42 protein-coding genes are annotated in these 49,371 nt (G+C 58.0%); 20 read left to right on the forward strand and 22 right to left on the reverse strand.

Annotated elements, in window-relative coordinates; genetic code table 11:
* Positions 1-40 precede the first annotated feature (40 nt).
* The gene (locus QMG40_RS09615; RefSeq protein WP_283530813.1) at positions 41-832 is read left to right on the forward strand and encodes a class I SAM-dependent methyltransferase; all 792 of its coding nucleotides are present in this window, start codon (positions 41-43) and stop codon (positions 830-832) included.
* Positions 833-886: 54 nt separating this feature from the next.
* Here the strand turns inward: QMG40_RS09615 and QMG40_RS09620 are convergent, their stop codons facing one another.
* On the reverse strand, positions 887-2,341 hold the full coding sequence (locus QMG40_RS09620; protein WP_283530814.1) for a sulfatase family protein: 1,455 nt from the start codon (positions 2,339-2,341) through the stop codon (positions 887-889).
* A 41-nt stretch (positions 2,342-2,382) separates the two neighbouring features.
* Entirely contained in the window at positions 2,383-3,336 is a 954-nt protein-coding gene (locus QMG40_RS09625) for a sugar phosphate isomerase/epimerase family protein (protein ID WP_283530815.1), read from the reverse strand.
* Between the two features lie 157 nt (positions 3,337-3,493).
* On the opposite strand from QMG40_RS09625, the gene QMG40_RS09630 reads away from it, so the two are divergent.
* Positions 3,494-4,960 (forward strand): sulfatase-like hydrolase/transferase, encoded by a 1,467-nt coding sequence (locus QMG40_RS09630; RefSeq protein WP_283530816.1) that lies wholly within the window; start codon positions 3,494-3,496, stop codon positions 4,958-4,960.
* A gap of 65 nt (positions 4,961-5,025) precedes the next feature.
* Here the strand turns inward: QMG40_RS09630 and QMG40_RS09635 are convergent, their stop codons facing one another.
* From QMG40_RS09635 to QMG40_RS09650, 4 genes are read right to left on the reverse strand one after another with little or no spacing between them, the layout of a single operon-like run.
* Positions 5,026-6,846, reverse strand: coding sequence for an alpha-L-fucosidase (locus QMG40_RS09635; RefSeq protein ID WP_283530817.1), 1,821 nt, complete (start codon positions 6,844-6,846; stop codon positions 5,026-5,028).
* Between the two features lie 44 nt (positions 6,847-6,890).
* Positions 6,891-8,813: a DUF2264 domain-containing protein gene (locus tag QMG40_RS09640; protein ID WP_283530875.1), complete on the reverse strand. Its 1,923-nt coding sequence runs from the start codon at positions 8,811-8,813 to the stop codon at positions 6,891-6,893.
* Positions 8,813-9,805 (reverse strand): Gfo/Idh/MocA family protein, encoded by a 993-nt coding sequence (locus QMG40_RS09645; RefSeq protein ID WP_283530818.1) that lies wholly within the window; start codon positions 9,803-9,805, stop codon positions 8,813-8,815. Before QMG40_RS09645 ends, QMG40_RS09640 begins: the two co-directional genes overlap by 1 nt.
* 6 nt (positions 9,806-9,811) lie before the next feature.
* Positions 9,812-10,951 carry a GntR family transcriptional regulator gene (locus QMG40_RS09650; protein ID WP_283530819.1) on the reverse strand — a complete coding sequence of 380 codons (1,140 nt, stop codon included), beginning with the start codon at positions 10,949-10,951 and terminating at the stop codon, positions 9,812-9,814.
* 295 nt (positions 10,952-11,246) lie between these two features.
* Between QMG40_RS09650 and QMG40_RS09655 the strand changes: the two genes are divergently transcribed.
* The 8 genes from QMG40_RS09655 (at position 11,247) to QMG40_RS09690 (ending at position 19,970) form a co-directional block, all read left to right on the forward strand.
* Complete coding sequence (locus tag QMG40_RS09655; RefSeq protein ID WP_283530820.1) at positions 11,247-12,551, forward strand: ABC transporter substrate-binding protein; 1,305 nt, start codon at positions 11,247-11,249, stop codon at positions 12,549-12,551.
* A complete protein-coding gene (locus QMG40_RS09660) occupies positions 12,551-13,516 on the forward strand; it encodes a carbohydrate ABC transporter permease (RefSeq protein ID WP_283530821.1) in 966 nt (321 codons plus the stop codon). The genes QMG40_RS09655 and QMG40_RS09660 overlap by 1 nt, the downstream gene beginning before the upstream one ends.
* Positions 13,517-13,525: 9 nt before the next feature.
* A complete protein-coding gene (locus QMG40_RS09665; protein ID WP_283530822.1) occupies positions 13,526-14,449 on the forward strand; it encodes a carbohydrate ABC transporter permease in 924 nt (307 codons plus the stop codon).
* Between the two features lie 7 nt (positions 14,450-14,456).
* Positions 14,457-15,884, forward strand: a complete 1,428-nt coding sequence (locus QMG40_RS09670; RefSeq protein WP_283530823.1) for a sulfatase family protein — start codon at positions 14,457-14,459, stop codon at positions 15,882-15,884.
* A complete protein-coding gene (locus QMG40_RS09675; protein ID WP_283530824.1) occupies positions 15,881-17,209 on the forward strand; it encodes a sulfatase family protein in 1,329 nt (442 codons plus the stop codon). The genes QMG40_RS09670 and QMG40_RS09675 overlap by 4 nt, the downstream gene beginning before the upstream one ends.
* An 87-nt stretch (positions 17,210-17,296) precedes the next feature.
* The gene (locus QMG40_RS09680) at positions 17,297-18,007 is read left to right on the forward strand and encodes a response regulator transcription factor (RefSeq protein WP_283530876.1); all 711 of its coding nucleotides are present in this window, start codon (positions 17,297-17,299) and stop codon (positions 18,005-18,007) included.
* Positions 18,008-18,022: 15 nt separating this feature from the next.
* Entirely contained in the window at positions 18,023-19,540 is a 1,518-nt protein-coding gene (locus QMG40_RS09685) for a sensor histidine kinase (protein WP_283530825.1), read from the forward strand.
* Positions 19,541-19,676: 136 nt separating this feature from the next.
* Positions 19,677-19,970, forward strand: a complete 294-nt coding sequence (locus tag QMG40_RS09690; protein WP_283530826.1) for a WXG100 family type VII secretion target — start codon at positions 19,677-19,679, stop codon at positions 19,968-19,970.
* A 60-nt stretch (positions 19,971-20,030) separates the two neighbouring features.
* Here the strand turns inward: QMG40_RS09690 and QMG40_RS09695 are convergent, their stop codons facing one another.
* From QMG40_RS09695 to groL, 3 genes are all read right to left on the reverse strand, one after another.
* Positions 20,031-21,065 carry a ribonuclease HI family protein gene (locus QMG40_RS09695; protein ID WP_283530827.1) on the reverse strand — a complete coding sequence of 345 codons (1,035 nt, stop codon included), beginning with the start codon at positions 21,063-21,065 and terminating at the stop codon, positions 20,031-20,033.
* A gap of 217 nt (positions 21,066-21,282) precedes the next feature.
* Positions 21,283-21,987 (reverse strand): DUF2510 domain-containing protein, encoded by a 705-nt coding sequence (locus QMG40_RS09700; protein WP_283530828.1) that lies wholly within the window; start codon positions 21,985-21,987, stop codon positions 21,283-21,285.
* Positions 21,988-22,156: 169 nt separating this feature from the next.
* Positions 22,157-23,785, reverse strand: coding sequence for a chaperonin GroEL (gene groL / locus QMG40_RS09705; protein ID WP_283530829.1), 1,629 nt, complete (start codon positions 23,783-23,785; stop codon positions 22,157-22,159).
* A 515-nt stretch (positions 23,786-24,300) separates the two neighbouring features.
* On the opposite strand from groL, the gene QMG40_RS09710 reads away from it, so the two are divergent.
* Positions 24,301-24,780: a TM2 domain-containing protein gene (locus tag QMG40_RS09710; protein ID WP_283530830.1), complete on the forward strand. Its 480-nt coding sequence runs from the start codon at positions 24,301-24,303 to the stop codon at positions 24,778-24,780.
* Between the two features lie 99 nt (positions 24,781-24,879).
* Here the strand turns inward: QMG40_RS09710 and QMG40_RS09715 are convergent, their stop codons facing one another.
* Positions 24,880-25,479, reverse strand: coding sequence for a LytR C-terminal domain-containing protein (locus QMG40_RS09715; RefSeq protein ID WP_283530831.1), 600 nt, complete (start codon positions 25,477-25,479; stop codon positions 24,880-24,882).
* A gap of 41 nt (positions 25,480-25,520) precedes the next feature.
* Positions 25,521-25,829, reverse strand: coding sequence for a DUF3263 domain-containing protein (locus QMG40_RS09720; protein WP_283530832.1), 309 nt, complete (start codon positions 25,827-25,829; stop codon positions 25,521-25,523).
* A gap of 169 nt (positions 25,830-25,998) precedes the next feature.
* Between QMG40_RS09720 and QMG40_RS09725 the strand changes: the two genes are divergently transcribed.
* On the forward strand, positions 25,999-26,757 hold the full coding sequence (locus QMG40_RS09725; RefSeq protein ID WP_459252983.1) for a uracil-DNA glycosylase: 759 nt from the start codon (positions 25,999-26,001) through the stop codon (positions 26,755-26,757).
* A gap of 76 nt (positions 26,758-26,833) precedes the next feature.
* On the forward strand, positions 26,834-27,688 hold the full coding sequence (locus tag QMG40_RS09730) for a siderophore-interacting protein (RefSeq protein WP_283530833.1): 855 nt from the start codon (positions 26,834-26,836) through the stop codon (positions 27,686-27,688).
* Between the two features lie 34 nt (positions 27,689-27,722).
* On the opposite strand, the gene QMG40_RS09735 is transcribed toward QMG40_RS09730, so the two are convergent.
* The 8 genes from QMG40_RS09735 to mmsB all read right to left on the reverse strand — a co-directional run bounded on the left by QMG40_RS09735 (position 27,723) and on the right by mmsB (position 37,592).
* The gene (locus tag QMG40_RS09735) at positions 27,723-29,489 is read right to left on the reverse strand and encodes a threonine/serine exporter family protein (protein ID WP_283530834.1); all 1,767 of its coding nucleotides are present in this window, start codon (positions 29,487-29,489) and stop codon (positions 27,723-27,725) included.
* 70 nt (positions 29,490-29,559) lie between these two features.
* On the reverse strand, positions 29,560-30,633 hold the full coding sequence (locus QMG40_RS09740; RefSeq protein ID WP_283530835.1) for a lipid II:glycine glycyltransferase FemX: 1,074 nt from the start codon (positions 30,631-30,633) through the stop codon (positions 29,560-29,562).
* 116 nt (positions 30,634-30,749) lie between these two features.
* The gene (locus QMG40_RS09745) at positions 30,750-32,339 is read right to left on the reverse strand and encodes an MDR family MFS transporter (protein ID WP_283530836.1); all 1,590 of its coding nucleotides are present in this window, start codon (positions 32,337-32,339) and stop codon (positions 30,750-30,752) included.
* Entirely contained in the window at positions 32,336-32,965 is a 630-nt protein-coding gene (locus QMG40_RS09750) for a TetR/AcrR family transcriptional regulator (RefSeq protein WP_283530837.1), read from the reverse strand. Before QMG40_RS09750 ends, QMG40_RS09745 begins: the two co-directional genes overlap by 4 nt.
* Before the next feature lie 165 nt (positions 32,966-33,130).
* Complete coding sequence (locus tag QMG40_RS09755; RefSeq protein ID WP_283530838.1) at positions 33,131-33,949, reverse strand: enoyl-CoA hydratase/isomerase family protein; 819 nt, start codon at positions 33,947-33,949, stop codon at positions 33,131-33,133.
* Positions 33,946-35,181, reverse strand: a complete 1,236-nt coding sequence (locus QMG40_RS09760) for a CaiB/BaiF CoA transferase family protein (RefSeq protein ID WP_283530839.1) — start codon at positions 35,179-35,181, stop codon at positions 33,946-33,948. Before QMG40_RS09760 ends, QMG40_RS09755 begins: the two co-directional genes overlap by 4 nt.
* Positions 35,174-36,667 (reverse strand): aldehyde dehydrogenase family protein, encoded by a 1,494-nt coding sequence (locus tag QMG40_RS09765; protein ID WP_283530840.1) that lies wholly within the window; start codon positions 36,665-36,667, stop codon positions 35,174-35,176. The genes QMG40_RS09760 and QMG40_RS09765 overlap by 8 nt, the downstream gene beginning before the upstream one ends.
* A gap of 10 nt (positions 36,668-36,677) precedes the next feature.
* Positions 36,678-37,592, reverse strand: a complete 915-nt coding sequence (mmsB, locus tag QMG40_RS09770) for a 3-hydroxyisobutyrate dehydrogenase (RefSeq protein ID WP_283530841.1) — start codon at positions 37,590-37,592, stop codon at positions 36,678-36,680.
* A 115-nt stretch (positions 37,593-37,707) separates the two neighbouring features.
* On the opposite strand from mmsB, the gene QMG40_RS09775 reads away from it, so the two are divergent.
* Positions 37,708-38,697, forward strand: a complete 990-nt coding sequence (locus QMG40_RS09775) for a LysR family transcriptional regulator (RefSeq protein WP_283530842.1) — start codon at positions 37,708-37,710, stop codon at positions 38,695-38,697.
* Between the two features lie 40 nt (positions 38,698-38,737).
* On the opposite strand, the gene QMG40_RS09780 is transcribed toward QMG40_RS09775, so the two are convergent.
* From QMG40_RS09780 to QMG40_RS09790, 3 genes are all read right to left on the reverse strand, one after another.
* Positions 38,738-40,129 carry an MFS transporter gene (locus tag QMG40_RS09780; RefSeq protein ID WP_283530843.1) on the reverse strand — a complete coding sequence of 464 codons (1,392 nt, stop codon included), beginning with the start codon at positions 40,127-40,129 and terminating at the stop codon, positions 38,738-38,740.
* Between the two features lie 185 nt (positions 40,130-40,314).
* On the reverse strand, positions 40,315-41,046 hold the full coding sequence (locus QMG40_RS09785; protein WP_283530844.1) for an SRPBCC family protein: 732 nt from the start codon (positions 41,044-41,046) through the stop codon (positions 40,315-40,317).
* A 9-nt stretch (positions 41,047-41,055) separates the two neighbouring features.
* The gene (locus QMG40_RS09790; protein WP_283530878.1) at positions 41,056-42,180 is read right to left on the reverse strand and encodes an alcohol dehydrogenase catalytic domain-containing protein; all 1,125 of its coding nucleotides are present in this window, start codon (positions 42,178-42,180) and stop codon (positions 41,056-41,058) included.
* A gap of 454 nt (positions 42,181-42,634) precedes the next feature.
* On the opposite strand from QMG40_RS09790, the gene QMG40_RS09795 reads away from it, so the two are divergent.
* From QMG40_RS09795 to QMG40_RS09820, 6 genes are all read left to right on the forward strand, one after another.
* A complete protein-coding gene (locus QMG40_RS09795) occupies positions 42,635-44,524 on the forward strand; it encodes an ABC transporter ATP-binding protein (RefSeq protein ID WP_283530845.1) in 1,890 nt (629 codons plus the stop codon).
* A complete protein-coding gene (locus tag QMG40_RS09800; RefSeq protein ID WP_283530846.1) occupies positions 44,521-46,413 on the forward strand; it encodes an ABC transporter ATP-binding protein in 1,893 nt (630 codons plus the stop codon). The genes QMG40_RS09795 and QMG40_RS09800 overlap by 4 nt, the downstream gene beginning before the upstream one ends.
* Positions 46,414-46,504: 91 nt before the next feature.
* Positions 46,505-47,020: a MarR family winged helix-turn-helix transcriptional regulator gene (locus tag QMG40_RS09805; protein WP_283530847.1), complete on the forward strand. Its 516-nt coding sequence runs from the start codon at positions 46,505-46,507 to the stop codon at positions 47,018-47,020.
* Positions 47,017-47,439, forward strand: a complete 423-nt coding sequence (locus tag QMG40_RS09810) for an organic hydroperoxide resistance protein (protein ID WP_283530848.1) — start codon at positions 47,017-47,019, stop codon at positions 47,437-47,439. The genes QMG40_RS09805 and QMG40_RS09810 overlap by 4 nt, the downstream gene beginning before the upstream one ends.
* Before the next feature lie 151 nt (positions 47,440-47,590).
* Entirely contained in the window at positions 47,591-48,154 is a 564-nt protein-coding gene (locus tag QMG40_RS09815) for a Dps family protein (RefSeq protein WP_283530849.1), read from the forward strand.
* A gap of 202 nt (positions 48,155-48,356) precedes the next feature.
* Positions 48,357-49,127, forward strand: coding sequence for a sulfite exporter TauE/SafE family protein (locus QMG40_RS09820; RefSeq protein ID WP_283530850.1), 771 nt, complete (start codon positions 48,357-48,359; stop codon positions 49,125-49,127).
* The last annotated feature ends 244 nt before the right edge of the window (positions 49,128-49,371 follow it).

The raw sequence follows: 49,371 nt of genomic DNA on the forward strand, positions 1-49,371 counted from the left end.
AGAGTAAGAGGTACCCGGTTCCAGAATTCTGGAAGGGGCCATGAAATACGAAGAGTCCGTTGCCGCACACTACGCGCACGGCAACGTTGAAGAGCGGCTACTGGGCATGATCCGGGCCGCGGGCGGGGACACTAGAAACTTTTCCCAAGCCGATCTGCACGGCGCGGACCAACTTCATATTGGCGGCTCCGCAGCTACCGCACGGATCGCAGCCCGCGCAGGCATTTACGCAGGAAGCCGTGTCATTGATCTGGGCTCCGGCATTGGGGCAGTGTCCAGGTACCTAGCCCAAGAATTCGGTGCCACTGTCCATGGAATTGATCTGACGCCACAATTTGTTGCCACAGCCCGCTCCCTGACCGAACGCACAGGGTTGTCCGCCCATGTGACATTTAGTCAGGGCAGTATCTTGGCTCTGCCTTTCGAAAATGGGAGCTTTGATGCGGCGCTCATGGTGCATGTGGGAATGAACATCCCCGCCAAAGACAAGGTCTTTGCAGAGGCTGCGCGTGTTCTGCGCCCCGGCGGCGTTTTGGCGCTCTACGACATCATGCTTCTGGGAGGGGACGTGGAAGAGTATCCACTGCCATGGGCCACAACTGCAGATACCTCGTTTATACAACCACCCCTTGCCTACAGCGATGCGCTGGCACAGGCTGGATTCAGCGTGGATGTTGAAGCGAAACCCTTAGCCGAAGGCATTGAGTTTCTGCAGGGAGTTTTGAGCGTTGGCGGACCTCCCGGTCTGGAGGGGGCCGCCTTGGTCAATCTGCTGGCCGGCTTTGAATCGGGATTGCTGGGACCCGTGGAAATCTACGCCCATCTTCCCTGAGCTCCACGCGTCAAAGCCGGCACCATCATCTGGATGGGCCACATTTAGCGGGGTTCACACTGACAGTGAGTGTTCCCCGTTCACGCCAGCAGCCCATGCCTGGTGCAGAGCGGTGAGTTCGGCTACCAAGGCAGGCTCGGCGTCGTGCAAGTTAGTGGTTTCTGCTGGATCGACTGCCAGATTACACAGGAAGTAACCGCTGCCAGGTTCGGCACGCTCAACATCCCGGATGGCGTCTGCCACCGGCGATCCCGGCTCCACCCACTGCAGCTTCCAGTCGCCTTTACGCACCGACCATTGCCAGCCGCAATCCCAATGAAGAGCTTCGTGCCCGCCCTGCAGGAAACCTTGTGAATCACTCATACCTGCTTCACAGGATGCGCCCAGCAAATCCCGGCCCAGCAAATCCCGCCCGTCGCAGTGGGCGTACACGGCAGGGTCCGCCCCAGCAGCCGCGAGCGCCGTAGGCACAATATCCATGGCACTGGTGAGGCCAGCATGAGTGGTGCCTGCGCGAACATTGTTGGGCCAACGGAGAATAAACGGCACCCGCACTCCGCCTTCCCACAGCGTGTATTTAGTGCCGCGCAGAGGCAAATTGACTCCGTAGTTGCAGGTGGAACCACCATTGTCCGTCAGGTATATGACGATCGTGTCTTCGGCAAGCCCCAACTCATCAAGCTGGTCCAGTATCAGCCCGATCTGCCCATCCATCAATTCCAGCTGAGCCAGGTAATACGCTCTACCATTTTCCAGGTGGGGACTGATGGCGCCGTCGTACCAGTCAAGGTACTGACTTGCTCCGGGATTCCAATCTTCATAGGCTGGCAGCCCGCGTTTCTTTAGTTCATCCGCAGGTAGCTGCCAGCAAAAGTTGTGGACGGCGTTGAACGCAACAGTTGCCAGAAACGGTTTGTTGGCATGTTCAGCCACGAACTCCCGGGTACGTTCGCCAATGGCATCGGTGAGGAAGCCTTCCAACTCTTGGGGTTCCTCACCATTCCACAGTGGCTGGACAGCCATGGGACCTGCCGCCTCACCATACTCATCAACGGCTTCTTCTGAGTGGTGCAGGTAATTGAGCCGGCCCATGGATTCCCCGGCGAGGCCGTAGAACGATTCGTCATAACCATGCTGGGGCGGAGTGCCGCGGTCCCCATGATGTTCGGTGCCATAGTGCACTTTGCCGAAGTAGCCGGTGGTGTAATCCTGTGCCCGCATCAGTTCGGCAATAGTTGGCACATTGGCTGGCGAAATCTCGGAATCGGTGAACCACCGAGCACCCCAGCGCTGCTGATAGCTGCCCGCCGCCAACCCCGCCCTCGACGGGGAGCAAATGGGTGCCGTGACGTAGGCATTGCTGCAGGAGACCCCTTCTGCTGCCAGTCGGTCAAGGGCCGGAGTGCTCACATCAGCTTGCACGCCCAGAATGGAACGGTCGGCATAGCCGTGGTCATCGGAGATGATGATCATGATGTTGGGCTGGCGCTGTGCATTCTTGGACGGCATGAAAAAATCCTTAGTTCGGGTGCGATTCTGTCCGGCTAAAACTACTTGCTGTTTTGATTCTCAGGTTCGGCCAGTGCCGTCTTAAGCGAGGCCAGCGCAGTGGAGACGTGGGGTAGCTCCGGATACCAGGCACGCTCCCACTCAAGTGAAATCCACGGGTCCGAATTTCCGTGATCTGAAGCGATCTTCTGCGCCAGGGCGTGCATGGCAGCCAGAGGAAGCTCGCCCTCCCCCGGCAGCGTGAGCGTAACTGTGTGCGAGCCCGGTTGCCGCACCCCATCCTTGAACTGGGCATAGGCCAGCCAATCGGTCAGCAGCGAGGCAGTCACCTCCGGCGCTTCGTCATACCGCCAAGGGTGCATGAGATCCCAAATGACCCCAACCGGCGCAGCGGCATCCACGTGGGCCAATATTCGGCAAACATCTGCAGCACGAGGGTGCGAATCGTGCGTCTCCAACAAAATTTTTACCCCGCATGCTGTGGCATGGCTGGCCGCAGCATTGAGCCGGCGTGCACCACGGAGATCCGCAGCAGCCATTTCAGGAGAAGGTTCGACCCCTCGCTGTGTGGGCTCCAGACCTGCACCGGGAAACACCCGCAGTTGGGCGCACTGTCCTTGCCCTGGGTTTTGGGCAGAAAGCTCTGCGGCATGGTCGACGGCGGCCAGTAGTTCCGCGAGCACCGGATCGTTCGCGCCGTCCTCACCGAAAGTACCGTCCTCACCGGAAGGACCGGCCTCACCAGAAGTACCGTTGCCGGAGGTACCTGTGGGTGCACAAATGCGGAGGTAGCTAGCCAGCGCAAGTACCGTCAGGCCGGCGTCGGCCAGCTCGGTGGCCAAAGCCGCTCGCTGGGCCGCATCCATCTGCGGATACACAAACTCGCCCGCCGCCGCGCGCAGCTCAAGTCCGGTGGCTCCGGCGTTGTGGGCTGTGGCAATAACTTGGGCAAGGGAATCCCCTGGGCAGCCCAGGGTGGAGAACGCCAATGGCATGATGCACCTTTCAATGGGTTGCGGGTCTTGTTCAAGAATAGTCTGGAAAACGCTTTCCATCAATGTTAGAAGCTAAGAAAAAGAACCTGAAGTACCCCTTGAGTCCTCCCGTGGAACACTGATATGACTAGTGTTCCACGTCGTAAGAGGAGCAATGATGACCGGTTCGTCAACCAAACTGTCCACGTCGCCCAATATTGTTTTTATCCTTAGTGATGACCAAGGACCTTGGGCACTGGGTTGCGCTGGCAACGAGGATATTCATACCCCGGTTCTTGATGCTTTGGCATCCGAAGGCACCCGCTTGGAGAACTTCTTTTGCGTCTCACCGGTCTGCTCCCCCGCCCGTGCCAGCCTCATGACCGGGCAGATCCCGTCAAGACACGGTGTGCACGACTATCTCACCGGGATTGAAGTGGGCGCCCAAGCGCCGGATTACCTGGCGGGCCAACAGATCTTCACCGACGTGTTGGCTGATAACGGCTACCGGATGGGGCTCTCGGGCAAGTGGCATTTGGGGGCCAATGACGCCCCCCGTAAAGGTTTTGTGCACTGGTATGGGCTTGAAGGCGGCGGCAGCCCCTACACCGGCGCCACCATGTACCGTAACGGCGAGCGCGAAGAAACCAGCACCTACCTCACGGATGCCATCACCGAGGATGCGCACGCGTTCCTGGACCGGGAGGCCGCCCGGGATGAACCGTTCTTTTTGGCCATCAACTACACGGCCCCCCACAAGCCGTGGAAAGGCCAGCACCCCAAGGAATTTGAGGATCTCTACGCCGATTGTGCCTTTGCCAGCTGCCCGCAGGAGGAGCCGCATCCGTGGCAGCCCACAGTGGATGGGGTGGCTGTTGGCGGGGAACCGGATGTGCGCGCTGCGTTGGTTGGGTATTTTGCAGCCGTCAGCGCCATGGATGCTGCCATCGGTGATGTCACAGACCATCTGGAGCGTCTGGGCGTGCGCGAGAATACGCTGATTGTTTTCAGCAGCGACAACGGCTTTAACGCCGGCCATCACGGGGTGTGGGGCAAGGGCAATGGCACCTTCCCACAAAATATGTACGATTCCTCCGTGAAGGTCCCTGCCATTTTCAACTGGCCCGGCCACATCACCGCCCAGCAAGTCCGCGCGGAGCTGCTCTCGGCGTACGACTTCGCCGCCACCATTTTGGCGCTGGTGGGGCTGGACCCAACGCCTTTTGAAACCGGCCCGGGACGCTCCTTTGCCCCGCTTTTGGAGCTCAGCGCCGATGACGTGGCGAGTTCGGCGGCGCGTGCGGATTCCGCCGTCGTGGTTTATGACGAGTACGGGCCCGTACGGATGATCCGTACGCAGGACCGCAAGTATGTCCATCGCCACCCCCACGGTCCGCATGAGCTCTACGATCTAGCCGCAGATCCCGGCGAGCGTGTGAACTTGATGGACGACGCCGAACCCCACCCCGCGCTGGCAGGTTTGCGTTCGCGCATGGCTGGCTGGTTCGCACAGCACGGTGTGCCAGAGTTTGATGGTGCTGCGCTGGCCGTTGCCGGAGCCGGCCAGCACAGCCCACTGGCATTCCCCGAGGGAAGCCCGGATCCGCTGGGTGCTTTCAACGCACCTTTTTGGGACGGAGCCTAGGCCCCCTGGTTCAACCCGGTGTCAGGGTTATAGCAGGGGGGCGCTCGGGGTCCCGGCAACCCTTCTTACGCTGGCGTGATGAGCTCAAGTCTCAACCCGATCATGTTCACTCCCGCTGGATCCCATTTCGAGTCAACAACGGGCAGATCTTTGATGCTCAGGTTCTGTTGTCCCTGCCCGGACACGGTGATTCGCCCAATCTCGCTGCGAACCACCTTCCAATAATGCAGGATCGGGTAAAGCTCGTCGCCATCCCTGTGCAGCGTGAACGGGGTGCGGTCAGTTTCCGTTTCCAGCGTCCCAGTCAAGCCATCAGCCCACCATTGCGGGCTAAAATTGCCGAACGTTTCCTTGCTCAAGAGCACCACACGGTACTCTCCCGGGGAAGCCATCGTGAAGTTCCAGCGCAGTGATTCATCGGGGCCAGTTTCAGCGTTCCATATATCAAGTCGAAGCGGTGATCCTGGGACCTGCGTAATATCCTGAGTAATAATCGGGGCCTTGGCGAAAGTCAGCTCTACTGTCCGGGGAAGGTCATCGGTGGGCTCAGCCAGTTCCAGAGTCAGAAGCGGCCCCGCACCGCTGCTTTCATTCAGGGAGAAGTTCAGCAGGGAGCCTGCACCAAGATCACGCACGGAGTCAGGCGCTACCGTAATACCGTTCACGGACAGTTCCTTTTTTCCAGAATCGGTAACGTGCAGATAAATCGAGGATCCGCGGGTAGTCACCTGGCCCCAGTCAAAGCTGGCGGGAAAGGGCGATGGTCCGGCGCCGCGGATGGCCGGAACCGCTCGCTGCATCCAGGTTCCGATGCCCGCGAACTGCTCCTGGGCCTGCTTTGGAATGGCGCCGTTGGCGTCGGGCCCGGCGTTGAGCAGCAGATTTCCGCCGCGACTCACCGTGTAGGCCAGAGTCTCACAGAGGCTGGCTACCGGCTTCCAGCCCGATGCCAGCTGGGAGAATCCCCAGCTGTCGTTGGTGGTGGCAGCCGTCTCCCACGCCTGCGCAGGCAGGAAGTTATTGAAGTAATTGTCATCCATGGAGTTGTAATCGGCGTCAACTCCTCCACCAAGTCTGCTGTTGATGACGGCGCCCGGTTGCAGTTCCCGCACCAGGTTGAACGCTTCCTGGGCGCATTCGGCAGGGATGCCACGGGGCATGTCAAACCACATCAGTCCGATGCTGCCATAGTTGCTCAGGATTTCGCGTAGCTGCGGCGCTGCCTTGCGACGCCAGTAACGCTGAAAGTCTCCCTCATCGGTGTCGAAGTCCCAGCTATTGCAGCTGGGCCCCACCGCATCCGGGTCTTCCCAATCGATGGTTTGGGAGTAATAGATTCCCAACATGACGCCATACTCGGCACAGGCTTGGGCTATTTCGGCCAACGGGTCGCGATTAAACGGTGTGGCGTCAACGATGTTATAGGCGGATACCTGCGAGTGGTACATGGCGAATCCGTCATGGTGTTTGGCTGTGTACACAAAATACTTCGCCCCAGCTTCCGCGGCCGTGCGGACCCAGTCCCGGGCATTGAATTCAGTGGGGTTGAATGACTTGGCCAGCTCGGCATACTCGGAAAGGGGGATTTTGGCCTTGAATTGGATCCATTCGGCCAGCCCTTCAACGTGTTTTCCTTCCCAGAGCCCACCCAGAGTGGCGGATATGCCCCAGTGCACAAAGAAACCAAATTTTGACTCCGCCCATGGCTGCCGCCGCGCAATGTCTTCGGGGCCTTGGCGCACCACCGATGGGCCGTGGATGCCTTCATCGGCCGTTGGTGCGGCAAAGGCAGACTTGGTCGATTTTGCGGGGAGCGTCGAAGGTATGTTCAGGAAATTACCCTCGGTTGGCCGATCCCGCGTCCCATTGCTGGTTGGAAAATTCATGATGTTCACTGAGGTCCAATACTGGTTATTTTTTGTTGATGACGCTAATTTTCGGGTGGGTTCCAACGGAAAACGCCTTGGTTGATGGAATCGGCCGGCCAAGTTGCTTTTCGTTGCCACGGCAAAACTACAGTGCGGTTTCTGAACCGCAGTTGCACCCCGTCCGGTGCCCACTGCCATTGAAGCTCCAACGCCATTGAGCGCAGACGGGCCAATGTCACATCCAGGCCAATGAGTGCCATCAGCGTGAGTTCGTTGGAGGCCAGCGGCGGGAATTGCAGCAGTGGCAACCCAGAGTGTGCGCCAAGTATGGTGCCCTCGCCATGAACAACGTGGGGCTCCGCCTCCGCAGTGGCCTCCAATAGGAGGACACTGGAGAGCGCCCCGGGCTTGATGCCGACCTGGGCCCCTCCACCATTAACAAGGGTTTCCGGGGCCGCATCGGTGCTGCACAGGTAGCCGGAGAGGGCGGGTGTAAGTCCCACCACACCGGTGAGCTTGGCTGCCCGGACTTCCACGCCGTCGAGCACGGCGAAGGAGTTCTGGACCAAAACGTCCCTGCCGGCAGCATCCAACGCGAAGGTACTGGATCCGCCACCGGAGCGGACACTGCCTCCGTGCAGGCCTCGATGCCTGCTACTGGAGCCGTCGTGTCTAATGAAAATATCGTTATCTCGCTCGCCCGAGCCGGGTTCCAGCCAAGGAACAGTTGAGGTGGAAAATGCCAAGCGTCGGTACAGTGGATCATCCTTTTGCGGGTGTCCGTCACTTCCGGCGTTAAGCACCCGCACAGTTCCTGTAGCAGCGGTGCCAACAGCCAGCCAGCCGGGTCCGCTCATCGGTAGTGTGTAGTCCCCTTGCTCAACAGGCAAAGGCTGTTCTTGTTCAGTCCAAACCGGATGATCAGCGGGCAGCAGCAATCCCAAAAAGCCCTTGGCGGCCCACTGCGGGGAACCCGGTGCGTTGTAGGACTGCAAAATACTGCTGTTGGTTTCATGCCAACCCAGAGTAAGTACGCCATCCGGAGCAGCCCCGCCGTCGAGAAAGTATTTCAGCACCCCCGAGGCAATTCGGCGGGTTTGACCGGGGGAAACCACCGTGATTCCTTCCCGCATCGCCATCCAGAAGGGGGCGGCAACACCCCAGCGATAAAGCAAGGAGCGGCCTTGAATCAGTGGTGCCCCATTTGCACCAAAGAGATGGCTGTAGCCATGCACAAACTGTCCCAGTCGGTCCCGGTAGACCTTCCTGCGTCCGGTGGCTGCATCCTCCCCCAACAAATCGAGGATGAAGAAGGGGTACACATGGAAGGTCCAGGCGTTGTAGTGGTCGAACCGGCGACCCTCACCATCTGAGTACCAGCCGTCGCCCACATACCAATCCTCTATCCTGGCCAGCGCGGCTTCGATTCCGGCACCGTCATACGCGTAGCCTGCAGAACCCAGAAAAGCTTGGATCGTTGCGGGGAACATGACGTGGTTGTTGTCGGCTCCGAAGGATTGAGCCGAATCCCCCAGCCATGCGGCAGTGTTATCCCGCACTCTTTGCGGCACCACAGCCCAAATCCATTTCCGGCTCAGGTGCAGACCCAGCGCCACGGCTGTTGCCTCCACAGTGGTTTGCGAATGAGCTGTCAGTTTTGGCCAGCGTTCATCTGAAGATGGATCAGTGCCTGCATCGAGGGCTTGGGCATACCACTGCGCCAGCTGTGCCATTACTTCTGCCGCTTGACCGCCATCGCCGGCAGCACCGGAGAGACGAAGCGCCGCCAACAAAAATGTTCTTGCAAAGCCTTCCAGAAGCTCATCCGGGCTCTGTTCATACACACTGGGGAAATGCACTTGAGCGCCACGAGGAGAGGAATATCTCTTGGCCGCAGCGATTTGTTCATCGGCTGCCGCCTCCCAGTGAGCCCGGCTCAAACCTGTAAAAGGAGCTTGTGCCCAGTCGGGGCTGGGCCAGTTCATCACGCTGATGCCAGGGTAGACGCCAACACCGCCGGCGCACCAGTGCTTGCGGAGTCGTAGGCGGCAAGTACCAGTTCCACCACATGTTTGGCGTGTTCAATGCTCACACTGGGTTCCGCTCCGCCCACAGCGGCAACGAAATCGGCCAACTGTGCGGTGAAAGCGTTTTGGATGTCATCCGCGCTCGTGGTGTGCAAAGTACTCCGCACGCCGTTAATTTCCATGAACGTTCCATGCCGTGGATCAACTGTGATGGTGCCAAACTCGCCCACAACTAGCATCTCATCAATGTGTCGGGGTGTGTCAGAAACGATCGTGACGCGCAACTGAACGCCATTGGCCAGTCGCAGTTCCATGGCACCGTCGGTTTCAACAGCGGCGCCAAATCGGCTGAGCGTGGTGGCAGTTATTTTTACCGCTGGGGCCCCTCCTATCCAAAGACTGCGATCCAAACAGTGAGCACCAATGTTGATCAGTGCTCCACCTCCTGAAACAGCCTTGTCAAAGAACCACTCTGGGCGTGTGCCGGGACGGTAGTCGGTACTGCGGTAGTCATGGATCATCAATACCCGTCCCAGCTTCCCGCTCTTCAGTGCTTTCTGAGTCGCCATCTTCTCCGACATAAAGTGCTGGATCATGCCAATCACCATGACTACGTTGGCACTGGCACAAGCATTTTCCATAACGACGCAGTCGGCAAGGGTCGTTGCCATAGGCTTCTCTACGAGCACATGAACACCGTGTGCGGCTGCCGCCAGAACCATATCCTTGTGCAGACTGTGCGGGGTATTGATAACAACCGCATCCACCACTCCGGCAGCTAGCATCGTGTTGTAGTCCGTGAAGACGGCAGCGCCCCACTGTTGAGCAACGGCGGCGGCAACATCCTCTTGTAAATCACAAACAGCGCTTAGCTCAACGCCGTCAAGGACCGATGCGCCATGTGCGTGGAGGCCAGCTACGGCGCCTGCGCCAACAATTCCCAATCGCATTTACACTCATTCCTCTTCGTGCTGCGCGGATTGCCTCTTGGCACCGCAAGATTCTCTAATAACCAGCCGCGGACGCAGCCGGACTTGGTGGATAGGGCAGTCATCACCCTCCACCAGACGGCGAAGTAGGATCTCCGCAGCCATTTTTCCCATCCTGTGCTTGGCAGGTGCCACAGCAGTCAAGGGGACCTCGGCAAGGTCCGCTAATTCGTCATCGTAGGAGACAAGGGCCAGCTCTTCGGGTATGTTAATTCCGGCTCGGCGTGCTGCAGCTTCCAAAAATGTTGCTTCCCTATCACCGAAAACCAGGGCAGCTGTGATCCCAGCGGCGCGAAGTTGGCCCAGCATGTGTTCAGCTTCGCCAGCTTCCCACTCCTCCCTCGGTGCCGGAAGCACCAACGGGGCAAAACCCAGATCCTTGGCACAGCGTTCGTAGCCGGCCACAATGGCCGGTTCAGTGGGAGTATGGCTGCGTGTCAGCAACCCCACCCTGCGGTGACCTAAATCGACAAGGTGACGGACGGCGTCGTACGCTCCACCTTGGTGATCCGAGCACACGTGCTCGGTCCTGTCCCCCGGCCCCAGATCCATCAGGCTGCGCTCCAAAAGAACCACTGGCACATTCAGTGCAGCCAGTTCACGAACCCGCTGCTGCGGATCTCCGATCCCGCTCAGAGTAGGCACAAGAATCAGTCCGTCAACACCAGAATCGATGAGGAAGTCAATACTTGCGTTTTCTCGTTCCGGTTCGTAATTGTAGGTTGAGAGTTGCAGTGAAACATCGTGGGCAGAGAGTGTTTCTTCGATACCTTTGAGTACGCGCGGATAATACAGTTGAGTGTCCGGCAGCAGAACCCCCACGCGCAGCCGAGTTCGGCGGCGCGCCAGTGGACGTTCCGAGACGAAACTTCCCGCACCCTGGCGGCGAACAACAATTCCTTCCTGCACAAGTTCATCGAAAGCACGCCTGACAGTTGTCAAGGACAAAGAAGTCTCGGCAGCAAGCTGGGCTTCGGTGGGCAACTTGGCTCCTGCCGCCCATGTGCCGGCCAAAATACCGCGACGGAGCTCATCGGCCAGTGCCTGAAACTTCAGTTCACGGGAGTCAGTGTCACGCACGGTCCCGGATTTTGTCCGTCTAGTCACGGTGCACTTCTCCTCACTGTCTACTCATCATGTGGTGGCGGGCACGCTTCGACCCCACTTGTGATGAGCATGACAGATGTATAAGTAATGAATAAAGGTGTAATTAGCAATATTGAACCTTAAAACTGTCGCTTAAGTCCAATATTCCGCCAACTTTACGGTCTACCTAACTTCGAGGCGGTTCACAAATTTCAAATTAGTTTTCAAGTACACCTTGATTCCTATCTTTGCTGACTGTTTGAGTCATGTCACTGAGTCGTGATCTACGGCACAACAACTTCACGAGGTGTCTTCTATGAGTACTAAATCCAGAATTGTACAAACGTTGGCCGTGCTGGCTGGCGCATCAATGGCCCTGACGGCCTGCGGAGGTGGCGGCAGCGACGCCGGAGCAAAGGACAACGGTACAGTGACGTACTGGTCCATGTGGAAGGTTGGCGAGGCACAGCAAAAAGTACTCGCAAGCGCCATCGCCGATTTCGAAAAGGAGACCGGCAACAAGGTTGACGTGCAGTGGCAGGGCCGCACCAACACGAAAAAGATCATTCCTGCACTGAACACCAATAACGTCCCGGACATCATTGACGGCTCCAACGCCAACCTTGATATCGCCCTGGGCAGCACCGGCCAGGCGCTGCCCATGACGGATGCCTATAACACCGAGATCGACGGCAAGAAGCTCTCCGAGCTCATTCCGACCAAGTTCGCCGCCGTGAGCAACATCAAGGGCAAAGACGGCGAACCGTGGATGGTGCCCTACAGCCTCACTTCGGACGGCATCTGGTTCGACGCCGAGAAGAACCCGGACCTGGTGACGAACCCCCCGGCCTCTTGGGAGGACTTCATAAGTCTCCTTGACAAGCAAAAGGCCGCCGGGCAGACACCCATTGCTGCAGACGGTGACATTGCCGGCTACAGCGCCTACTGGTTTGTCAGCGCACTGGTCCACAGCGAGGGCCCCGGTGCGTTCAACAAGATTGTCACTGATAAGTCGGGCGCCGGCTGGGACTCCCCCGCAGTACTGGCCGCAGCCAAAACGGTGCAGCAGCTCGTGGACAACGGTTACCTGATCAATGGCTACAACGCCAGCAAGTGGCCTGCTCAGCAGCAGGCTTGGGCCACCGGCGGGGCAGATCTGCTCTTCAACGGCTCCTGGATCCCCACGGAGACTGGCACGTACGCCTCACCCGGATTCAAGTATGAATCCTTTCCGTACCCGGCCGTAGCCGGCCAGCCCAGCATGGCACGCACGGACTTCACCGGCTTCGCCATTCCCAAGAAGGCAAAGAATCCTGCCGCCGCCCAGGAGTTGGCTGCGTTCCTGATGAACAAGAAGAACCAGGACGCTATGGGCACAGTAGCCAAGGTCCTTCCCGTTCGCGCAGATGCCGCTATTTCACCGGAGCTTGCCGCGCTTAAGAAGAACATTGACGGCGCCAAGGAGATCTACCTGGGCAACGATGGTGTCACCGCTCCGGGCTACTTGGAGAAGAACTTTAACCCGACCGATGATCAGTTGTTCCTGGGCAAGATTGATGCAGGCGAGTTTGTCTCCAAAATGAAGTCGGAGACCATCGCTTACTGGAAGGCGCAGGGCTAATGTCTGCCTCGACTCTCAAGCGCACCCGTCGCAACCCTGCTCCGGCTCTCAAGCCGGGGCAGGGCCGGGGCGGAAGCAGCATTGAACGCCAGCGCCGCAAGCTTCTGGTACCGTTCGTCGGACCGGCTTTCCTCTTCTACACCGTCTTGTTCATCGTTCCCACGATAGCGGCACTCTGGATCAGTCTTAACGAATGGGCCGGTTCTGGTCCCATGACCTTCGTGGGTTTCAAGAACTACGTTAAAGTCTTCCAAGACCCGTTGTTCTTGAAGTCCTTCGGAAACACGCTGCTCCTTTTGTTCGTGGTGGGTGCGGCAATCTTCATCCTGGCCTTTGCCATGACGCTGGTTCTTCGGGACATGGCTGCAAAGAAAATAGCTCGCAACGTCATCTTTTTCCCCCACCTGATCAATGCTCTTGTCTTTGGCATCCTGGCCGGTTTCATCTTCAACCCAGGTGGCATGGTCAACAGCCTGCTCAAGCCTTTGGGTGTCACGGAACCGCCGGCTTGGCTTGCCCAGGACAATATTTTTCCGTTAATCATGGCCACCATGGTCCTGACCACCACAGGCTACTTCACCACCATCATCATGGCCGGAGTAGACAGGATCCCGCCTTACTTCTATGAGGACTGCGCTCTTGCCGGCGCAACAGCGCTCCAGCGCCTCCGGTACGTCATTCTGCCGCTGACCTGGGACGTTTTCGGCACTTGTGCCGTGCTGTGGACAATCTCCTCCGTCAAGATCTTTGAAATCATCTGGGTCTTTGGCGGCAGCAGCGGCGCAGGCCTGCCACCCACCCAAACCTGGTCCGTGGCCGTGTACACCTACGTCACAGCGTTCTCCGGCATGTCCACCCCGGCCTATGGTGCCGCCACAGCATCAGCCATCATTTCTTTGGCCTTGGTTACCGTACTGGTGGTGCTCCTGCGCCGTGCCATGCGCCGTGACGCCATTGAGTTCTAAGGAATCCTCATGACAACCCTTACCTCGTCTCCATCCGAGAAAGCCGCTCCACCGCCAATTCCTCGCAAAAGAAACCGTGGCGGCGTCAGTCCCGCCCTGCAGGCCGATCACAACTGGGTCCGCAGCCTCGGTGTGTTTATTCTGTGGGCTGTGGTGGTGTTATTCATCGCCATGCTCGTCTGGACAGTGCTGCAGGCCTTCCGCGACACCCATGCAATCTTGGAAAGCCCATGGGGTCTGCCAACGTCGTTCAACTTCGATAACTTCGCCACGGCCTGGAATGTCAGCGGTTTCGCGTTGGCCACGCTTAACAGTGTTTTGACCACGGCGGTGTCCTCGTTCGTGTGCGTGGCCGTGGCCGCACCTGCCGCCTACTACCTCAGCCGGGTGGAGAACCGTCTCACCGATGGCCTGAGCTTGTACTTCATTCTTGGACTGGGAATCCCAGCCCAGGTCATCTTAATTCCGCTCTTTGTCATGTTGGACAAGGTGCACCTGACCAACAGCCTGATCGGCTTGAACTTGGTTTACATCGGTTTGTCGTTGCCGTTCACGGTTTTTTTGTTGACGGCCTTCTTCCGCAGTCTCCCCCTTGAAATGGAGGAAGCGGCTGCACTGGACGGCGCGTCCGCCCTGCGCACCTTTATCCAGGTCACCCTGCCCCTGGCAAAAGGTGGCATCCTCACCGCCTTTGTGCTGCTGGTGGTGGGGAGCTGGAATGAAACCCTGCTGGCGCTGACCCTGCTCCAGAGCACCGAAAAGTACACTCTGCCAGTAGCCTTGATCTCGTTCGTTCAGCAGCAGACCTACTCCGGTGCAGACTGGGGCGGACTGTTTGCGGGCCTATGCATCGTGATCCTGCCCATGCTGGCCATCTACATCTGGCTGGGCCGTCGCCTGACGGAGGGCCTGACCTTGGGGATGGGCAAGTAGAACCCCAATGATAGAACAACCAAATCTGCTGTTCGTGATCGCTGACCAGTTCCGGGCCATGTGCCTGGAGCCGGGCGGCGATGCGGTTTCCACCCCCTTTTTGGATGCCTTGGCGTCCGACGGCGTATCCCTGGCCCACGCTGTTAGCAGCTACCCGGTGTGCAGCCCGCACCGGGCCATGATGATGAGCGGGCAATACCCTGCCACCAATGGAGTCACACACAATGTGAACTCTGAAACTGCTACGTGGGGTGTTGGGCTTCGCCCCGACGCCCCGTCATGGGCTGCCGTGCTCAGGGATGCCGGCTACGCCACCGGATACATTGGCAAGTGGCACTTGGAGGCACCTGTTCCTGCGGATGCGATTTACGGCACCGGGCCCTTGGAAGATGGCCGCTACTGGGATGCCTACTCCCCCCTTGACCGGCGGCACGGCTTTGATTTTTGGTACTCCTACGGCTGCTGTGACGAGCACTTGACCCCGCATTATTGGACCGGCCACGCCGAACGGCATGAGCGGGTGGACGTTCAGGGCTGGTCAGCCGCGCATGAAACGGATGTGGCACTGGACTTCCTGCGCAGGGCCGGCACAGCACCCGGCGGCTTTGGCACAGCACCCGGCGGCGCGCCGTTTGCCCTCGCCGTGTCCTGGAACCCGCCGCACCAGCCCTTCGACCAACTCCCCGAAGGCTATGACACCAGCTATGCCGGGCTGCCCGCTTCGGAGCTGCTCAACCGGCCCAACGTTGATCTGGATTCTGACATTGGCCGGGAAGCGGCAGGCATAGCCGCGCTATATTACGCAGCCGTCAGTGCCATTGACGTCCAAGTGGGGCGGTTGCTTCAGGCTCTTGAGGAACTGGATCTGGCCCGGAATACCCTTGTCATTTTTACCTCCGATCATGGGCAACAGATGGGCAGCCACAGCCTGCTGTATAAAAATGTGCCCTACGAAGAGTCCATGCGCATCCCCTTTATGATGCGCGGCCCCGAAGAGTTCTCCGCGAAAGCCGCCGCCACCACGGTACTTTCCAGCGTGGATATTGCCCCTACTCTTTTGGGGCTGCTTGGCGTTGCCCACAGCATTCCAGCCCAGATGCACGGCCGCAACCTAGCACCCCTGCTGTGCACAGGAGCGGGTCTAGCCCCGGATGACGGGGAAGCGGCACTGTACTTCTACTATCCACGAAATGCCGAAGACGAGGACCTTCGCGGCCTCAGGACCCGCACCACAAAGTTCATTGCGGGCTTTCATCCCGAACGTGGCCTCACCACTGCCCTATACAATCTGGTGGACGATCCGTTCGAGCTTGACAACATCTCAGACCCGGTGTTGGTGCGCAGTCATGCTGCGGCGTTGGAGGAAGCACTTTCTGCAGCCGATCAGCAATGGACCGGAGCACCAGCTCTGCGGGATTTGGTGGCTAGCGCATGAATATCTTACTGATCATGGCGGATGAATTTGCAGCTCATGCTTTGACACGGGTCCGCTCCACGGATGAGCACTTCCGCACTCCTCACCTTGACCGGCTGGCCACGTCATCGACAACTTTTACGCAGGCGTACACGCCCTTTCCTTTATGCGTGCCGGCTCGCAGCGCCATGGTCACCGGCCGGTATCCGCACCAGCTGGGGGTCATTTCCAATGCGAAGGCATCCCCTGCGGGCGCGGAGCCCACCGAGGAACCCGGACATGGAACAAACTCGTTGGGGCACTGGTTCACAGCGGCCGGGTATGACTGCGCATATGCAGGAAAATGGCACGCCCTCCAAGCCAGTGCCACGGAGGCTGACGGTTTCACCCCCATCCACCCCTTCGGTGACGAGGGCTTGGTGCAGGCCTGCAGTACCTGGCTGGACGGCAGGAAAGATACCCGTCCCTTCTTCTTGGTCGCTTCCTTCGATGACCCCCACACGATCTGTGAATACGCCCGCTCCCAGCCGATGCCGTACGGAAACATACCCCCTGTCCCCGTGGCGGACGCCCCTGCCCTGCCTGCAAATTTTCCTCCTGCGCCTTATTCTCCGGAGGCACTATCCATGGAGCAAGTGGCAGCCGCACGCGTCTATGGCACCAACGGTTTTAGCCCCGATGAATGGCGAGGTTACCGCCATGCATACGCGGCACTTGTGGAGCGCGTTGACCAACGCATGGGGCAACTGCTGGAGCGGATCGATTTGGCAAGCACCGCCGTCGTACTAATTAGCGATCACGGCGACGGCGATGCCTCTCATGCCTGGAATCAAAAGACCGCGCTATACCAAGAATGCATCAAGGTGCCGTTCATGGTGCATGTTCCGGGGCAGCGCGCTGCGGTGATCGACGCACCCGTCCCGGCGGTTCTGGGGCTCCTGCCGACCCTGTGCCAGGTGGCGGGGATTCCAGCTCCGGGGGGACTCGCCGTACCCTCTGTGCTGGAAGCCACAACCGCTCCGGTGGTGGTGCAAACCTCATTTAGCGATGGGGCTGCGCTTCCCGGCGCAGGAACCACCGGGCGGGCACTTATTCTGCGAAATTGGAAATATGTTGTGTACAGCTGGGGTAGGAATCGGGAGCAGCTGCATAATCTGGACATAGACCCCGGCGAACAGCGAAACCTGGCCGTTGAGCGGGACCATGAACCAGTGCTTGAATCCATGCGTCAAGAGTTGCTTGACTGGGCACTGACCACCGGTGATACCGCTTTTTTGAAAAAGCTCGTGCTACCGAAATTTGCCTCCGCTGATCAACATCGAGAAATTTTTATGCTCCCTTATTAGCGCCTGAGAAGTCGCTGGGCGTATGCTGACAGTATCTACCCACGGAATCTTCAGCGTATTCCCAGCCAATGGTCGGAGACTGAAATGGTGAAAAAGATCGGACCTGAAGCCAAGTTGCTCGTAGTTGATGACGAGCCCAATATTCGTGAACTGCTCTCAACGTCCCTGCGATTCGCAGGGTTTGAGGTCATTGCGGCCGCCAACGGCCGCGAAGCCCTCGCCGCAGCCGAAGAACACAACCCCGACCTTGCTGTGCTGGATGTGATGCTCCCGGACATGGACGGTTTTACTGTGACCCGCAGACTGCGTGCTGCTGGCCGGCATTTTCCTGTCCTGTTCCTCACTGCCCGCGATGACACTGAGGACAAGGTCACGGGCCTGACAGTGGGTGGCGATGATTACGTCACCAAGCCGTTCAGCCTGGATGAGGTGGTGGCTCGCATCCGCGCAGTGCTGCGCCGTACTCAACCCATGGAAGATGACGACGCCGTTCTCCGTGTTGCCGATTTGGAGCTCGACGACGACGCACACGAGGTGCGCCGGGCAGGGAAGACGGTGGAGCTCTCCCCCACCGAGTTCAAACTTCTGCGCTACCTCATGCTCAACCCCAACCGGGTGCTTTCCAAAGCCCAAATCCTTGACCACGTCTGGGAATACGATTTCAATGGCGACGCCTCCATCGTGGAGTCTTACATCTCCTACCTGCGCCGCAAGATCGATACCGATGCTGAACTTCCTGCTCTCATCCAAACCAAGCGCGGCGTGGGCTACGTGCTGCGAACGGCCGACAAGCGCTAGCGCAGCGCCAAGACATTGATTACGTTGTGGAAGAACGCCTCCCTGCGCTCACAACTGGTGGCCATCATCAGTGCCTTGTTGAGTGTGTCCTTGTTGGCGCTGGGGGCAACAACGTTCCTCTTGCTGCACTCCTTCCTGGAAGACCAGATGGACACGCAGCTGACAACGTTTCAAAAGTCGATCATTGGCCATGGCACGGTGGATTCCCAAAACACCGGGCAAACACCATTCAGCTTTGACTACTATGTGGGCTTCCACTTTGCCGACGGGTCCCTAGCTGACCAAAACCGTTCCGGTAAGGACAAGCCTGTCTACCCGCCTTTTACAGTGGCACAAGCCAAGGAGTTGAACGGGAAACCGTTCACAGTACCCAGCAGTGATGGCGGCGCACCCTGGCGCATCACCATTGTGGCGCCCCAAAAGTTCAACTACGGTCCTTCCGAAATCACCGATACGCGGCCAGAGTATCTCGGTTATGTGGTGGTAGGCCTGCCCTACGAAACCCTCAACAGCACGTTGGAACGGCTCGCCGTGGTGATTGCCGGAGTGGCTATTTTGACCATCACGTTGGGCACTATGATCGCGTATTGGACGGTGACAAGATCCTTTAGGCCTTTGGCAAGGGTGGAGAAAACTGCTGCGGCAATTGCTGCCGGTGACCTCTCTCGCCGTGTGGACATTGAGAATCCAAACACTGAAGTAGGCCGCCTGTCAGGATCCCTGAACACCATGTTGGCCCATATTGAGCACGCGTTTGCAGCGCGGACAGCCTCCGAAACGAAGATGCGTCGATTTGTGGCGGATGCCTCGCATGAGCTCCGCACCCCGTTGGTTACCATTCGAGGTTTTTCCGAGCTCTACCGGCACGGTGCCCTGCAAACTCCAGACGACGTTGGCACCGCGATGGGGCGGATCGAGAGTGAGGCCAAACGTATGGGCGAACTCGTTGAGGACCTGCTGGTGCTTGCACGCATCGACGAGCAGCGCCCGCTGCAACTCAAACCCGTAGACCTGCTGATCATTGGCCACGATGCAGTGCTTGATGCGCGCGCGTCAGCTCAGGAGCGGTCCTTCGCCGTCGTAGGGCTCGACGGCGGTCCGGGCACCCCTGCGCCCAGTATCGGAGACGAAGCAAAATTGCGTCAGGTAGTCACCAACCTCATGGGCAACGCGTTGCGCCACACACCTGAGGGGACGCCGATCGAAATTATGGTTGGCACCAAGGCTGCGGATACCGGACCCTCTTCTGTAATTAAGATTCGTGATCATGGCCCCGGTATTTCCGAAGAAGAAGCCCCACGGGTCTTTGAGCGTTTTTATCGTGCGGACTCTTCCCGTGATCGCAACACCGGCGGCAGCGGTCTGGGCCTGGCCATTGTCTCAGCTATTGTGGCATCGCATAAAGGCACCGTTCGCCTTGAACAAACACCTGGCGGAGGCGCCACTCTGGCCATCGAACTGCCCTTTGCCCCGATGAACGCAGAAGAACACGGCAGCGATGACGCATCTGGTGCTGATTCTGATTCTGATTAATTCCTCCACAGTGCACCCTGGCGGCCCGCTCGTCCACTGAAGCACCGGCGTGGCTTTCCGTGGCAGAATACTGCTCCTAGGCTGGAACTTGTCAATGAATTCAAACGATTTTCACTTCACAGACAAGGTTCCACTCATGGCACAGTTCAACGTTAACAGCGACGACTTGGCGCTGAAGAGCACGGCCGTTAAAGGATCCGTGGATAGGATCCGCCTTGAGGTGGACGCCATGAAGCGCAACCTCTTGGATTTACAGTCCACGTGGACAGGGACGGCGGCCACAAACTTTCACGCACTCATGCAGGAGTGGCATGCCACTGAGCTCAGGGTTGAAGCGTCGCTGGAGAGTATCAACAGCGCCTTATCCATGGCGGCCACACAATACGCCCAGGCAGAAGATGCCAACACACGAATGTTCACCGCACGGTAGCGTTGCCCGCGCCGAACGGCACCGCCCTCACAGAAAAAGTAGAGCTAACCAGCTCCTGTCCTAAACCTCGGCAGTGCCCTGGTGGTGGCGCAGACGCCACGCTCCGCTGTCTCGCTGCCACAGAGAACTCCGTATCGAAGATCTAGGCTGCGAGCTCTTCTCAACCTGCGCAACGCTGCGGTAGCTCAGAAGAGCCGTTACGGTATCAATCTTGACCAACGAAAGGACTTCCAGGTCTGTGCTGGTAGCTTCCTCATCCTGGAGCATATCCAGGATCTCCTGCCGGGACCAGCGCCGCCCTGAGACACCAATTTCTTCAAAATCTGGATGCAAAAGTTCCCCCGTACGCAGTGGATCTGCACGAACAGCCGGGTCCAGAAGCTCACGCTCAAGTTCCACGACCGTTTCTAAGCCATCCTCAGCGCGAGCGGTAAAGGCCGGATCGGCCTCGTCGTCCAACATGGAAAACAGGTCGGGCTGTTCAAGTTCGTCCAGCAGCAGCCTGCCCTGGGCGGGGACAACGGAGTCAGGGTTCTTTGAAGCATGGGAGAAGCTGCCAGCACTCTTGCCTGCCTCGGCACTGCCGTTGGCTGAAGCCGAGCTGGCTTGTTCGGAAGTGGTCTGTGCCGAACCCGGGTAGCCCGGGCCCTGCTCCGGGGCCCGCTTGGCCTGGTAAGCAGTGGCAGCCGCACGTGCCCGGTCATCTGCGGCCTCATTGAGCTCGTGGCCGGCATGGCCCTTGACCCATTCAAAAGTGAATTTACGGCCTTTGATTACGGCGTCGATCTCTTTAAGGATCTCAACGTTCAACACTGGTTTACCGTCAGACTTGCGCCAACCTTTACGCTTCCAACCGGGCATCCACTTCGTGACGCTATTGATGACGTACTGGCTGTCACAGAGAATGTGCAGCGGCTCCTCCGGCAAGTGCGCTGTGGAGATGAAGAGGTCTAGCACTGCCATGAGCTCACCCATGTTGTTGGTGCCGTGCGGCCAGCCACCTGCCCGCCAGCAGTTCTCATCAACGTACCAAGCCCAGCCAGCGGGACCGGGATTCCCTAACGCCGAACCATCGGCAGCAGCAACAATTGTCATAAGTCCATACTTTCAGACTCCACTGACATTCACCGACACCAGAATGATTGTTGCCTCATGCAACAGGTGTGCTGATCAGCCAAAATTCGTTCCCCCAGAATTTAAGACTTGTTGAGAAAGAAAAGACGGGGCCACAATCGTGACCCAAAATAAAAGAGGAACTTCACCGGATTCACAATCGGTTCAATTCCAACCATCATGGCCCGCTTGTCTTCGGCTAAGAATCTGGAGCTTCGAGCGGCCTTGTATGATCAGTCCAAACACTGCCATCAAAATACCGAAGAATTCGTTCGCCAGACATTGGATACCAACCCGGGGCCGCAGCAGACCTACTCTGGACCAATTGTTCCTCCAGTGAATCTGTTCGTATTGCACGTTTTGAATCACTCTGGATAGATTTTTCGGCAGCTATACGTTTTTTTAGTTCTAAGGCTTCTGCTTTCACCTGCAGTTGGGCGGCAGTGCGACTTTGAACCTGCATGGTCCAGCTTTGCCCATCCCAGTAGCGCGCAGTCATCCCTGACATCTCTACGTACCAGCCTGCAGCAGTATCCGCCGAGGAAACAGCTCTGCGAAGCAGTGCCACTGCGGTACCAACGAGCAGACGATCTTTAGTCGGTGGCGGAATAATTTTATTCAACCACAAGGTTTCAACGTAAGCCTTCGCATTTTCCTGAGTGCGACGACCGGCAGCGACTTCTTGGTCTGCCCACTCGCATAGGCGAGCAAATTCAGCGTCTAGGACTGCTTGAAGTTGCAGCTGTTGCTGCACTTGCATTTGTTGCAATTGTGCATGAGCAAGCTGGGCCTGAATGCCCGTGTTGTAAGCAATCTGGCGTTGAACTTTTAATTGCTGACGCCCGGTAACGAAACTGCCGGTATTTACAGCTGTGTTCAACCGGTTGCCCTTCATTTTTCCCATGTATTCTCCGTAATCCAAGCCTGAAAACGATTATATACACAGGCTCAGGAACAGCAATGATTAGCCACAATTTCGGATCTCAACGCACACGATACTGCGGGCATGCAAAAGGCGCCCTTGCCAAGTGCAAAGGCGCCTTTCGCGTAGAACTGAGGAACAAGCTGGGAGACTAGAAGCCGCCCATACCGCCCATGTCGTCTCCGCCGCCGCCAGCCGGGGCAGCCTTTTCAGGCTTGTCGGCTACAACAGCTTCGGTGGTCAGGAACAGGCCAGCAATGGAAGCCGCGTTCTGCAGTGCAGAGCGGGTTACCTTTACCGGGTCGTTGACGCCGGCAGCAAGCAGGTCTTCATACTCACCTGTTGCAGCGTTTAGACCGTGTCCAACAGGCAAGCTGCGAACCTTGTCAACAACAACGCCGGGCTCGAAGCCTGCGTTGAAAGCAATCTGCTTCAACGGAGCGTCGATGGCAACGCGAACAATGTTAGCTCCGGTTGCTTCGTCGCCCGTCAGGTTAAGACCCTCGAATGCCGTCACGCCAGCCTGGATGAGAGCAACGCCACCGCCGGGGACAATGCCTTCTTCAACAGCTGCCTTGGCGTTGCGCACTGCATCTTCAATACGGTGCTTGCGTTCCTTGAGCTCAACTTCAGTTGCGGCTCCGGCTTTGATGACTGCAACTCCACCGGCCAGTTTGGCCAGGCGTTCCTGCAGCTTCTCGCGGTCGTAGTCGGAATCGGAGTTTTCGATCTCGGCACGGATCTGAGCCACACGACCGGCGATGGCTTCGGCGTCGCCGGCTCCATCAACAATGGTGGTCTCATCCTTGGTTACAACAACCTTACGAGCCTTGCCCAAGAGATCCAGAGTGGTATTTTCCAGCTTCAGGCCAACTTCTTCAGCGATGACCTGGCCACCGGTGAGAACGGCAATGTCTGCCAGCTGGGCCTTGCGGCGGTCACCGAAGCCCGGAGCCTTGACGGCAACAGACTTGAACAGACCGCGGATCTTGTTCACGATCAACGTGGCAAGTGCTTCGCCTTCAATATCTTCGGCAATGATCAGCAACGGCTTGTTTGAAGCCATGACCTTCTCCAGAACGGCAACGAGGTCCTTGACGTTGGAGATCTTGGAGTTAACGATCAGGATGTACGGGTCTTCAAGAACCGTTTCCTGGCGTTCGGTGTCGGTGACGAAGTAAGCGGAGATGTACCCCTTGTCAAAGCGCATACCCTCGGTGAGCTCAAGCTCCAGACCGAAGGTGTTGGACTCCTCAACGGTGATAACACCTTCCTTGCCAACCTTGTCCAGAGCTTCGGCGATGAGTGCGCCGATCTCGGGATCCCCAGCGGAGATGGACGCGGTGGCAGCAATCTGCTCCTTCGTCTCAATTTCCTTGGCGGAGGCGAGTAGCTGCTCGATGACGGCTGCAACAGCCTTCTCGATGCCGCGCTTCAAGGACAGCGGGTCGGCGCCGGCAGCTACGTTGCGCAGGCCTTCCTTGACCAGTGCCTGTGCCAACACAGTGGCTGTGGTGGTGCCGTCTCCTGCGATGTCGTCAGTTTTCTTGGCGACTTCCTTGACCAGCTCGGCGCCGATCTTCTCGTAGGGATCGTCAAGTTCAATTTCCTTGGCGATGGAGACACCATCGTTAGTGATTGTGGGTGCGCCCCACTTCTTTTCAAGAACAACGTTGCGACCGCGCGGCCCCAAAGTGACTTTGACGGCGTCGGCGAGGATATTCAACCCACGCTCAAGACCGCGGCGTGCCTCTTCATCAAATGCAATGAGCTTGGCCATACAGGCTTCAGTCCTTTCAGAACAGTCCTTTCGGGACTGTCGTTTCGGATACAAAGTTCCTCATTGCGGCGCCCGCGACGGACGGATACCCAGCCACTGATCTATTTACAGTGGCCGAGAACCCTCGCCCAATGAGGAAAGTTTAATCCTCCGACGGCGGTTGGACAGCTAATAATTAGCAGTCGCCACCTCAGAGTGCTAAGTCAATAATTAGCACTCGATACAGCAGAGTGCAAGCGCAGAGGCCGGTATGAGCTTGAGGCGAACGCGTCTCAAGCAGCTAAGAGGTCATAATCATGGGCAGCATCTCCACTCCGTGGGCACGCGACACTGGCAGAAGCGACCGTATAGACCCATGTCTAGGTCACTTTCTTAGAACTTCAGTGTCCTGCACTTCCGGCTGGACCCCCAAGCGGATATTGTGAGGTCTGTAAGTATTCCGATGCACGCATACGCAAGTGACACCCACTGCCCCGGCAGCGACGCGTGCCACAGCTCAAGCACCAGGAGACACCTTGACTGAGAACATTAAGCCAGAGCACACCCCCGAACAACCGGGCACTCCCAATGACATCCCCGCAGGCTACGACGCGCCCGCCAAGACGGGCTATGAAACCCCTAGTTATCAAGCACCTGCTGCACCGGTAGCTCCCGAAGCGCCAGCTTACGAACAGCCCACCTACCAGCAGCCCGGGGCGCAGCAGGGCTACCCGCAGCAAAATATGCAGCAGCCTTACCAACAGCCTGCCTACAACGCAGCTCCGGGTACCGAGCAGAAGTCAAAGGTTGTTGCAGGTATTTTGGGTATCCTGCTTGGCGCTTGGGGCATCCATCGCTTCTACTTGGGAGACATCAAAATGGGCGTCATCCAGATAATCGTCACGGTTCTCACTTTTGGACTCGGTGGCATCTGGGGATTCATCGAAGGCATCATGATCCTCGTAGGGGCCGACCCGTTTAAGGTGGATGTCAATGGTGTTCCGCTGAAGGACTAGTTTCCGCATTCACACCTGCACCACGCACGCGAGAAGCCACTTATGGTGTTCAAAACCCGGTTTTGGACACCATAAGTGGCTTCTCGCGTTGAAGAGCGTTTAGGCGCCTGGCCCAAGAACCACGGCCAGCGGAATTCCGAGCTCAGCGGTATCAACCAGCACCGTAATCTTTAGCACCGCGCCTAGCTCATCCGCGTTGGCTTTCTGCTCAATGCCGTTGTAGAAAATAACCGATGTGTTTTGACGCTGCCCTGCCCAGTTGGCCGACTGGGCGACTGCCCAACCGTCGGCCGTAACAAGCCCCGAATATCGGGCAGCCAGCCCGGGGGTGCCCGTTGCGTTGAATATTGCTACGGGAGCGCTCTTATCAACAACGGAATCCGGCGCAGCCTCAGTAGTCGTTTCAGGTTCCGGAGCCGGCGTTTCCACAGCGGTAGTAGCAGGAGCCTCGGTGGTGGCCTCTGCTGCCGCGCTTTCGGCCGGAACGGAGGTGGTTTTCGCAACAACCGGCGCGCTCGTAGTGTTGAGCATCTTAGGCATGATGATAAATGCCAACAGCCCAATACACAGAGCCACAACACCAAAGATCATCAGCGGCATTAGGGAGCGCCCTTGCGGATCCATCGAAGCCCGGTGAACGCCGTGGCGTGCCGAGCTTTCCTCTACGGCGTCGAATTCATCCCGCGGGTATTTACTCATTGTGCAGTGCTGTCCTTGTGGGTGCGTTGGGTGAGGTGGCGTCAGTTGCCCAGCCGGCGCGCGGACCGGGCCTGTTGACGTGACACACGTAGTCTACGCAACCGTTTGACCAGCATGGGGTCATAAGTCAATGCAGCTTCCGTGTCGATCAACGCGTTCAGCACTTGGTAGTAGTGAGTTGCTGAAAGGTCGAACATGTCGCGGATGGCTTGTTCCTTGGCACCAGCGTACTTCCACCACTGCCGTTCAAGGTCAAGCATCTGAGAGTCACGTTCGGTGATGCCGCCTTGAATTACCGGTGCTGCGGCAGGGCCCACCGAGTCTTGCTCGTGCCGGATAGCATCGGCCACAATAGCCTCCCTTGAAAATTGCGCATAGGGCCATGATTCATGACCCGCTCTGTCCATAATAAGGGCGAATCACAACTATGTCATTTGAGCTCCTGTGGAAAGTCTCTGTGCATGCTCCGGGTGTGCGGGAATGGACGTACACCTCCTTGCATGAAGCACAATGGAAACCATGGAAAGCACACCCGGACTCTTTGACCTACCGGCACAAGACCCGTGGGACTCGCAGCAACTGCATGCTTTGGCCGCATTGCGGAACGATCCCTTGGGCCAAATGGCTTCCGATTGGGCTGCGGCGCTGGCTCCGCTGGATGCCACCTTGCGCAGCTTAGGGGCCATGTTGACCAAGGAGTACGACGCCGGAACTCGCTTCCTGCCACCGCCCACCCAGGTGCTGCGTGCGTTGAGCACACCCATGGTGGACGTCAAAGTTTTGGTCGTTGGCCAAGATCCTTACCCAACACCGGGACACTCTGTGGGTTTAGCATTCGCAGTTGATAAATCTACACGTCCGCTACCCCGCAGCTTGAAGAACATTTATAAGGAGCTGAGTTCTGACTTGGGCTTCCCCGCAGCCGCTCATGGCGATCTCAGCGCGTGGGCCAACCAAGGCGTTCTCTTGCTGAACAGGGTCCTGACGGTAGCCCCCGGCGCAGCCGGTTCGCACCGCAGACGCGGGTGGGAGGAAGTCACGGAGGCAGTCATCACAACCCTTGTCGCCAGAAAAAAGCCTCTGGTGAGTGTTCTCTGGGGCAAGGATGCGCAACGTCTAGCCCCGCTATTGGAGGGCACTGCTGTGATCGAGTCGGCTCACCCGAGTCCGCTTTCAGCCTCGCGAGGCTTCTTTGGCTCTAAACCTTTTAGCCGTGTAAACAATCTGCTTGTAGCTCAAGGCGCTTCACCGATCGACTGGATGATCCCCGTGGCCTAGACTGGTTAGGATCACCTAACTTCGCGCTATTGACGCGCTCACCACGCCGGGCTCTGCCCAGCCCAAGGAGCCCACTGTGACATCCCCAGACACTGCCGCCGCTGAAACCCCGGCCCGCACCACCCGGCCACGCGCTCAAATCACCCTTGAAGTTCTTCGCAAAGAACAGCTCAGCCCGCACATGGTGCGCATCATTGCCGGAGGCCCGGAGCTGGCGAAATTTGAGGCCAAGGACGCCACCGACATGTATGTAAAGATACATTTCCTGCGCCCTGATGTGGAGTACGCCGAGCCCGTGGACGTGTTCGCACTGCGAGAGGTGATGCCGCGTGAACACTGGTCAGTCACCCGCACTTATACCGTCCGCTGGATCAACATGGCCGCCAAGGAGATCGCCATCGACTTCGTAGTACACGGTGAGTCCGGACTTGCAGGGCCGTGGGCCGCGGCTGCAGCACCGGGTGAGCGCATCATATTCGTTGGCCCAGGCGGCGCCTATAAACCCAATCCCGATGCCGATTGGCACCTCTTTGTGGGGGACGAATCTGCCCTCCCGGCGATAGCCTGCGCACTTGAATCACTCCCGAACGATGCCCGCGGCCACGCATATATCGAAGCAGACACGGCGGCAGACATCCAGCCCATGGCCAAGCCCGACGGCGTAGAACTGACCTGGGTTTTCCGCAACGGCACCGCGCCAGATAAATGCACGCTGCTTCTAGATGCTGTTACCAACGGAGCATGGCCAGCCGGTACCGTAGATGCCTTCGTCCACGGTGAACGCGAGTGTATGAAGGCGTTGCGCGATCTACTGTTCAAGCAGCGTGGACTTGAGCGTTCACAAGTATCCCTGTCGGGATACTGGGCTTATGGCCGCAACGAGGACAACTTTCAAGCCGAAAAGCGTGAGCCCATCGGCAAGATCCTCTGAAGTCACCCACTGCGGGCGTAGCGCCCGAAGTTGATTAACGCCTGCGGTTGCTGCGCTTGTCCTTAAGCCCGTTGCTGCGTGTGAATGGCCTGGCAGCATTATCCCCAAGCACCACTCCCGCAGCAACGGCAAGGATGATCACCAAAGCGTTGAAAATGCCGACGGCCCCGATCGCTGAATCTTCTGGTGTCAGCGTCATAACAAACATGGCCCGGAAGATGGACAAACCTACCAGCAGGAATATTATGGATGGCACGGCCACGACTAGTTGCGGAGCATCCAAGCGCAGGGCAACAACACGGGCAAGCATGCCAATAACAACAGCGGCAACGGCCGGGGCAAAGCGGTCACCCAGTCCGATTTGCAGGCCGAAGTGAAAAACAACGTAACCGGCCAGCGCCACCCCCATGGTGGGCAGCAGCAATCGAACCGCAGTTTGCTCAGCAATACAGATGGCCACGGTAGCCACGGCCACGAGCGCAAGCGCCCCATACAACGGCAGAGACGGCGTGAGAGTCTCAGCAACATTTAACCTGTCGGCCCCAAACATTGCACTTGAAACAAGGGCAACGGCGATGCCTGCCACAATGGCACCAAAAGTCAGAAAAGCCGAGAGGAAACGTCCCGCAGCTGTAACGGGGAACCCATTGATAGCATCTTGGACAGCAGAGACTAGACGCCCCGAGGGAAGCATCAGCAAAATTCCGCCGGCAACCACAATTGAGGGGCTCAACGGCACTTGCGCCATGAAACATAACACCGCCACAACTGTGACAATAAATGAGCTGCTGGCGGTGATGAAGAAGTCAGGTACCCGCCACTTTCCAAGGACTCTTGCCACCTGTCCGGCCATGAATATGGTCACGAAGGCAACCAGCATGCCGAAAGCAGTCCCACCAATGACACCTACAACGGCGGCCGCAAATACAGCCTCCGCCATTGAAACCATCCACCGTGGAAACGGCTTGGGCCTTTTGACTATGACATCCAGGCGCCTGTGCGCTTCATCTCTGGAAACACCACCACTAGCAATATCTGTCACGAGCTCATGGATCTCCACCAAGCCTGCGTAGTTATTGGTCCAAGAACGCACCACCCGCAAAAGAGTGATGGGAACAGCATCCCTAGGCGCATAATTCAAAACTACCGACTGGTTGGTTATATCAACCTCAATGGTGCGCAGCCCCAGGGCTGCTGTGACAGCAATAATGCTTGTCTCAACTTCAAGTGCTCCGGCACCGTACCGGAACATGGTCTCAGCCAAACGAAGCGCTAAATCAATCGTCTTTCGGGCAGACTCTTCGGCCTTGCCAACTTGGATCGTGAAGTTTGCATAAGGAGTACCGGCGAGCCTGTCAACGATTGACATGGGCGCCGTAGGGGGAGCCTCACCCTGCACGAGTTTACGCAGCACGGTCCGTGCAGCCTTGTTGGGACGGGCAGGAGCCACCACAGGAATCAGCCCGGCTACAGGTGCCGTAGTGTTCTCACCCTTGGCCGCTTTGACTTTCTTTACCGAACGGCCGTGCCCACTTCCGGCGTGCACGGTTCCGTCTTGCACACTCCCGCCTTTGGCACTGCGGCCTTTGGTACTGCGGTCTTTGGTACTGCGCTCTGGTACTTTGATGCTTGGCACGCTGGCGTTCGGCACCTTGGTGCTTGGGACCTTACTGCGCTGGACTTTGCGGCCCTGACCATTATCGCCTTGACCGTTATCGTCCTGGGCCGCATCCTTGGAGGCGCCATCACGGTTGGAGTTGCCTGCAACGTCTTGGTCCCGGCTACTGGGTGTGCTTGTCATTCATGCTCCCTGAGCCCTCGTTACCGGTGCTGGCGTCCTGATCCAATGACGCCTGCACCACAAAAAATAATTAGTAAAACTGCTTTCCGGTGCGGCGAGTGTAAAGCTGCCTGAACACGCGTTCACCGGCCCTAGACCATAATTTATACCGCACGGGGCTGAGCACTAAGTCATAGCAACCTACAAAATCGGTGACTGTTTTAGAGAAGCTCGTTTTAAACAAACCTAGGCCGTGGTGTGGGTGAGTGGGATCCTTGAGCCGGTCCGCTGGCGGCGTGCCACAGAAGTCGTACTCGAGAGCGCCAAGTTCCTTCATGTCATTGATGGCGGCCCACTGCACTAGGTGGGAATCTCCATACTGGCTGCGCTTCTGCAGCGAGCCACCATCCTTGTAGGTGGCTTTGGCACCGTAGTTAATGACAAACGCACCCACGGAGGCGACGCCGTCTTCAAAGACAAAATAGAAATGTCCCTGTTCGCGTTGGGTGAACTCTGTCCAGAACTGCCGGTAGTACTCAAAGTCGCGGGCCTGTGTGGTGGCTTTGGCAGCGATGGTGCCTACCATCAAGGAGTACATTGTGCGCATAGTTGATTCTGTCGGATCCATGCGAACAACTTCGACGTTTTCGCGGATAGCTCGACGCACTGCGTTGCGGCCGCGAGAATGCAACTTGCGCAGTAATTCACTGGATTCCGGGGAAATATCAAGCAAAGCTGTGCTGTCGTTGGGCTGCAGGTCTGGAACCTTAACCAGGCCCGCCCCCCGAAGAACTGAATGGGCTTCTTCGGAAGCAACGATGTCCGGTTCTATCTTTACCGCAAAAACGTGAAGTTTGGCGCGTTTGACGAAGACTCGCAAAGCCTCGAGCACGGCTGGGACCTCAAAAACATCAGCAACATCGGGGCCCTTGATGAGATACCACAGCTTACCCAGCACCGGAAAAGACTTTTCCAGGACCAAGTTGTAGCTTGTGTAATGCGGTCCTTCAAAAGCCAAGAATTGCGTGTCCCAGCCGTAGTTCTTTTTAACGGCCGCAAAAGCTTCAGACTGGAGCAGGTTACCGCCGTTGGGATTGGCAGTGACGAGTGTGTCCCATTGTTCAATCTCGGCGGCTGTGGCAAAGCGGGCAGTAAATTCTGGCAAGAGACCCTCAATTACGTTGGCATGTATTCGCTTCGTATACTCTACCGGCCATCAATGCCCCAGCACACGCTCTGCACAACCTACGTATTAGCGACTTACGGCCACACGTTGGACGTCTACGACAGTTCCCGTGTAGAAATATCCACAATATTCTCCCTGTCGACTTTCGTTTCCAGCGCAATTTCCTTCACGAAGCACAGCACTATCGCGGCAAGGACAGCCAGCGGGACCATGAACAGAAACAGCGGAATCAAGGCTTCATTGTATGACTCGATGATGAGGGACTTGACGGGTTCGGGCATGCTGTTCACCAGGTGCGGGGTGAAGGAGCTGGCGCCACCGCCTCCAGTGCCACCGGGGATCTTTTCCGCGATGAGATCGTACAAGCGCGTGGCGAACATGGCGCCAACAACGGCCGAGCCCAGCGTGGCGCCGACTTGGCGGAAGTAGTTCTGCCCCGCCGTGGCCGTTCCAACAAACTTCAGCGGGAAGGAGTTTTGTGCCACAAGCGTGAGGATTTGCATGCTGGCGCCCAGGCCTATACCCATGACACCCAAGTAGATGCAGATGAAGTAGATCGGGGTGTCGGTGGAGATCGTGGAGAGCAGCAGTAGTGCCAAGGCGAGGATCGCGCTGCCCACAATGGGAGCAACCTTGTAGCGGCCCGTGGTGGAGACGCGGCGGCCCACCACAACCGAGACAATTAGCATGCAGGACATCATGGGAATCATCAGCAGGCCAGCTTCAGCGGCTGAGAAGCCCGTGGCCATCTGCAGGTAGGTGGGCATGTAGCCGATGGCGCCGAACATGGCGATGCCCGTCAGCAGCCCCGCGATGGTGGTCAGAACAAAGTTGCGGTTCTTGAACAACAGCATGGGCATAACCGGCTCAGATACGCGGTTTTCCACAATGACAAAGAGGGTTCCGGTCACTACGGCTGCGATGGCAAGACCGATGATTTGCGGAGAATTCCAGTCATATTGCGACCCGCCCCACGTACCGACCAGGACCAGGGCCGTGGTGGCCAGGGCAATGAGCATCATGCCCACGTAGTCGATCTTCGGACGCGTGGCATGGACCTTCCGGGGAACATGCAGCAAGAAGATGGTGGCCGCAATGGCCAGAAGCGCCAGCGGCACGTTCATCCAGAACGCCCAGCGCCATCCCGGGCCCTCGGTCAAGCCGCCACCGATGAGCGGACCGGCAACGGAGGAGAATGCGAAGACGCCGCCCATGATGCCCATGTACTTGCCGCGTTCGCGGGCCGGCACCACGTCGGCGATGGTAGCTTGCGAGAGGATCATCAAACCGCCACCGCCAAGGCCCTGGACCACGCGAGCAATGATGAGCACGTTCATATCATTCGCCAAGGCACCAATGACGGAGCCAACAAGGAATATTGAAATCGCGAACAAGAGCATGGGCTTGCGGCCCAGCAGGTCCCCGAGCTTGCCGTAGACCGGCATCATGATGGTGGAGGCAAGGATGAAGGCCGTAATGACCCACGCCATGTGTTCGACGCCGGAGAGCTCACCGACGATCGTGGGAAGAGCACTGGAGAGCACCGTTTGGTTCAGCGATGCCAGCAGCATGGTCACCATCAGACCGGCGAACAGGAGGATGATGTTGCGTTTTTCGCTGTGATCAGGGTGCACGTGGGCTGCAGGGGCACCTGGGACCGCGGCTTTTATTTTGGTGGAACTCATAGGGCTGCCTTAATAGTGTCTCTAAAGATTTCAATGGCCTCTTGCACGGCCGGACTTGATTCGTTGGTGGTGGCACTCGGATCCTTGGCAAAGGCGAACCGCATGACGGTTCCTGCCAGCATCAAAAGTGCCAGTGCAGAGTCCCTGCCGGGAGGTAGTCCTGACCAAGATTCTTCCTGGGGACCACTGGGATAGCGCTCAAGCAGCACGGCTTCCACCAATTCCTCACAGGCCCGCAAGTGTGAGACAAGATTTCTCGCCAGTTCCGGATGCCGCTCCTTCAGGATCCTGCGCCGATCTGTGCGGGAGGCCTCGGGAAACATGGAGCGGATGACTGTGACCATGAGGTGGACAGTCCGGCCAAAAAGATCCCCGGCCCCGCCGGCGCGGAAACAGGCAATGGTCTCCTCTGAGAGGGTGGGCCCCTGAATACCAAGGATGGCGTCTTCCTTGGCAGGGAAATAATTGAAGAACGTGCGCTTGGAAACTCCTGCCGCGTCAGCGATGGCTTCCACGGTTGTATTTGCCAGGCCTTGCTCACAGGCAAGCTTTGACGCCTCATCATGAATCAGCGCCCATGTCTCGAGGCGGTTGCGTTCGCGCAAGCTAACAGGAGGTTTATGCATAATCACAGTTTATGCACTCACGCACAAATTGCACAAGTGCAAAGTTTGCAATCACATGGCCACCGCTGCTCTCAACGACGACGGCGTGCCATGCTGGCGAGGGCGTCTGAAACTTCAGGGGCCCTCGCCAGCATGGCACGCCGTCGCGCTTGGCGAACGGGTTAGTCAGCTGTCCTGAGGCCGCAACCAGGTGAAATGCGGTGTTTCCTTCGCCAAAAACGCCGCAACGCCAATGGCCGCATCCCCACTAATAGCCATCTGTCCTTGCCAATAGTTGCTTAGTTCAGCTATCTGCGCCTCACTAGCGGCTGCGCCGATGGCATTGACAAGTGCTTTGTGGCCCTGCGCAGAGAACTGCGAGCGCCCGGCCAAGCGGAGCGCGAATGAGTGCACTTCCGGCCAGAAGGCATCGGTGGCAATGACTTTGGTGGCCAGTCCCAGCTCCAGTGCCTGCGCGGCGTTGACAAAGTCACCCGTGAGCAATAGGTACTTGGCCGTGGCCGGACCAGCTAACTGCACCAGACGTTTGATCCCGGACAATGGATAAACAATGCCAATCTTGGCCGGCGTGACACCGTATATGGCACGCTCGGAGGCCAGCCGGATGTCACAGGCTCCTGCGATTTGCCACCCTCCGCCAACACAGTAGCCATCGATCGCAGCTATTGTTGGTTTGCGAAATTTGGCCAGAGCGTCCTCAGCCACTGTGATGTCGCCGCCGTCGCTGTGACCGGTGGCGGGGTCGTGCAGGATCTTTTGCACAGAAGCTATATCCGCACCTGCGGAAAAGTGCTTTCCGGCGCCTCTGAGCACCACAACTTTCACACCATCATCTGCATCCAGTTCTGCCAGCACGTTGGTAAATTGTTGCCACATGCCTTGTGTAATGGCGTTACGCATCTCCGGATTGTCCATAATCACAGTGGCTACGGTTCCGGAGCGCTCAATCCGCAACTGGCCCGTCAGAGCAGGCTCGGCACTCATGCTGGCTGCTCTTGGCCCAAAGTGGCAGGCGGAGCCAGCACAATTCCGGCGTCAACCAGTCCGGCAATTTGCTCCGGCGTCAGGTCAAGATCTGCTAAAACGGCAATTGTGTCTTCGCCCAACGTTGGCGGCGCTTTGCGGATCCGGGGCGCCAAACGGTTCAGCGAAATCGGTCCGCGCACAAGCGGCAACGGCGTGCCGTCTGCACGGTGGATGATCTGCACCATGTTAAGCGCTTTGACCTGCTCGTCAGCGAACGCCTGTTCATAGTTGTAAATGGGCCCGGCGGGAATGGCTGCTGCGCGTAGTATCGGCAGCCATTCACCGGCGGTGCGGACAGCCAGTAGCGCCTCCAATTCCCCCTCAAGGGCACAAACATTGGCGTGACGCAGCTTCCCTGTACCGTATTCCGGACGCTGAACCAGTTCGGGTGCACCAAGCAAAGTACACAATTGCTGCCATTGCTTTTCATTCCCAACAGCAATAATGATGGGTATATCAGCTGTAGCAAACACGCCGTACGGCGTCAGTGCCGGGTGCGTATTGCCCAGCGGCACCGGCACCTCTCCGGTGCTGAGGTATTTCTGGCCCTGAAAGGCGCCAAGCGCAAGCCCTGTTTCCAAGAGTGAGGTGGCCACTTCCATCCCCGCCCCGGTACGGGCTCGGCCTGCGAGCGCCGCGGCGATACCCAAGGCTGTGTTGATACCTGAAACCATGTCAATGATGGGTACGCCCACCCGGAACATGTTCTGAGCATCGGCGCCCGTCACGGACATCAACCCACTCATTCCCTGCGCCACCTGGTCCAGACCCGGAGCCTGGGCCAGTGGCCCGGTGGCACCAAAACCGCTAACTGAGGCAATGATCAGCTCGGGTTTCGCAGCGCGAAGCTCTTGCGGGTCAAGGCCCATTGTGCTCAGCACGCCGGGGCGGAAGTTCTCCACCACGACGTCGGCACTCATGGCCAGCTGCCACAACAAGTCCCGGCCCGCTGGAGAGTAGAAATCGATGGCGATGGATTCTTTGCCTCGGTTGGCCGAGTCAAAGTACAGGCTGTGATCATCCTCGAAGGGCGGCCAGGACCGGCTGGAGTCCCCACCACGGATACTCTCGGTTTTGATGATCGTTGCACCAAGGTCTGAGAGCAGGGCCGTGGCGTAAGGCCCGGCAAGTGCGCGGCTTAGATCAAGGATGCGGATGCCGTTAAGTGGAAGCTCCGATGGGTTACCCATTGGATACCCCGCGCAGCCGGACGTTGATCTGCTTGGTTTGGGTGAACCCGGCGAGCATGCCCTCAAGTGAGACTTCCCGCCCCATGCCACTTTGTTTGTAGCCACCGTAGGACTGCCCCATCACTTGACCGCCACCCTGGTTGACCTGCACCCAACCCGCCTGAACTTGGTGGGCTGTGTTCAAAGCGTCGTCAAGGTTGTGGCTCCAGACGTAGGCCGCCAGCCCGTAGTTGGTGTCATTGGCCATGGCAATAACATCGGCAGTGTTCTTCCACGGGATAGCCACCAGAACGGGGCCGAAGATTTCTTCTTGGGCCACCCGGAAATCATTCTGCGCACCGCTGAAGACTGTGGGCAGGTGGTAGTAACCTTCCATTAAGGCCCCTTCAGTGGGTGCGTTGCCGCCAAGTACCGCCTTCATTCCCGGAGTTCCCCGGCCCTCGTCAAGGTAGCCGGTGATGGAGGCGTGCTGCTTGGCATTGATGATGGCCCCCATATCGCTGGCCTCATCCATAGGGTCACCCACTTTGAGCGCGCCGAGCTTTGTTGTGAGCCGGGCAAGTACCTCATCGTAAATATCTTCGTGGAGGAACAATCGCGAGCCGGCGGTGCAGCTTTGGCCCTGCCGAGTGAAGCGTGAGGCCAGGAGCAGACCGTCGATGAGCTCGTCGTCGACCGCGTCAGGAAAAACGATAGAAGGGTTTTTGCCGCCCAATTCCAATGACATGTGCGCCAGCCGGCCGGCCGCCGTTGCAGCCACCCCACGGCCCACTTCGGTGGAGCCGGTGAAGGAAACCTTGTCAACGCCGGGATGGTGAGCCAGGGCCTCACCAATAACTGAACCACGCCCGGTCAGTGCATTGACGACGCCGGCGGGAAGGTGCCGATTGCATACTTGTGCAAGCAGCAAAATGGTGAGCGGGGCGTCGTCGGCCGCCTTCATGATGACAGTGTTGCCTGCAGCCAATGCTGCCGGAATTTTAAACGCGGCGATCATTAGCGGAGAGTTCCAGGGCAAGATCGCGGCCACCACACCCAATGGCTCCAAACGGGTGTATTGCAGCTGATTCTCTCCTGCCGGCAAGGTGGTGCCCTTGACCTCACCGGCTACCCCGGCAAAGTAGCGGAACATCGAAACCATGGTGGTGGCTTCGGGCCGGGCCTGGGTGCGCAGGGCATTTCCTGTGTCAAGAGCTGTCAGCTCCGCAAACTCTTCGGTACGTGCTTCAAGCTCGTCGGCGATAGCCAGCAGAGCTTTGGCCCGACCGCTGAAATGCTGCGCACGCCAAGCAGGGAACGACGCGCGGGCAGCGGCCACCGCACGGTCCACGTCAGCCTCATTGCTGGCAGGGACCCGGGCAATGACGGCCTCACGGCGCGCTGGGTTCTCAACATTGCGCCACTGCGCACTGGCCGAGGCCACTTCCTCACCGTTGATCCACATGGGCCAGTCGCGCACGGCTGGAGCGCCTTGAACTTGCGTCATTAGAATTTCCTTATCCGTTTGTTGTGGCAGATGTGCTCAGGGTGCCATCCACCAGGGAGACAATCCTGCTGCAGTCTTTGCCGCCTTCACCCTCATCGATGAGGCGTTGGAAGAGTTGCTGTACGTGTTCTCCGATTTCCAGTGGAGTACCCGTACTGTGTGCGGCCGCAATAGCCAAACCGATGTCCTTGTTGGCCAGCTCGGCGGTGAACGAGGGAGCAAAGTCGTTATTGGCAGGCGAGGTGGGAACAACCCCTGGCCGCGGGTACCACGTGCGCAATGCCCAACTATCCCCCGATGAGACCGAGGCGATGTCCCAAAATACCTGCTTGTCCAAGCCCAGGCGTTCCGCCAGGACCGCACCTTCGGCGGTGGAGGCCAAGTTGATGAACAACATGAGGTTATTGCAGATTTTGGCGGCTTGTCCCGTGGTGGCACCGCCCGTGGGAATGATGTTTGCCGCCATTGGTTCTATATACGCGGAGGCGTCAGTCACGGCACCGCTTTCACCGCCAATCATGAACGTAAGGGTTCCGGCGACCGCTCCGCTCATGCCGCCTGAGACGGGGGCGTCTACAAAGCGGAAGCCGGCGGCAGCAGCGGCGTCGTGCACGTCCTTGGCAGTTTCTACATCAATCGTTGAGGAATCAATGAGCAGACTCGTCTGCGCAGCGTTGGCCAAGATGCCGTGGTCGCCAAAATACACGCTGCGGACATGGTCTCCTTTGGGCAGCATGCTAAAGACAACGTCTGCGCCGCGAACCGCATCAGCTATTGATGTGGCCGGGCTGACTCCGGCAGCAACTGCCGCATCAAGAGCTGCCGCGCTTAAATCAAAGCCGCGGACAGTATGCCCTGCCGTAACCATGTTGGCCGTCATGGGTCCGCCCATGTTGCCCAAACCAATCCATGCCACTACCGCCATGATGAAAGCTCCCTTGCTTACGTTTCCCATTATGTCTCAGGGTCCCAATGAAGGGACGATATGACCAGCATCACACCCTGTTAGAGTGCAAACAAGGCCGAAATAAGCAGAGCCCATGTGCATACTTGCACAGACCGCCTTCGGTGCGGAAGCCGCGTATATAAGGAGTAGGTACTTGGTGGATTTCAAACGTTTTCCCAGTCCCGACGATCTTCTCATCCTTTTGACAGTAGCCAGACTTGGCCGCTTCACTGCGGTTGCAGATGCGCTGGAGACCACCCACACCACAGTCTCGCGAAGAATTTTGGCGCTGGATAAACAAATGGGTGGCCGCACCTTGGAGAGAACCCCGCAAGGTTGGGAACTGACGGAGTTGGGCCGGGCAGCGGTGGCTGCTGCCGAGGGAATTGAAAAGAGCCTGCATTCCCTCACGGCGGGCCTACGTGAGGGCGTTGACGTTATCTCCGGAGTGGTGCGGGTGAGTACCTCTGATGGTTTCGGGGCACTGATTGCCGCGCCTGCGCTGGCGCGTCTGCAAAAGAATCATCCCTCCTTGCGGGTGGAACTGCTCAGTGCCACCCGCAGACTCAGCCAAAACCGCTCCGGCGTGGACATCGAGGTAGTGGCCGGGAGCGTAGAAGCTGGTAAATCCGAAACCATGCTCCTGTCCGATTACGCGCTGCGCCTGTACGCCGGCACTGACTATGTGAGCGAATATGGCCTACCGGAAACCGTGGCCGAACTCGCAAAGCACCGCTTCATCTCCTACGTGGAATCAACCCTGCAGGTTGCCGAGCTGGCTCTGCAACGAGGTTCGCTGACAACAGATCCCGCACAATTTCAGTCCACCAGCGTGTTTGCCCAGATCGAAGCGGTCCGGGCCAATGGCGGAATCGGAATGCTACCGGCATTCATGGTCCATGGGCAGGAGGGCTTCATTCGTGTTTTGCCCGACGACGTGGAACAGGTGGTGCAGTTTTGGGCAGCTGCGCGCACCGAATCCCTGCGCTCCCCCGCCGTCCAAGCCGTGGTGACGGCTTTTTTGCAGGAGACGCACCGCATGCAGGGCCAGTTACTACCGCCGGGTCAACGCCAATCTTCCTAGCGCCCCGGTAGTGCTGGCCCTGCGTTTCTTAATAACGGACTCAGCTGGAGGTGTTGGCTGCTTTGGCTGCTGCGGTGCGCGCTAGCGCCAGTGTTCCTGCCGCGTCGGCCTGATCAATGTCATGCAGGGAGACACCCTTTGTTTCCTTCAGGAAGAACACTGCAAGCGCCGTCACCATGCAGGCCCCGAGTAAGTACAGGGCTACCGGAACCGATGAATTGTAGTGTTCCACCAGACCAGTGGCAATGAACGGGGCCATGGATCCTGCCACGATGGAGGTCACCTGATAGCCCAGTGAGACACCCGAGTACCGCATACGGGTGGGGAACATTTCGGCCATGATGGCGGGCTGCCCGGCATACATGAGCGCATGGAAGAGCAGGCCGATCGTGACGGCAGCCAGGATCATGAAGTTGTCCTTGGTATCCATCATGGGGAAGGCAAAGAAGCCCCACGTGGCGCCCGTGAGCGCACCAAGCATGTAGGTGGGGCGGCGTCCTATTGCATCGGAGAGCTTACCAACCAGCGGAACCACAATGAAGTGGATCCCGTGTGCCACCAGAAGAAGCAACAGGATGCGGGAGGTATCGATGTCAACGATGATCTTGAGGTAGGTGATGGAGAACGTGACTACTAGGTAGTACAAAATGTTCTCGGCAAAGCGCAGTCCCATGGCCGTGAAAACCCCACGAGGGTAGCGGCGGAGTACTTCCAACACACCGTAACCGGCCTCGGGGTTGTCCTCGATGTGCTCCTGGGCTTCCAAGAAAATCGGGGCGTCACTGACCTTGGTGCGGATGTAGTAGCCAATCAGGACGATCACAGCTGACAGCCAGAAGGCCACGCGCCAACCCCACCCCAGGAACGCCGCTTCACTAAGCACGGAAGCCAGGGTCAGCAGTACTCCGGTAGCAAGGAGGTTACCCAGCGGCACAGCCGATTGCGGCCACGAGGCCCAGAAGCCGCGGGACTTATTTGGGCTATGTTCTGCCACCAGCAGTACCGCCCCGCCCCACTCCCCGCCGACGGCGAAGCCCTGGATAAAGCGTAAGGCCACCAGAAGTGTTGGCGCCAAATACCCCACTTGGGCAAAGCTGGGCAGGCAGCCCATCAAGAACGTGGAAACACCTACCAAGATAATGCTCAGCTGAAGAAGTTTCTTGCGGCCAAATTTGTCGCCGAAGTGGCCAAAGACGATCCCGCCGATGGGCCGGGCAACGAAACCAACGGCGTAGGTCAGAAACCCTGCCATGATCGCGTCGAGCTCCGAGCCGGAGTTGGGGAAGAACATTTTGCCAAACACCAACGTAACGGCCGTGGCGTACAAGAAGAACTCATACCATTCCACCACCGTGCCAGCCATGGAGGCGGCAACTACTTTCCGCAGTCCCGACTCTTTGGTTGTGGGGGTCGATCCAGCCTGTGAACTCATTTTTACTCCTTCGCACCGGAGTGCGCTTGCCGACATTGACAAATGAGCCAGTCCACGGGGATACGGGTTGTGATCCACGCCACTTTTGCTCGTCTGCCTGAGTATCGCAGCATCTGCAAAGGAACATCAATGACCAATACCGCAGAGTTGGTGCGCATAAATGCACACCCAACGCCCACTGACGGCTACTGGGGGAACTGTCTCTTGAGCCACTCGTCCCACGCTGCACCCGCGGCTTCTGCATCTCCACCATTGGAATCGTCATCATCGGCAAAGAGGTGCACACTTATCCCGACAAGGGCACCAAAGGCATTACGACCAAAGAAACGAATCATGGTGTCACTGGTGCGTAAGCCAATAAAGTTTGGATCCAGATAATCCACTGTGGCCTCCACTTTCCCCAGCCCGGCAATGGTGAGGCTAAGGTGTCCTCCGGCACCGCCGTCGGCTATCCCCAACGCCTTTTTCACAGTCTCAAAAGCGTCAGGGGCACCAGAAGCCTCGGGGCCTTCCAGTTGCGCAAAGGCGGCCTGCCTGCCGGAGAAATACTGCACATATTGGCCCAGTGTGTGCAGGTAGAAGGCGGTGTGCTGCGTGGCGGCGTTGTACTGGTTGTCCCAGTCCGCAAAGAACACGCCCTTGTGCGTGTATTTTAGCCACGTTGTGCCGTTGGCAAGTTCGCGTATGTCATAGCCAAGTTCGTTGAAAAACCCACCCTCACCTTCCAACCGATTGGCGAAGCGATGCGCAGGATCCCACGCTGTGATGGTGCTGCCAAAGGGGCCCTCACCGCCGAGTTTGGGCTCAATCTCCATGGGCCACATCCAGCCCGAGGTCCCGGTTGTAACAGCTTGGAACACCTGCGCCGGGGTGCCCTCGATCTCGGATTCATGCACAATCAAAAATTTCTTAGTCATCTTCTCTCCTCATTTCGCCGAAAAAGTAAATAGGCGCCGTACCACTTGACCGTCAGCGAGCGCGTCAAGACTCTCGTTGATCTCGCTCAGATCCTTGGTATCTGTGTGAAGTAGTTCAATGGGCAGTCGCCCGTCCCGCCACAGCTGAATATAGGCAGGGATGTCCCGAGCCGGGTCAGCGTCCCCCATGTAGGAACCAATGAGCCGCTTGCCCGTTCCGGCGAATAGCAGAGCAGGCACTTCAAGCATCTGGTCCGGGTGTGGCAACCCCACCGCGACCAGGGCGCCCCCTCGAGTGAGCAAACCAAGGCACGCTTCCATCACCGATGCGCTGCCCACAGCCTCCACGGCCACGTCAACGCCGTCGCCCGCGTGTGCAGCCACCAGCGCGGGCGCCTGCTCCGGTGCGCCGGCGAAATGTGCACCACATTGCAATGCCAACTCCTGCTTCTGAGCCAGTGGGTCGATGGCGATGACTGTGCTGCCAGGGATCTGCGCGGCGGCCATGACGGCCGCGAGACCCACAGCACCCAAACCAAACACAATGACTGACTGGCCTGCACTAAGACGTGCGGAGTGGATAACAGCGCCAATCCCTGTCAGGGCCGCGCAGCCAAACATGGCGGCAATATCCAGTGGGACATCTTTGTCAATCACCACCAAGGATTCACGAGCAACCACGGCATACTGCGAGAAAGCCGAGACACCCAAATGGTGGTTGATCTGCTCGCCCGACTGCGAACGCAGAACAGCTTCCCCATGCAGGAGGTCACCACTACCATTTGCCGCGGCACCCCGATGGCAGAGCGCCGGACGCCCACTGGCACAGGCACGGCATTGCCCGCAACTTGGCACAAACACCAGCACAACATGCGCACCAACTCCAACGCCCTCCACGGCGTCTCCGACAGCCACGACGATTCCGCTTGCCTCATGTCCCAGAGCCATGGGAAGGGGGCGAATACGCGAACCATTGATAACGGAGAGATCAGAGTGGCACAGGCTGGAAAATTCGATTTTGACCAGCACCTCCCCGGCTCTCGGCTCAGGCACGGGCACTCGTTCCAGCGTCAGTGGCTCACTGCGCGCATACGGCCGTGCCGTGTGGGCGGTGCGCAGTACGGCGCTGGTCATCAATGCGGGCTCAGTCATGAATTGATCCTTAGTAGCTGGCGTTGCAAGGTCAGGTGCGCTGATCCAACGGGTTTGAAGTGATCATACTCGCGGCCGTCAGCTCATGCTCAGCTGCCGTGCGCGCGTGCTCAGCGGCCGTGCGCTCCCGGATCAAGCACGCAATTCTGGCAGGCAGCGCGTATATGCGGCATTGAGGATGCACGGCGGCGGAATACAACTGCGCACATTCCTGGTGCTTCCACTGCCTGGACCTGCAGGAAAAAAGGGGCTGTAGTGCGCTGACGCTAGAACCAAACGAGAGTTTGGATAGCTCAGGCTGCCCTCATAGAGGCTCGTTCGCAGGGTTCTGCAGAATGTCGGTGGCCTGTGGGAGGCTTTCAAATAGCCACATCGTCATTGGCGTAAGGTGGAAAAACCATCAGTATTTCCGGCATGAGGGCAGTCAATTAAACCTATGGCATCCAAGAAGCAAAGCACACTTTGGCAGTCGCTGGTCCGGCTGGCACCTCAACTGCGGCCGATGATGTGGCCCCTGATATGGGGATTCCTGTCTGCATTAGCAGCCAGCGCCGTGGCTTTGGCGATCCCGCAGGTGTACCGATCACTTGTAAACACGGCGCTGCTGCCCGGACACGGCGTCCAGGCGTTGTGGGCTGGAGCCGGGATTGTGCTGGTCCTGGGTCTACTCGAGGCCGGATTAATTGCCCTCCGGCGCCAATTCGTCATGGTTCCGGTCACCACCGTGGAAACACAGATGCGCACCTCTTTCTACCGGCATTTGCAGCAGCTTGCCATTGAATTCCATGACCGTTGGGGCTCCGGGCAACTACTCAGCCGGGCCATGAGCGATCTGAACTTTATGCGTCGGTGGATGGCTTTTGGTGCCATCATGCTGGTAGTGACGGCACTGACGGTGGCTATCGGTGTGGGATTGATGTTCTCCATGAGCTGGGAACTGGGCCTGATTTTCTTGGCGGCAACCGTACCCATCGTCATTTTTGGATTCCGTTTCCGGCGCTTTTACGGACGGGTCAGTCGCAGGAGTCAGGACCAGGCTGGGGATCTTGCCACCACAGTGGAGGAATCGGTCCACGGCATCCGCGTACTCAAAGCGTTCGGCCGTGGCCAGGAGGCCCTGGATTCGTTTGCCGGACAGGCGCAAGAGCTCCAGGCAACCGAGATTCACAAGGCCAAGTCTCTTGCTGTTTTCTCCCTGGTGGTCACGCTCATACCCGAGCTCGCCCTCGGTGCGGCGCTGGTAGTGGGGATCCTGTTGGTTTCCACTGGCAAGCTCGACGTCGGGGCTTTGGTTGCGTTTTTTGCCACAGCTGCCGTCGTGGCTGGCCCCGTGGAGTCCATGGGACCGTTGCTAGCCATGACCTTTGCCGCCAAAACAGCCTTGGACCGGCACTTTGAGGTCATGGATGCAGTGAACACCACCACCGATCCGCTCAATCCGCTACTTCTGGAGGATGTACGCGGAGAGCTGGAGTTCCGCGACGTCCATTTCAGGTTTCCGGACACACCGGAGGGAGCACCTGACTTACTCAACGGCGTCAACCTAAGACTGCACGCCGGGGAAACCATGGCGCTGGTAGGTGTGACCGGGAGCGGCAAAAGTGCCTTGCTGAATCTAGTACCACGCCTTTTTGATGTCAGCGCCGGAGCGGTTTTATTGGACGGCACTGACGTCCGCCACCTGCCGTTGGCACAGTTGCGCCGGCATGTCTCTGTGGCTTTCGAGGACACCACGCTGTTTTCCCATTCGGTCCGTGGGAATGTTTTATTAGGAGCGGGTGACTACCCCGGGCGCTCACCCGAGGAAGAACTTAAACGCGCTTTGGAGGTGGCACAAGCTGACTTCGTCTATAACCTCTCCGACGGGGTTGACACCCTGATTGGCGAGGAAGGGTTGAGTTTGTCCGGCGGTCAACGTCAGCGCATCGCTCTGGCTCGGGCCATCGCTGCCCGCCCGGCCGTGCTGGTCCTTGATGACCCCCTTTCAGCGTTGGATGTCAACACGGAGCAGCGAGTCAGCACCCGGCTACGTTCGGAACTCAAGGGGACCACCACTTTGATTGTTGCTCACCGCCCATCCACGGTGGCCACGGCCGATCGGGTAGCACTTCTTCAAGATGGACGCATTGCAGCTGTGGGCACTCACACCGAGCTGCTCGCCAAGAATAGTCACTATAGATATGTTCTGGCCAGCCTCACCGAGGAGCCTCGTGATCTGGATAGTGGTGTGGATGAGGAGCTCCCCGATGATCTCGGCGCACAGTGCCTCACGGGAAGTTCACCCAGCCCCGTAAACTCGGGTACACAGAAGGGACCCACAACATGAGGGACGGAAAAAAGCGTAGTTCGGAGTCGGCGTCCTTTATTGCCCCTCAACAGATAGGACAACAGGGGACCACTGGTGAGGACAGTGTAAATCTCAGCAGTGAGGCGAGCCGCGCTGTGCGGCGCCGATCCGTGCGACTTTTACGGACCCTGTTGCGCCCGGTCCGGCTACGTTTCGCCGTCACCGTGGCCCTCGTGGTGCTCTCACAGGCCGCTAAGGTGGCCGGTCCCCTGCTGATTGCCTACGGAATTGATACGGCACTGCCAGCACTGAACACTAAGCCGGATGCCTATGTCCTGCCGCTGATCGTCACCGGTGGAGGGTATATCCTTGCGGCGCTGATTGCTTCTTGGCTTACTGCGGCGTATCTCACTGCCACGGCACGGCTCAGCCAGGCGATGCTGCTGGATCTGCGCATTCAAGTTTTTAGACATACCCAGCGCTTGAGCATGGAGTTTCATGAGTCCTACACCTCAGGACGCATCATTTCACGCCAGACCTCGGATTTAGAGGCCCTGCGCGAGCTACTTGATTCGGGGATTTCATCGCTTGCTTCAGGGCTGGTTTTCATGGTCCTGACAGTCGTTTCCATCTTTTCCCTGGATTGGATCACGGGGCTGCTGGTGATGGCGTCAGCCCTACCCATGTTCTGGTTCTCACGCTGGTATCAAAAGCGTTCGCAGGCGGCCTACCGCTCCTCTCGGGTGGTCTCCGCGCGGCTCATTGTGCATTTCATCGAGACCATGACGGGCATTCGAGCGGTTAAGGCTTTCCGTCGTGAAGAGGAGAATGCCACCCGCTACGAGGAGCTTGCCGAGGATTACCGGCGCGTAACTGTGCGCTCCATCAATCTCAACGGGATCTTCCAGCCCGGGCTTGTCCTCATTGGCAATGTGGCTGTTGCGGTTGTTTTATTAGTCGGCGGTTTCCGCGTGCTGGGAGGCGCCTTGGAAGTGGGCGCACTGCTTGCGTTGCTGTTGGCCACTAAACGTTTCTTCCAACCTGTGAGCCAGATGGCCATGTTTTATAATTCATTTCAGTCTGCCCAGGCCGCGCTGGAGAAAGTCTCGGGGTTGCTCGAGGAGGTCCCCAGCGTACGTCCCCCGCGCCATCCAGTCCCGCTGCCTACCGCCACGGGCGACATCCAATTTAGCGCAGTAGAGTTCCGCTATGGCAGCGGGCCTCTGGTGCTGCCGAGCCTTGATTTACATATTCCCGCGGGCCAAACGGTGGCAGTAGTGGGTGCCACGGGTGCTGGTAAATCCACGTTGGCCAAGCTCATGTCCCGTTTCTACGATGTCAGCGCTGGTTCGTTAATGCTCGACGGCGTGGAGTTGCGGGATCTTTCTAGCGCTGACTTGCGCCGGGCTGTTGTCATGGTGACGCAGGAAGCATTTCTGTTCAGCGGCACTGTCGCGGAGAACATCGCCTTGGGCAACCCTGCCGCAAGCCGCGCACAGATTGAGGCAGCGGCGCGCGATGTCGGGGCCGACGAGTTCATTCGGGCGCTTCCGGATGGTTACGACACGGATGTCAACAAACGTGGCGGCCGCGTCTCTGCCGGGCAGCGTCAATTGATTTCCTTTGCACGGGCGTTTTTGGCAGATCCAGCCGTTCTGATTTTGGATGAGGCCACATCCTCTCTGGATATCCCCTCAGAACGGCTTGTTCAAGACGGATTGCACAAGCTCCTAAGCTCCTCCGATGGCACAACGGGAAGCCGAACCGCGCTCATCATTGCCCACAGGCTTTCCACGGTGGCCATTGCCGAGCGGGTTCTTGTGGTGCATGAGGGCCGCATCGTTGAAGATGGCTCGCCAGCGCAGTTAATCTCAAGCGGCGGGCGTTTTGCCGACCTGCATGGAGCGTGGCAGGACTCGCTCGTGTAGTCCTGCCTCTCAGGTCTCTCCGGCGCCTCCGGCAGTAGTGAGTAAACAATTGAGTTTGATTGTGCACAATTAAACTGCGTACAATCAATACATGCCAGACAATGATTACCACCTAGATTCAATGGTCTGCTTTGCCATTTACTCGGCATCAAACGCCGTGGCCAAGGCCCACAGGCTTGCATTGGAGCCGTGGGAGCTGACATACACGCAGTACATTGCATTACTGGAAACCCGCCGTGCACCGGAGGGGCTTACCGTCAGTAAACTGGGCGCCAGAATGAGCCTGGATTCCGGCACGTTATCCCCCCTGTTACGCCGATTGAACCAACGTGGCCTTCTCTCCCGTGACCGCACCTCAGCCGATGAGCGAGTCGTTACCGTCAAGCTCACAGCAACCGGGGCTGCGGTACTAAAAGATGTCATAGTGGCGCTGAACAACTTGAGTGGCGCCTACGGCTTTCAATCACCAGAGCAGGCTCAGGCGCTTGTCCAAGAGCTGCACCGCATCACCGAAGGTATGCGCGCACTCAGCGCCCCGGTGCGTTCATCGAGCACGCCAGTAACCAATGGTTCTTCCACCAACACGTCCCCGAAAGGCTCATCATGAATCCTCTCTACACAGCCGAAGCCATCGCCACCGGAGCTGGTCGCGACGGACATGTCCGCTCTTCAGATGGCGGCATTGACTTAGACCTGGCTATTCCCACGTCTATGGGAGGCTCCGGGAATGGCGCAAACCCTGAGCAGCTGTTCGCCGCAGGCTATGCGGCATGCTTCCACTCGGCCCTACAGATTGTTGCCCGCGCCCAAAAAGTAAGCATTGCCGACTCCTCGGTGGGAGGGCGCGTTCACTTGGGTTCCAACGGGAACGGTGGATTTGAACTTGCAGTGATGCTGGAAGTCATCATTCCCGGACTCGATCGGGACACAGCACAAGCATTAGCGGACGCAGCGCACCAGGTCTGCCCTTACTCCAATGCAACCCGAGGCAACATTGATGTCACCATCACTGTTGCGGATGACTGATTTACGCAGCTAATCGGTGGAAACCCACCTCGGGTTCACCATCAACAAAACCGGAGGCAGACACCAAACACAACTGGAAAGTTGTTTACAATCGCACTACGGTAGAAATATAGCGGCTGGCAAAGATCAGCCGATTTCGAGAGGAGTTCTAATGGTTTCCAAGAAGACTTCAACCGGGAAATACACGGTTCCAGGCTTAACACTTAAGGACGGGCACGCAGTTGCCACAATCCTGCAGGCTCGCCTTCATTCCTTGAATGATCTCCAGCTCACTCTTAAGCATGCCCATTGGAACGTCGTTGGACGCGACTTCATCGGTGTCCATGAAATGCTTGACCCTCAAATTGAGCTCGTTCGGGCCATGGTCGATGAAACAGCAGAACGCATCGCAACATTGGGAGTCTCCCCCAACGGTCTGCCCGGGGCCCTAGTCCAAGACCGCGGTTGGGATGACTACGCGATTGGCAGGGCTACAACAACTGAGCACCTGGCTGCCTTGGATATTGTCTACGACGGCGTCGTTTCTAGCCACCGTGAAGCTATCGCGGCCGTGGGAGAGCTAGACCCCATCACCGAAGACATGCTCATTGGGCAAAGTGCCAAGTTGGAACTTTTCCAATGGTTCATGCGTGCCCATCTGGAAAATGACACCGGATCGCTGATCCACGGAAACGCCGAAAGCGAAAAAGACGCCGCAAAGTCGGCTAAAAATTAATATGCGGCAATCGGGCGTAGATACGCAGGATCGCACCGTGCAGGATTGATCTTGCGGAAACTTTGCCAAACTCAAGGGGTGTGCCCCGGCCTTCTGGCCGGGGCACACCCCTTAGCTGTTGCACTAGGGTAAATAGCAGCAAACTGTCGATACCCTCGCAAAGGTTACCCCTGCCGGGCAATGTATTCACCGAGAGGCTCCCATGTTTGAGATGTCAGCAATATTCCTGGCGGGCTTCTGGGCTGGCATGATCAACATTGTAGTGGGCTCCGGGACGCTTGTGACGTTCCCTGTCTTGCTGCTTTTCGGATACCCGCCCATCGTGGCCAATATTTCAAACAATATTGGTCTTGTCGCCGGCGGACTCTCGGGAGTCTGGGGTTACCGCAAAGAACTAGCCCCCAACAAAGAACTGATAACTCTGCTGCTGCCAGCCTCAGCCGTGGGTGGGCTTGCGGGGGCTTTATTGTTGTTCATACTGCCGCCTTCAGCCTTTAATACTGTTGTCCCCACGTTGATCATCGCCGGAATTCTGATGGTTGCCTTTGGCCCGTCTTTACAGCGTCGTGTTGCTCAACGCCAAAGAGTCGCCACCAACGACCAACCTGGCAGAAAACCTATTGTGCTGATTGTGGGTGTCTTTGTTCTGGGCATGTACGGCGGCTATTTCGGTGCGGCCCAGGGGATCCTCATTGTTGGGCTCATGGGCATTCTCACCACTGTGGCCCTTCAACAGATCAATGCCGTTAAGAACGTGCTCACAACGGCAGTCAACGGGATTGCGGCGATCATCTTCATGGTTGTTGCTTGGCAACTCATCAATTGGCAGATCACCGCCCTCATTGCCGCAGGCTCCCTGCTGGGCGGCATGATGGGAGCCAGATTTGGGCGCAAACTCCCGCCCATGGCCTTACGCGCAACGATTGTTTTGGTGGGCCTGGTTGCTTTGACGAAATTATTGATCTTCCCGTAACACGCAAAGTGACTTGTAGCGTGCCTTGTACCTCGGGCACCCCGTCAGCTCGCTACTCCCTTAGGCCATCAGTACCTAGAGCCCAATTGATCGAAAACTTAAGCCACCGAACAGGGATTGTTGTGATTGACATCTCGGCTGTGATGCGGTTCACTATTCATATGCTGAAATAACAGTTCCACGATACGAAACTATTTGTGTTGTTCGTATAGCCGACACCGTGGATGCCAGCAATGACCTAGAA

Origin of the sequence: Arthrobacter antibioticus (genome assembly GCF_030063205.1) — a bacterium.
Classification (GTDB): domain Bacteria; phylum Actinomycetota; class Actinomycetes; order Actinomycetales; family Micrococcaceae; genus Specibacter.

What these genes read in the sequence shown, in the direction of transcription:
- QMG40_RS09675 (WP_283530824.1), top strand. Translation starts at nt 15,881, where the DNA reads ATGAATATCTTACTGATCATGGCGGATGAATTTGCAGCTCATGCTTTG.
- QMG40_RS09715 (WP_283530831.1), bottom strand. Translation starts at nt 25,479, where the DNA reads ATGAGTAAATACCCGCGGGATGAATTCGACGCCGTAGAGGAAAGCTCG.
- QMG40_RS09750 (WP_283530837.1), bottom strand. Translation starts at nt 32,965, where the DNA reads ATGCATAAACCTCCTGTTAGCTTGCGCGAACGCAACCGCCTCGAGACA.
- QMG40_RS09795 (WP_283530845.1), top strand. Translation starts at nt 42,635, where the DNA reads ATGGCATCCAAGAAGCAAAGCACACTTTGGCAGTCGCTGGTCCGGCTG.
- QMG40_RS09760 (WP_283530839.1), bottom strand. Translation starts at nt 35,181, where the DNA reads ATGGGTAACCCATCGGAGCTTCCACTTAACGGCATCCGCATCCTTGAT.
- QMG40_RS09660 (WP_283530821.1), top strand. Translation starts at nt 12,551, where the DNA reads ATGTCTGCCTCGACTCTCAAGCGCACCCGTCGCAACCCTGCTCCGGCT.
- QMG40_RS09645 (WP_283530818.1), bottom strand. Translation starts at nt 9,805, where the DNA reads ATGCGATTGGGAATTGTTGGCGCAGGCGCCGTAGCTGGCCTCCACGCA.
- QMG40_RS09655 (WP_283530820.1), top strand. Translation starts at nt 11,247, where the DNA reads ATGAGTACTAAATCCAGAATTGTACAAACGTTGGCCGTGCTGGCTGGC.
- QMG40_RS09635 (WP_283530817.1), bottom strand. Translation starts at nt 6,846, where the DNA reads ATGAATTTTCCAACCAGCAATGGGACGCGGGATCGGCCAACCGAGGGT.
- QMG40_RS09820 (WP_283530850.1), top strand. Translation starts at nt 48,357, where the DNA reads ATGTTTGAGATGTCAGCAATATTCCTGGCGGGCTTCTGGGCTGGCATG.
- QMG40_RS09805 (WP_283530847.1), top strand. Translation starts at nt 46,505, where the DNA reads ATGCCAGACAATGATTACCACCTAGATTCAATGGTCTGCTTTGCCATT.
- QMG40_RS09695 (WP_283530827.1), bottom strand. Translation starts at nt 21,065, where the DNA reads ATGACAATTGTTGCTGCTGCCGATGGTTCGGCGTTAGGGAATCCCGGT.
- QMG40_RS09755 (WP_283530838.1), bottom strand. Translation starts at nt 33,949, where the DNA reads ATGAGTGCCGAGCCTGCTCTGACGGGCCAGTTGCGGATTGAGCGCTCC.
- QMG40_RS09620 (WP_283530814.1), bottom strand. Translation starts at nt 2,341, where the DNA reads ATGCCGTCCAAGAATGCACAGCGCCAGCCCAACATCATGATCATCATC.
- QMG40_RS09815 (WP_283530849.1), top strand. Translation starts at nt 47,591, where the DNA reads ATGGTTTCCAAGAAGACTTCAACCGGGAAATACACGGTTCCAGGCTTA.
- QMG40_RS09690 (WP_283530826.1), top strand. Translation starts at nt 19,677, where the DNA reads ATGGCACAGTTCAACGTTAACAGCGACGACTTGGCGCTGAAGAGCACG.
- QMG40_RS09665 (WP_283530822.1), top strand. Translation starts at nt 13,526, where the DNA reads ATGACAACCCTTACCTCGTCTCCATCCGAGAAAGCCGCTCCACCGCCA.
- QMG40_RS09615 (WP_283530813.1), top strand. Translation starts at nt 41, where the DNA reads ATGAAATACGAAGAGTCCGTTGCCGCACACTACGCGCACGGCAACGTT.
- QMG40_RS09775 (WP_283530842.1), top strand. Translation starts at nt 37,708, where the DNA reads ATGTGCATACTTGCACAGACCGCCTTCGGTGCGGAAGCCGCGTATATA.
- QMG40_RS09765 (WP_283530840.1), bottom strand. Translation starts at nt 36,667, where the DNA reads ATGACGCAAGTTCAAGGCGCTCCAGCCGTGCGCGACTGGCCCATGTGG.
- QMG40_RS09640 (WP_283530875.1), bottom strand. Translation starts at nt 8,813, where the DNA reads ATGAACTGGCCCAGCCCCGACTGGGCACAAGCTCCTTTTACAGGTTTG.
- mmsB (WP_283530841.1), bottom strand. Translation starts at nt 37,592, where the DNA reads ATGGCGGTAGTGGCATGGATTGGTTTGGGCAACATGGGCGGACCCATG.
- QMG40_RS09625 (WP_283530815.1), bottom strand. Translation starts at nt 3,336, where the DNA reads ATGCCATTGGCGTTCTCCACCCTGGGCTGCCCAGGGGATTCCCTTGCC.
- groL (WP_283530829.1), bottom strand. Translation starts at nt 23,785, where the DNA reads ATGGCCAAGCTCATTGCATTTGATGAAGAGGCACGCCGCGGTCTTGAG.
- QMG40_RS09735 (WP_283530834.1), bottom strand. Translation starts at nt 29,489, where the DNA reads ATGACAAGCACACCCAGTAGCCGGGACCAAGACGTTGCAGGCAACTCC.
- QMG40_RS09745 (WP_283530836.1), bottom strand. Translation starts at nt 32,339, where the DNA reads ATGAGTTCCACCAAAATAAAAGCCGCGGTCCCAGGTGCCCCTGCAGCC.
- QMG40_RS09810 (WP_283530848.1), top strand. Translation starts at nt 47,017, where the DNA reads ATGAATCCTCTCTACACAGCCGAAGCCATCGCCACCGGAGCTGGTCGC.
- QMG40_RS09785 (WP_283530844.1), bottom strand. Translation starts at nt 41,046, where the DNA reads ATGACTAAGAAATTTTTGATTGTGCATGAATCCGAGATCGAGGGCACC.
- QMG40_RS09700 (WP_283530828.1), bottom strand. Translation starts at nt 21,987, where the DNA reads ATGGGAAAAATGAAGGGCAACCGGTTGAACACAGCTGTAAATACCGGC.
- QMG40_RS09670 (WP_283530823.1), top strand. Translation starts at nt 14,457, where the DNA reads ATGATAGAACAACCAAATCTGCTGTTCGTGATCGCTGACCAGTTCCGG.
- QMG40_RS09800 (WP_283530846.1), top strand. Translation starts at nt 44,521, where the DNA reads ATGAGGGACGGAAAAAAGCGTAGTTCGGAGTCGGCGTCCTTTATTGCC.
- QMG40_RS09725 (WP_459252983.1), top strand. Translation starts at nt 25,999, where the DNA reads ATGGAAAGCACACCCGGACTCTTTGACCTACCGGCACAAGACCCGTGG.
- QMG40_RS09790 (WP_283530878.1), bottom strand. Translation starts at nt 42,180, where the DNA reads ATGACCAGCGCCGTACTGCGCACCGCCCACACGGCACGGCCGTATGCG.
- QMG40_RS09630 (WP_283530816.1), top strand. Translation starts at nt 3,494, where the DNA reads ATGACCGGTTCGTCAACCAAACTGTCCACGTCGCCCAATATTGTTTTT.
- QMG40_RS09780 (WP_283530843.1), bottom strand. Translation starts at nt 40,129, where the DNA reads ATGAGTTCACAGGCTGGATCGACCCCCACAACCAAAGAGTCGGGACTG.